Source organism: Bacillus sp. VT 712, assembly GCF_001614195.1.
In the GTDB taxonomy this organism is placed as follows: Bacteria; Bacillota; Bacilli; order Bacillales; family Bacillaceae_H; genus Priestia; species Priestia flexa.
On record NZ_LWBK01000010.1, the window covers coordinates 115,343 to 169,711 of the forward strand.

General features: G+C 38.3%; 49 protein-coding genes, 4 pseudogenes and 1 riboswitch. Of the genes and pseudogenes, 18 read left to right on the forward strand and 35 right to left on the reverse strand.

The features are described 5' to 3' along the window. Positions 1 to 176 precede the first annotated feature (176 nt). A complete protein-coding gene (locus A2U94_RS06700) occupies positions 177 to 581 on the forward strand; it encodes a GNAT family N-acetyltransferase (RefSeq protein WP_025908869.1) in 405 nt (134 codons plus the stop codon). Between the two features lie 26 nt (positions 582 to 607). On the opposite strand, the gene A2U94_RS06705 is transcribed toward A2U94_RS06700, so the two are convergent. From A2U94_RS06705 to A2U94_RS06740, 8 genes are all read right to left on the reverse strand, one after another. Continuing rightward, positions 608 to 1,972: a sensor histidine kinase gene (locus A2U94_RS06705; protein WP_025908870.1), complete on the reverse strand. Its 1,365-nt coding sequence runs from the start codon at positions 1,970 to 1,972 to the stop codon at positions 608 to 610. Between the two features lies 1 nt (position 1,973). Then, positions 1,974 to 2,651 (reverse strand): response regulator transcription factor, encoded by a 678-nt coding sequence (locus tag A2U94_RS06710; protein ID WP_025908871.1) that lies wholly within the window; start codon positions 2,649 to 2,651, stop codon positions 1,974 to 1,976. An 84-nt stretch (positions 2,652 to 2,735) separates the two neighbouring features. Further along, the gene (gene galU, locus A2U94_RS06715) at positions 2,736 to 3,620 is read right to left on the reverse strand and encodes a UTP--glucose-1-phosphate uridylyltransferase GalU (RefSeq protein WP_025908872.1); all 885 of its coding nucleotides are present in this window, start codon (positions 3,618 to 3,620) and stop codon (positions 2,736 to 2,738) included. Then, entirely contained in the window at positions 3,610 to 4,023 is a 414-nt protein-coding gene (locus A2U94_RS06720; RefSeq protein ID WP_025908873.1) for a GtrA family protein, read from the reverse strand. Before A2U94_RS06720 ends, galU begins: the two co-directional genes overlap by 11 nt. Then, entirely contained in the window at positions 4,016 to 4,978 is a 963-nt protein-coding gene (locus A2U94_RS06725) for a glycosyltransferase family 2 protein (protein ID WP_025908874.1), read from the reverse strand. Before A2U94_RS06725 ends, A2U94_RS06720 begins: the two co-directional genes overlap by 8 nt. Further along, on the reverse strand, positions 4,979 to 7,183 hold the full coding sequence (locus tag A2U94_RS06730) for an ArnT family glycosyltransferase (protein WP_025908875.1): 2,205 nt from the start codon (positions 7,181 to 7,183) through the stop codon (positions 4,979 to 4,981). 126 nt (positions 7,184 to 7,309) lie between these two features. Next, positions 7,310 to 8,206, reverse strand: a complete 897-nt coding sequence (locus A2U94_RS06735; protein WP_061786399.1) for a manganese catalase family protein — start codon at positions 8,204 to 8,206, stop codon at positions 7,310 to 7,312. 150 nt (positions 8,207 to 8,356) lie between these two features. Then, the gene (locus A2U94_RS06740) at positions 8,357 to 8,593 is read right to left on the reverse strand and encodes a YuzF family protein (RefSeq protein WP_025908877.1); all 237 of its coding nucleotides are present in this window, start codon (positions 8,591 to 8,593) and stop codon (positions 8,357 to 8,359) included. Positions 8,594 to 8,741: 148 nt separating this feature from the next. On the opposite strand from A2U94_RS06740, the gene A2U94_RS06745 reads away from it, so the two are divergent. Next, on the forward strand, positions 8,742 to 9,008 hold the full coding sequence (locus A2U94_RS06745; protein WP_062954487.1) for a hypothetical protein: 267 nt from the start codon (positions 8,742 to 8,744) through the stop codon (positions 9,006 to 9,008). Positions 9,009 to 9,010: 2 nt separating this feature from the next. Here the strand turns inward: A2U94_RS06745 and A2U94_RS06750 are convergent, their stop codons facing one another. From A2U94_RS06750 to A2U94_RS06770, 5 genes are all read right to left on the reverse strand, one after another. Next, on the reverse strand, positions 9,011 to 9,622 hold the full coding sequence (locus tag A2U94_RS06750; RefSeq protein WP_226373004.1) for a DUF3298 and DUF4163 domain-containing protein: 612 nt from the start codon (positions 9,620 to 9,622) through the stop codon (positions 9,011 to 9,013). 399 nt (positions 9,623 to 10,021) lie between these two features. Then, positions 10,022 to 10,876 (reverse strand): bifunctional methylenetetrahydrofolate dehydrogenase/methenyltetrahydrofolate cyclohydrolase FolD, encoded by an 855-nt coding sequence (gene folD, locus A2U94_RS06755; RefSeq protein ID WP_025908880.1) that lies wholly within the window; start codon positions 10,874 to 10,876, stop codon positions 10,022 to 10,024. Positions 10,877 to 11,053: 177 nt separating this feature from the next. Continuing rightward, positions 11,054 to 12,130 (reverse strand): AI-2E family transporter, encoded by a 1,077-nt coding sequence (locus A2U94_RS06760; RefSeq protein ID WP_025908881.1) that lies wholly within the window; start codon positions 12,128 to 12,130, stop codon positions 11,054 to 11,056. Positions 12,131 to 12,503: 373 nt separating this feature from the next. Then, positions 12,504 to 13,955, reverse strand: a complete 1,452-nt coding sequence (gene aldA, locus A2U94_RS06765; protein ID WP_025908882.1) for an aldehyde dehydrogenase — start codon at positions 13,953 to 13,955, stop codon at positions 12,504 to 12,506. 105 nt (positions 13,956 to 14,060) lie between these two features. Continuing rightward, positions 14,061 to 15,419, reverse strand: coding sequence for a hypothetical protein (locus tag A2U94_RS06770; protein ID WP_025908883.1), 1,359 nt, complete (start codon positions 15,417 to 15,419; stop codon positions 14,061 to 14,063). Positions 15,420 to 15,540: 121 nt separating this feature from the next. Here A2U94_RS06770 and A2U94_RS06775 point away from each other — a divergent pair, with 121 nt between their 5' ends. Beyond that, entirely contained in the window at positions 15,541 to 15,918 is a 378-nt protein-coding gene (locus A2U94_RS06775; protein ID WP_025908884.1) for a hypothetical protein, read from the forward strand. 48 nt (positions 15,919 to 15,966) lie between these two features. After that, complete coding sequence (locus A2U94_RS06780; RefSeq protein WP_224840366.1) at positions 15,967 to 16,473, forward strand: hypothetical protein; 507 nt, start codon at positions 15,967 to 15,969, stop codon at positions 16,471 to 16,473. A gap of 35 nt (positions 16,474 to 16,508) precedes the next feature. On the opposite strand, the gene gltD is transcribed toward A2U94_RS06780, so the two are convergent. After that, complete coding sequence (gene gltD, locus A2U94_RS06785; RefSeq protein WP_025908886.1) at positions 16,509 to 17,990, reverse strand: glutamate synthase small subunit; 1,482 nt, start codon at positions 17,988 to 17,990, stop codon at positions 16,509 to 16,511. 16 nt (positions 17,991 to 18,006) lie between these two features. Then, on the reverse strand, positions 18,007 to 22,560 hold the full coding sequence (gene gltB, locus A2U94_RS06790; protein WP_025908887.1) for a glutamate synthase large subunit: 4,554 nt from the start codon (positions 22,558 to 22,560) through the stop codon (positions 18,007 to 18,009). A 137-nt stretch (positions 22,561 to 22,697) separates the two neighbouring features. Between gltB and gltC the strand changes: the two genes are divergently transcribed. Beyond that, a complete protein-coding gene (gene gltC, locus A2U94_RS06795; RefSeq protein WP_025908888.1) occupies positions 22,698 to 23,600 on the forward strand; it encodes a glutamate biosynthesis transcriptional regulator GltC in 903 nt (300 codons plus the stop codon). 38 nt (positions 23,601 to 23,638) lie between these two features. On the opposite strand, the gene A2U94_RS06800 is transcribed toward gltC, so the two are convergent. Beyond that, positions 23,639 to 24,895 (reverse strand): Nramp family divalent metal transporter, encoded by a 1,257-nt coding sequence (locus tag A2U94_RS06800; protein ID WP_061786198.1) that lies wholly within the window; start codon positions 24,893 to 24,895, stop codon positions 23,639 to 23,641. Positions 24,896 to 25,065: 170 nt separating this feature from the next. Here A2U94_RS06800 and A2U94_RS06805 point away from each other — a divergent pair, with 170 nt between their 5' ends. The 5 genes and pseudogenes from A2U94_RS06805 to A2U94_RS06820 all read left to right on the forward strand — a co-directional run bounded on the left by A2U94_RS06805 (position 25,066) and on the right by A2U94_RS06820 (position 29,147). Beyond that, a complete protein-coding gene (locus A2U94_RS06805; protein ID WP_025908890.1) occupies positions 25,066 to 26,136 on the forward strand; it encodes a DUF3900 domain-containing protein in 1,071 nt (356 codons plus the stop codon). A gap of 181 nt (positions 26,137 to 26,317) precedes the next feature. Continuing rightward, entirely contained in the window at positions 26,318 to 26,518 is a 201-nt protein-coding gene (locus A2U94_RS06810; protein ID WP_025908891.1) for a cold-shock protein, read from the forward strand. Positions 26,519 to 26,876: 358 nt separating this feature from the next. Further along, positions 26,877 to 27,008 (forward strand): annotated as a pseudogene (locus A2U94_RS21780) (carboxypeptidase); the annotation flags it as partial. Between the two features lie 324 nt (positions 27,009 to 27,332). Continuing rightward, positions 27,333 to 27,408, forward strand: a riboswitch (glycine riboswitch). A 90-nt stretch (positions 27,409 to 27,498) separates the two neighbouring features. Further along, positions 27,499 to 27,771 (forward strand): ACT domain-containing protein, encoded by a 273-nt coding sequence (locus A2U94_RS06815; protein WP_025908892.1) that lies wholly within the window; start codon positions 27,499 to 27,501, stop codon positions 27,769 to 27,771. A 14-nt stretch (positions 27,772 to 27,785) separates the two neighbouring features. Further along, positions 27,786 to 29,147 carry a PFL family protein gene (locus tag A2U94_RS06820; RefSeq protein WP_025908893.1) on the forward strand — a complete coding sequence of 454 codons (1,362 nt, stop codon included), beginning with the start codon at positions 27,786 to 27,788 and terminating at the stop codon, positions 29,145 to 29,147. Positions 29,148 to 29,169: 22 nt separating this feature from the next. Here A2U94_RS06820 and A2U94_RS06825 read toward each other — a convergent pair whose 3' ends face one another. The 5 genes from A2U94_RS06825 to aspA form a co-directional block, all read right to left on the reverse strand. Continuing rightward, positions 29,170 to 29,355, reverse strand: a complete 186-nt coding sequence (locus tag A2U94_RS06825; RefSeq protein WP_025908894.1) for a cysteine-rich CWC family protein — start codon at positions 29,353 to 29,355, stop codon at positions 29,170 to 29,172. A gap of 3 nt (positions 29,356 to 29,358) precedes the next feature. Next, on the reverse strand, positions 29,359 to 30,759 hold the full coding sequence (locus tag A2U94_RS06830; protein WP_025908895.1) for a PH domain-containing protein: 1,401 nt from the start codon (positions 30,757 to 30,759) through the stop codon (positions 29,359 to 29,361). After that, positions 30,752 to 31,234: a PH domain-containing protein gene (locus A2U94_RS06835; protein WP_025908896.1), complete on the reverse strand. Its 483-nt coding sequence runs from the start codon at positions 31,232 to 31,234 to the stop codon at positions 30,752 to 30,754. The genes A2U94_RS06830 and A2U94_RS06835 overlap by 8 nt, the downstream gene beginning before the upstream one ends. Before the next feature lie 433 nt (positions 31,235 to 31,667). Then, positions 31,668 to 32,996 (reverse strand): NAD-dependent malic enzyme, encoded by a 1,329-nt coding sequence (locus A2U94_RS06840; RefSeq protein ID WP_062686890.1) that lies wholly within the window; start codon positions 32,994 to 32,996, stop codon positions 31,668 to 31,670. 61 nt (positions 32,997 to 33,057) lie between these two features. Beyond that, positions 33,058 to 34,488, reverse strand: coding sequence for an aspartate ammonia-lyase (aspA, locus tag A2U94_RS06845; protein ID WP_025908898.1), 1,431 nt, complete (start codon positions 34,486 to 34,488; stop codon positions 33,058 to 33,060). A 303-nt stretch (positions 34,489 to 34,791) separates the two neighbouring features. Here aspA and A2U94_RS06850 point away from each other — a divergent pair, with 303 nt between their 5' ends. The 5 genes from A2U94_RS06850 (at position 34,792) to A2U94_RS06870 (ending at position 37,984) form a co-directional block, all read left to right on the forward strand. Then, the gene (locus A2U94_RS06850) at positions 34,792 to 35,376 is read left to right on the forward strand and encodes an LOG family protein (RefSeq protein ID WP_025908899.1); all 585 of its coding nucleotides are present in this window, start codon (positions 34,792 to 34,794) and stop codon (positions 35,374 to 35,376) included. A gap of 106 nt (positions 35,377 to 35,482) precedes the next feature. Then, on the forward strand, positions 35,483 to 35,962 hold the full coding sequence (locus tag A2U94_RS06855; RefSeq protein WP_025908900.1) for a DUF421 domain-containing protein: 480 nt from the start codon (positions 35,483 to 35,485) through the stop codon (positions 35,960 to 35,962). Then, on the forward strand, positions 35,949 to 36,167 hold the full coding sequence (locus A2U94_RS22285) for a YetF domain-containing protein (RefSeq protein ID WP_160169872.1): 219 nt from the start codon (positions 35,949 to 35,951) through the stop codon (positions 36,165 to 36,167). Before A2U94_RS06855 ends, A2U94_RS22285 begins: the two co-directional genes overlap by 14 nt. Positions 36,168 to 36,437: 270 nt before the next feature. Beyond that, positions 36,438 to 36,998, forward strand: a complete 561-nt coding sequence (locus tag A2U94_RS06865; protein ID WP_025908902.1) for a DUF4825 domain-containing protein — start codon at positions 36,438 to 36,440, stop codon at positions 36,996 to 36,998. A gap of 164 nt (positions 36,999 to 37,162) precedes the next feature. Beyond that, entirely contained in the window at positions 37,163 to 37,984 is an 822-nt protein-coding gene (locus A2U94_RS06870) for a Cof-type HAD-IIB family hydrolase (protein ID WP_025908903.1), read from the forward strand. A 33-nt stretch (positions 37,985 to 38,017) separates the two neighbouring features. Here A2U94_RS06870 and ystJ read toward each other — a convergent pair whose 3' ends face one another. Then, positions 38,018 to 39,265, reverse strand: coding sequence for an NADP-dependent malic enzyme (gene ystJ, locus A2U94_RS06875; protein ID WP_035320327.1), 1,248 nt, complete (start codon positions 39,263 to 39,265; stop codon positions 38,018 to 38,020). A gap of 26 nt (positions 39,266 to 39,291) precedes the next feature. Beyond that, positions 39,292 to 40,635 carry a 2-hydroxycarboxylate transporter family protein gene (locus A2U94_RS06880; protein WP_062686889.1) on the reverse strand — a complete coding sequence of 448 codons (1,344 nt, stop codon included), beginning with the start codon at positions 40,633 to 40,635 and terminating at the stop codon, positions 39,292 to 39,294. 220 nt (positions 40,636 to 40,855) lie between these two features. Between A2U94_RS06880 and A2U94_RS06885 the strand changes: the two genes are divergently transcribed. Further along, positions 40,856 to 41,263, forward strand: a complete 408-nt coding sequence (locus tag A2U94_RS06885) for a hypothetical protein (protein ID WP_025908906.1) — start codon at positions 40,856 to 40,858, stop codon at positions 41,261 to 41,263. A 318-nt stretch (positions 41,264 to 41,581) separates the two neighbouring features. Here the strand turns inward: A2U94_RS06885 and A2U94_RS06890 are convergent, their stop codons facing one another. The 6 genes from A2U94_RS06890 to A2U94_RS06910 all read right to left on the reverse strand — a co-directional run bounded on the left by A2U94_RS06890 (position 41,582) and on the right by A2U94_RS06910 (position 48,456). Next, the gene (locus A2U94_RS06890) at positions 41,582 to 43,072 is read right to left on the reverse strand and encodes a peptide MFS transporter (RefSeq protein WP_062954489.1); all 1,491 of its coding nucleotides are present in this window, start codon (positions 43,070 to 43,072) and stop codon (positions 41,582 to 41,584) included. Positions 43,073 to 43,757: 685 nt separating this feature from the next. After that, entirely contained in the window at positions 43,758 to 45,137 is a 1,380-nt protein-coding gene (locus A2U94_RS06895) for an allantoinase (RefSeq protein WP_035320329.1), read from the reverse strand. Positions 45,138 to 45,284: 147 nt separating this feature from the next. Next, positions 45,285 to 46,664, reverse strand: coding sequence for a sensor histidine kinase (locus tag A2U94_RS06900; protein WP_090752807.1), 1,380 nt, complete (start codon positions 46,662 to 46,664; stop codon positions 45,285 to 45,287). Further along, positions 46,657 to 47,328: a response regulator transcription factor gene (locus A2U94_RS06905; RefSeq protein ID WP_025908909.1), complete on the reverse strand. Its 672-nt coding sequence runs from the start codon at positions 47,326 to 47,328 to the stop codon at positions 46,657 to 46,659. Before A2U94_RS06905 ends, A2U94_RS06900 begins: the two co-directional genes overlap by 8 nt. A gap of 62 nt (positions 47,329 to 47,390) precedes the next feature. Next, a complete protein-coding gene (locus tag A2U94_RS21090; RefSeq protein ID WP_153301180.1) occupies positions 47,391 to 47,546 on the reverse strand; it encodes a hypothetical protein in 156 nt (51 codons plus the stop codon). Between the two features lie 31 nt (positions 47,547 to 47,577). After that, positions 47,578 to 48,456, reverse strand: coding sequence for a peptidylprolyl isomerase (locus tag A2U94_RS06910; protein WP_062954491.1), 879 nt, complete (start codon positions 48,454 to 48,456; stop codon positions 47,578 to 47,580). 214 nt (positions 48,457 to 48,670) lie between these two features. On the opposite strand from A2U94_RS06910, the gene A2U94_RS06915 reads away from it, so the two are divergent. Continuing rightward, positions 48,671 to 48,973, forward strand: a complete 303-nt coding sequence (locus tag A2U94_RS06915; RefSeq protein WP_025908911.1) for an antibiotic biosynthesis monooxygenase family protein — start codon at positions 48,671 to 48,673, stop codon at positions 48,971 to 48,973. 567 nt (positions 48,974 to 49,540) lie between these two features. Here A2U94_RS06915 and A2U94_RS21465 read toward each other — a convergent pair. From A2U94_RS21465 to A2U94_RS22225, 3 genes and pseudogenes are all read right to left on the reverse strand, one after another. Beyond that, positions 49,541 to 49,645, reverse strand: a pseudogene (locus tag A2U94_RS21465) (amino acid ABC transporter permease); the annotation flags it as partial. A 186-nt stretch (positions 49,646 to 49,831) separates the two neighbouring features. Further along, positions 49,832 to 51,229: a Na+/H+ antiporter NhaC gene (gene nhaC / locus A2U94_RS06925; protein WP_025908913.1), complete on the reverse strand. Its 1,398-nt coding sequence runs from the start codon at positions 51,227 to 51,229 to the stop codon at positions 49,832 to 49,834. Positions 51,230 to 51,538: 309 nt separating this feature from the next. Continuing rightward, a pseudogene (locus A2U94_RS22225) lies at positions 51,539 to 51,829 on the reverse strand (DUF2071 domain-containing protein); the annotation flags it as partial. Positions 51,830 to 51,974: 145 nt separating this feature from the next. Here A2U94_RS22225 and A2U94_RS06935 point away from each other — a divergent pair. Then, positions 51,975 to 52,304 carry a hypothetical protein gene (locus tag A2U94_RS06935; RefSeq protein WP_025908915.1) on the forward strand — a complete coding sequence of 110 codons (330 nt, stop codon included), beginning with the start codon at positions 51,975 to 51,977 and terminating at the stop codon, positions 52,302 to 52,304. Positions 52,305 to 52,337: 33 nt separating this feature from the next. Here A2U94_RS06935 and motB read toward each other — a convergent pair whose 3' ends face one another. The 3 genes and pseudogenes from motB to A2U94_RS21470 all read right to left on the reverse strand — a co-directional run. Continuing rightward, positions 52,338 to 53,171, reverse strand: a complete 834-nt coding sequence (gene motB / locus A2U94_RS06940) for a flagellar motor protein MotB (protein WP_025909153.1) — start codon at positions 53,169 to 53,171, stop codon at positions 52,338 to 52,340. Further along, the gene (gene motA, locus A2U94_RS06945; RefSeq protein WP_025909154.1) at positions 53,164 to 53,958 is read right to left on the reverse strand and encodes a flagellar motor stator protein MotA; all 795 of its coding nucleotides are present in this window, start codon (positions 53,956 to 53,958) and stop codon (positions 53,164 to 53,166) included. Before motA ends, motB begins: the two co-directional genes overlap by 8 nt. 199 nt (positions 53,959 to 54,157) lie before the next feature. Beyond that, positions 54,158 to 54,369: pseudogene (locus tag A2U94_RS21470) on the reverse strand (IS701-like element ISPlan1 family transposase); the annotation flags it as partial.

Genomic DNA, 54,369 nt, shown 5'->3' on the forward strand with positions numbered 1-54,369 from the left:
GACAAAGTATAAGCCTTTGGTTGAGCGATCAGCAAATTAACTATCTCATTTTTCCAAATAATCTATAGTATTATATCATTTACACTTTACCTATATGTCAAGTAGGAATTAAAAATTTGAATATTCTTTTTAGTTAAAATATGGTATTGTTTTATGTAACAAAAGGAGGTTCTATTGTGACAACTACCATTACCTATAAACGAAATTGTCCTATTAATGCGCAACAACTAATCAGCGTCTTTGCATCTTCTGGTATCAAGCGTCCTATCCAAGACGTGGCTCGAATCCAGAAAATGATTGACCATGCGAATTTACTGATTACGGCTTGGGATGGTGAAAAGCTAATTGGCATCGCTCGCTGCGTAACTGATTTTAGCTATTGCTGCTACGTATCAGATCTTGCCGTGTGTAAAGAATACCAACAAAAAGGAATTGGAAAAACACTTCTCAATAAAATAAAAGAAGAAGCAACTGATCAATCAGCCATTATTTTATTATCTGCACCAAGCGCAGTTGAATACTATCCTCATATTGGTTTTGAACAAGTGGACGTCGCTTTTCGTATTCCTCGTTCCAATTAAAAAAGTCTCAAAGCACTTGTATAAACTCAGGTGCTTTGAGACTTTTTATCGGGAAGAAATACCGTGAACGTACTTCCTTTATTTATGCGACTTTCAACAGAAATCGAGCCTTCATGTAAGTTAACAATTTTTTTAGAAATCGCAAGCCCCAGCCCATTACTTTTTAGCGACCTTGATTTATCTACTGTGTAAAAGCTTTCGAAAATGTACTTTTGATCTTCTTCATCTATACCAATTCCCGTATCTTTCACTGAAACGGTTACACCTTCTTTCATAGAAGCCATTGAAACTTCAATCGTGCCGCTTTGATGCGTATATTTAATACTGTTTGAAAGCAAGTTAAGCCATACTTGCTCCAGTAGCTCTTCATCTCCTTCAATCCTAACTCTTTCTAAATCGAGCTCAATCTCAAGTTCCTTCTCTGTCCACTGTGGCTCTAACGCCAGAATGACATGACGAATTTGTTCATCCAAATCGTACGTTTTGTGATGAAACGGATGATGCTCAGCATCTAATGAAGCTAGCTTTAAAAGATTCGAGCTTAATTGTGAAAGCCTTGTACTTTCTTTTTCAATAATCGTTAAATATTGCTGCTTTTTATCTTCACTCACAATATTATCTTTTAAGGCTTTTGAAAAACCTTTAATAGAAGTTAACGGTGATTGAATTTCATGGGAGACGCTCGCAATAAACTCTTGTCTCATCGTTTCAATTTTGTTGAGTTCTTTTGCCATTTGGTTGAAATTTTTGGTTAATAAACCAATCTCATCGCTAGATGCATGCTCAACTTGAACCGAGTAATCCCCCTTACCTACTTTTTTCATCGCTCCACTTAATCGCTGAATTGGTTTGATAAGAATCGTAGAAACGTATGCAAATAAAATAATTCCAATAAACAACACGCTTATGAGCTGAATAAGCTGTACGTCTTGAATAACAGAAATTTGCCTTTGAGGATGCGACTGAACAAATAAAGCATATTTCTGATTATTTTCAATAAAGGGTATTCCCACAATGTTTGGTTTTGGCTTATTGGATGGTTCACTTTCAACCGTTGAAAACCGATCTCCCCGCAAAACATTATCTACAACGCTTTTGTCAATGGGCAAAGTCGGTCCTCGATCGCCTAATACTCTCCTATTATACTCGGAATCAACAATAATAAATGAAAAGTGAATAAATGATGTATTCGATAAAAAACGAGCGGCTTCATCGGAACCATTTGCACCGTATAATTGAATGAACTCCTCACCCATCCGAAACATATCCGGCTCTAGCTTATCACCTAGCCTGTCTTTACTTAAAAGTGTTGTAATAGTAATTGTAATAATAACGCTTAACACAATCGTTATTATAAACGAAAGCACCAGTTTCAAATAAATTGACTTCACATTAACACCCTTCTAGTTTATACCCTAGCCCTCGAACAGTTTTAATTTCAATATTTGCCTTAAGACCACTTTGATTTAAGCGCTCACGAATCCTTTTGATGTGGACATCAATAGTTCGTTCATCTCCTTCGTAATCGAAACCCCAAATACTTTGGATAAGCTGGTCTCTTGTGAAGATTTTCCCAGGTGAACTCGCCAATTTAAACAAAAGATCAAATTCTTTTAGAGGAAGGCTTTCAACATAGTCACCAACATGCACTTCAAGTTTCGTACGATCTAATCGTATATTTTCAATATGAACAATATTACTTGCTTCAATTCGATACCTTCTCAAAAGTGCCTTCACTCTAGCAACTAATTCTTCAGGGTTAAATGGCTTGACAACATAGTCATCCGTTCCAATATCAAAGCCTTTTAGCTTATCGTGAGCTTCACCTCTAGCCGTTACCATTAGTACGGGTATATCAAAATACTCTTTAATCTCTCTTGTTAATTCCCATCCATCTTTATAAGGCATCATAATATCTACCACGGCCAAGTCTACTCTAAATTCTTCTAACTTTTGCCACGCTTCTTCTCCATCTCCTGCTTCAATCACTTTAAATCCTTGTGTTTCTAGATAAACTGAAATCAGCTCTCGAATATGCTGATCATCGTCTGCTACTAAAATTTGAATCACGCTGTATTTCCCCCGTCCATTATCATCCTTTATCATGTGACTTTATTATATAAATTAAATATGAATTGAATATGAACAATGCTCTTACTTTGTTTTCAATCGCTCTTGTTGAACAATTTGCTGCAAGTAAGATAAAAATATATTCCGTAAATCTTCTCTTTTTAAAGCCATTTCAACCATTGCCTGTAAGTAACCAACCTTATCACCAATGTCGAAACGACTTCCTTTTAGCCGCACACTAAAAATCTGTTCATACTGAGATAAATCTTTTATCGCATCTGTTAATTGTAATTCATTTCCTACTCCTTTTTCAATTTTTTTTAGCGACTGAAAAATAGAAGGCGTTAAGATATATCTTCCCATAATGGCTACATTCGATGGCGCTTGCTCAGGTTTTGGCTTTTCCACCACGTCTTCAACTGAATATACATCCCCAACCACAGACCCAGCTTTAATAATTCCATACTTTGATACATCTTCTTTCTTTACTTCTTTAACACCAATAACCGATTGATTCAGTTCTTCATACACCTTTATAAGCTGCTTCAAAGCCGGCGTTTCACCTACCATTACATCGTCACCAAGCAAGACTGCAAAAGGTTCATCTCCAATAAACTTCTCTGCACACAAGATTGCATGCCCGAGCCCTTGAGGCTCCTGCTGCCTGATATAGTGTACGCTTGCCATCTTCGAAATACGCTGTACATTTTCTAATAGTTCATACTTTCCTTTTTCTACTAGCAGATGTTCTAATTCAACTGACTTATCAAAATGATCTTCGATTGCTTTTTTATGCTTACCTGTAATAAAAATAATGCTTTCAATGCCCGCTTCTACTGCTTCCTCCACAATATACTGCACGGCAGGCTTATCAACGATTGGGAGCATTTCTTTTGGAAGAGCTTTTGTGACTGGTAGAAACCTAGTACCTAACCCTCCAACCGGAATGACTGCTTTTCTAACGTTCATAGTGTTCCCTTCCTTCCATTGTTTTTGTAAACACATAGCGATTTGTTAGCACAAAATTAATTCCTAAACTACCTATACTTGCAGCCCCTTTACTTACAAAAAGGTTGAAAGAGGCATATTCATGACATAACAGCAAAATAAGCGAACTACAAATGAATGTAACCAAATTGACAACTAAAAATTTAGTAACTTCCTTAACCGTTGAGGGCTCTTTTCGTTGAAACGTCCATTTTCTGTTTAGCGTATAGCTATTTGCAACTCCAGCTCCATAAGATATCCACTGAGCAATTAAATAATACATGCCAAATGACACGAGCACCATGTAGACGCTTAAATCAATTACCGTGTTTAAGACACCAACTGATGAAAACTTTGAAAATGCAAGTAAGCCTTTTTTATTCACGATGAGCAAACTTTCTTATCGGCTGTTGCTTGTATGTTTTTCTCACAATATAAAGCGGACGATTTTTGGCTTCGTCATAAATCCGACCAATATATTCACCAATCATTCCTAAAATCACCAAAGTAAAGCCACTAAACAACAGTTGAATAACAATAAGAGATGACCACCCTGCAATTGTGTTATCCGTAAATAGCTTTAAATATAAAACGATAATAAGATAGACAAAGCCGATAAAAGATAATGCTACGCCAGTATAAGTTGCTAGTTTTAAAGGCTTATATGAAAAGGAAGTAAGGCCATCAAGCGATAATTTCAGCATCTTTTTCAGCGGATATTTTGATTCCCCAGCTGCTCGTTCATCTCGTTCATACTCCAAGGCAATTTGCTTAAACCCAACCCAACTGACAAGACCTCTGACAAATCGATTCTTTTCTTGTAATAGCTTCATTTGATCGCATACTTTACGATCTAGCAAGCGAAAATCTCCCGTGTCTAGAGGGATTTCAATATCAGTCATTGAGCGCAGTAATCGGTAAAACATGGCAGCGGTATGCTTTTTAAAATACGATTCTCCTTTTCTCTTTGTACGCTTCGCATAGACTACGTCGTAACCTTGCTTCCATTTATCAATCATTTGGAGAATCAATTCAGGTGGGTCTTGTAAATCTGCATCAATGACTACCACCGCATCTCCCTTGGCATAATCCATGCCAGCAGTAATTGCAATTTGATGACCAAAGTTACGTGCAAAATCTAACAGCATAACTGACGAGTCTTGTTGACTATATTGAATTAAAATATCTGCTGTTTTATCGCGGCTACCGTCGTTCACGAAGAGAAGCTCATACGCTTCTCCTGTGGACTTCATCACTTCTGTTAAACGATGGTAAGTTGTATGAATAACCTCTTCTTCGTTATAAACAGGAATGACAATGGAATATTTAATTGCACTCATTTATTCTTCTCCTTTCACATCAACATAATAGAGTTGTGAAGCCCCTCCACCAGGTCCATCTTGTTGGCTATTCTCATTTTCTTTCCATTCTTCGGAAGGAATCTCTGTGCCGTTCTCCTGAATCCAGCTAATAATGTCAGAGTTTCCACCCATTCCTCGATTTCCAATTAAGAAGTAGTGAACATCTCCACTTGCAACAAGCTTTTCAAGTTCTGTAACTGTTAAAATGGAATCAGCCCCTGAAAAACCTCCCATCGTCATTACGGCTTCGCCCGTTTCAATGATATACGGTGCTGCCGCTGTGGAATCGAGCGTAGCAAATAGGTACTTTGTTCCGTTGCGATTCTTTTCAAGGAACGTAAGAAGAGATTGGTTAATCTGTCCATTCATTCCACGACCGTCATTCCTCTTCTCTCTATTGGTAGAACTCTTTTCATCATTAGGTGCTTCATTCGTATCTACTTGATTGTTATTGTTTATTGAGACGTCTTGTTCATCACCTGGAAATGCCATATCATCCATTTGAGGTAGCTGTTCATCTTGCGAAGACGTTGGACCCGCTTCTGGAAGCATGCTGTTTCCACCATAAAGAATTGGTGTCATTGCCCAGTAAAGTGGACCAATCACAAGCACAATAAGTGCTGCTGTCATCATATACGTATTGATTGCTGATCGCTGTTTCATACTCCCAAGTGCTAAAGCCAATGTAATTCCGATAATCCCCACAGCCAAGATAGATGCAAGACCGATTGTTTCACGATCCGGTAGCATAATGCTAACCTGCAACCCAGCTGTTAATGCAATACCTACCGGCAACAGCCATGACTTCCACCCTTCGAGGCCACGATATGCCTTCCATAAAACTGGGAGTCCTGCTCCTATTACTGCTGCTAACGGCGGTGCTAGCATGATGAGGTAATACTGATGGAAAAATCCTGCAATGCTAAAGAACACAGCTACTGGTACTAACCACGCTAACCAAAATACAGTATGAAGAACTTTCGTGCTTAGGGTTTCTTTTACTCTTGCCCCTCCCAACAAACTGATAATGCTCACAATCGCTAATGGTAAAAACCAGCTAATCTGATCTGCAAGTCCATCTTGAATTAATCGAAACATGCCAGGCGTTCCTGTATTAAATCTTCCAGCGTTTCCTCCACCAGGGTCATTGTTATCTCCGTCCATCTGTGGAGGGGATTGTCCGCCTGGTGCATTTCTAAAATTTGAGTCTTGTCCACTATCTAAGTTTGAGTTTTGCTGATTTTCATTGTCACTTGAATCAGTTGTATTTCCTCCACCTTGCATCCCTTCATTTTCTAATGCTAATTCATCTTGCTTATCACCGCTTGGAGGTATCAGATGCTCACCTTGTTCTTCATTTTGTCCACGGCTTCCTTGGGGGCTACCCCCACCAGACATCTCTCCTGTCAAACGCGAAATACCGTTGTAACCGAGCGCTAGCTCTAATACTGAGTTTGTTTCACTACTTCCAATATAAGGCCTTTTATCTTCTGGAATTAAGTCAACAATTGTTGCCCATGAAAGCGATACAACAATTAGTAGTACTGTCGCTCCAGATAATAAGCTGATTTTTTTCTTCCAGTCAATCTTTGCTGATAGCCAGTAAAATAAATAAAATGCTGGTAAAACCATATAAGCTTGCATCATTTTCATATTAAATCCAACACCAATGAGCACAAACGCTAGAAACAGCCAGCGATGTTTTTTTATGGTTATCGCTTTAAACAGCATCCACGTTGCTAATAATAAGGTAAAAACAAGTAAACTATCGATGTTGTTGGTTCGACTAACGGCTGGAACAATTGGCGTTATAGCCATGGTTAGCGCAGCTATTCGCCCCGCAGCTACACCAAATACTTTTTTTATCATGACGTACAGCAGAATAACTGACCCTACTCCTGCTAACGCTTGAGGCAAAATCACACTCCAACCGTGAAATCCAAAAATCTTAGCACTAATCGTTTGAATCCAAAACGCAACGGGCGGCTTATCCACCGTTACGAACCCCGCTGGGTCAAACGATGCAAAAAAGAAGTTATGCAAATTTTGCATCATGCTTTTGACAGCTGAGGTGTAATACTGGTTGACATATTCATCTTCCCATATATTCGTAAAGTTTAAGGCTACAGCTAGTGTTAAAATCCACACTAACCATTTATCAATTTTTTTCTTTTTTCTATTCATTCTTTCACTCCCTTATTGATTGTAAGGCTAGTGTAATAAACGAATATGAACTGATTATGAACATTCTTCTTAGATTAACTATTTAGGTACAAAAAAAAAGCAGGTGTAATCTACACCTGCTTACCACTATAACCCTGCGTTACGCTGCAATCGTTTGGCAATCTCTGCGAACTCATCTGGACCGATTCCAGGAGCAAACTCTTCAGTTACCTCTTCTAAGTCTGGAATTTTCCCACCTTTAGGCGTTCCTTCAATGACTTCTAGCTTCCCACCATCTTCTGGGTGCGTACCTTTCCAAATCTTCGCAATTCCCATATAATCAGCATCACTAAATGTATAGAGACGGCGATGAACACCTTGGTCTTCATATTTTCTAGCAGCATCGAACGATTTGTTACTCAAATTTGGAATTGGCACTAGTTTTGTAACATCCACACCGGTTGCGATTTCTAACGCTTTAGCATATGCCACAACGTGAACCCCACCACGAACTAATAAATATCCAATCATTTCACGAGCAACTGGGTTATCTGTCATTTGGTATACCCTCATTTTATGGGTTCTTGCCCCACACTCCAAAAAGAAATTGTGCAATAAATCCAGAATTAAATTTCCACTATTAAAGACATTTTCTCCTGTCCAAGCTTTTCCCATAGAGTCGAATGGATAAGCTGTTTGCGCAGTGGCAATAAAATGCTGGGTATTGCGCACATCCTTTGCATCCTGCATTGGCGTAATGTCTGGATCACCTGGAAACGTAGATCCTTCTAACATAAGATTAATTGTATTGGATACGAGTTCTACATGCCCAAACTCTTCTGCTGTAATGCTCGCAACTAAATCATAAAATGGGCGCAGCTTTTTCTTTGTACGAAAATTAAATGACTGATACATATAGTTGTTTAGCGTGGACATCTCTCCAAACTTACCACCTAATAGCTCTTGTACAGCAGCAGCTGCGTTCGGATCTGGATTTTTCGACTCTGGTAAATCAATTAATAATTTATCAATCCGCTTAAACATAGCGCATTCCTCCACTCTCTCTAAAAAATTCCATTCATTAAGATGTATGAAGTGACAAGGTTGTCTCATTCGCCAAATGAACTTTTACACAAAAACTATGCACCTCAACCGTTAAACCATCTAACAATTGAGGCGCATTTTTTCTGCTTATTATTCAGGCATAATCCACACAATTTGTTGAATACGTACAAAGAAGCTAGAATCTTTTGATTGAATGACAACGTGATCAATTTTAACATCCTTAACTTTTCCACGTATGTTTCCACGTACGGTTTCAATAACTACTTCTTTCCCCTTGACTGATTCAAGAGTCGCAAATACATAAGGATCGACTTGAGTTACCATATAAGGCGCTTCATAATTACGCTCGTCTTGTTCATAAGTCATCCGTTTATCGTCTCCTTTTTTCTATTGTCGTTTTAATGTATGCATCATTCTTTCAAATATGAACATTTATTAACGTACACACTTATGCTTTACATGGCTTGGTTCTAGTGAATATAATAAAACAAAAATGAAAAAAGGCAGGCTATTTATGAGCGAAGATTATGCATTTCGATTTCATATTAAAGACTCTTATCCAATAGACAAACCTGAGACAAAAGAAGCTGTTGTTTTCACAAAGATTAAAACAAAAGCGGGGGACATACTTTTTGAAGGAGATGTACGCGTGCACGTTACTTCCATTGGGGTATTTCCTGTAGTAAAAGATATTGCAAGTGCCGTATCAAATAAATCGCTTCGTCAGCTGTTAACTGCAGAAGTAAAGCGCTATGTTCGTCCTCACCGAAATTTTTTATAACTTTATCCAAACATTTGACCAAGAGGCCCTTCGTCTGCGATTATATCTTGAATATCATAAATAGAAATAGGAAAGTAAGGAATCCCATATGCATACGGTGCTAAATCATAGAGCTGATAAAATAACATAAGCGACTTATCGGCAATATAAAAGTCTTGATTTGGGTTAATTCCCGTATATTCTCCGAGAACCATAATGTCTCGTTCTTTAATCTGATTCTCCACGAGCTCAGATAAGCGTTTAACATAATTGCTGTCAGGCTTAAATAAATCCTTTAGTTTATATACCTTTCCATTCTTTGTATTAAAGGTGATAGGTACGACAACGGTTAATCCATGTGCACCACCTGAAAAAGCATAGTTTATGAGCGTTAAGCTCAGCACATCACGCTGATTGTTTTTCAATTCATAGTATCCTGTTTCGGTCGTATCAGGGTTTTTTCCGTACCCTTGTTGAACAATTAATTCGTTTGTTCGCTTTAAGAGCTTAGCGTTCATTTTATACTGAACTGCTTGATTAGCCATTCCATGAATGACCGGGTAAACCACGTCTAATTTTGGTTTCACGATGCGCTGAGAATATACAAGAAGCGGCAGCGTAATCAATTTTCTCATCTCCCTTTACACTTGGTTACATCTTAATGTATTCTCCTCACCATCATTATACGACAACAAGAAAGAGTTTGGGACATAACAAAATGATTGCTTCTAAAAGACGAACACTAGCTGTTCCCATCTCTTTGATTTGTCTCAACACGTTCGTTCCATTGCGCTACGGCCACTCGCTTTCCGCGGGGAGGAACCTGAGCTTCCTCGCTGCGCTGCGGGATCTCCGTTTTCCCTCTCTTTCCCGCAGGAGTCGAGTGTCCTACGCTCCATTCCACCCTGTTTCCAACATTGTTTTCACAATCAACCAAAAAAACTTGAACGATTAAAAGTTATGAACTCTCAATCGTTCAGGTATAGTAGAGGCTGAACTACTTATGTCTCAGTCTCTTTCTTGTGTCTAGGGTTTCACTTTAAATTGTTAATTGTTTTCGCTGCATCAACTGTATTTTTCAATAGCATCGTAATCGTCATTGGACCAACACCGCCTGGTACTGGTGTAATATACCCTGCTACTTCTTTTGCTGGTTCATAATCAATATCACCAACAAGCTTTCCATTTTCCATCGTGTTCCCAACGTCAATAACGATAGCACCTGGCTTTAAGTCTTCTGCTTTCACTAAGCGTGGTCGACCAACAGCAGACACTAAAATATCAGCTTGCTTGATCATTGCTGATAGGTCTTTTGTGCGTGAATGAGCAATCGTTACCGTTGCATTTTCTTGAAGAAGAAGCATAGCAACCGGCTTTCCAACAATGTTGCTGCGACCAATTACAACTGCATGTTTACCTGAAATCTCTTCACCTGAACGCTTGATTAGCTCAATGATTCCGTGTGGTGTACATGGGAGATAGCACTCGTCTCCAATCACCATATTTCCAACACTTACAGGGTGAAAACCGTCTACATCTTTTTTAGGAGAAATCGCGTTTAACACAGCTTTTTCATCAATATGATTTGGTAATGGCAGCTGTACTAAAATTCCATGTACAGCTTCACTTTCATTCAGCTGTTGAATTTCTTGTAATAATTCTTCTTGTGTAATGTTAACATCACGCTTAATTACTTCTGATGCCACGCCAATTTCTTCACATGCTTTTGCCTTAGCTTTCACATAAGAGTGTGAAGCTGGATTATCACCTACTAAGATAACTGTAAGTCCTGGTACAACACCTTGCTCTTTTAATTGTGCGACTTCTTCTTTTAAATCGGCACGTAATTCTGCTGCTACTTCCTTACCTTTAATAATCGTTGCTGTCATGTAAAACGGCTCCTTCCAAATCTTTATCTACGAATTATATTAAATAATCTAACACAAAAGTTCGTATTTTTTCAACATTTTTATAAAAAACTATTATTTTTTTATATATAATTCAAAAATAAACGGATAATATCTACAAAAAAACGTGTATGATATAAATCACACACGTCGCTTGCTCTATTCGTCATCTTCCATTAATCTTCCATAGATATGACTAACAATTACTTTTAACACTGTATAAGTTGGCAGTGCTAATAACAATCCTAAAAATCCAGCTACGCTACCCGCTATTAATAAAAGCAAAATCACGGTTACAGGATGAACGTCAAGCTTTCTTCCCATTACTTGAGGAGAAATTAAGTTACTTTCAATTTGTTGAATAATTAGTACGCCTAAAATAACGTAAAGCGCCATATACGGATCTTGAATTAATCCCATAATGACACCAGGAAGAGTCCCAATAAACGGTCCAATAAACGGAATAAGATTCGTAAATAATGCAATTAACGCTAACACAAGTGCATTATCTAACCCAATTAATAAATACCAAATATAAACGCAAACCCCAACGAACATACTGACAATAATTTGCCCTTGGATAAATGCACTCAATCCTGTATTTATCTTACTTAAAATTCCGTCGATATCATGACGATAGCGCTTTGGTGTCAAACGAACGATGCGCTTAGGTAAGTTTTCTCCATCTTTTAACATATAGAATAGTACAAACGGAACGGTAATAATGACAATAATTGTGCTTGTCAAAACGTCAAAAATCTTTAACGTACTTGTACCAATCGTCGTTGCCATATCCCCCACGTTCCCAAGTATATCAGTCAAGCGCTGCTCTAAATCAAACTTTGTTGCTTCTTCCGCAAAGCGAGCGGTGAACGGTGAATGTTGGAGATCTTTAATTAAATTCATCACGTCTTTCGCGAGCGTTGGTAGATAATTTGCTAAGGACAACAGCTGTTCTTGAATAATAGGATATAAAAATACGATTCCACCGGTTAGAAAACCAATGAATGAAAGAAAAACAAATAGAATCGCTAATGTTTTGGGGACCTTTGCTCTCATAATCAGTCGAACAATAGGGCTAAGTAAGTAATACAAAACCCCTGCGATTAAAATCGGAGCTAATATAGTTGTAATCATAACGCCAATCGGCTGTAAGATATACTGCACTTTTGACAGCATAAATAGAATTAATAATAATAATAAAATTCCTAATCCACTTTTAAAGAAACGCGGCATTTTCACACAATCTACTCCCTAATTTTATCTTAATTTATTTGTTAACTTTACTAGCTTAAAGATTCACTCCTCCTTACACATGTATAAATATATGTATTTCGTATATACGTAAATACGAACTATATTTCATCTAGTTTCATATTTTTTTAAAATTTTCACATTGTACTTTATCATACCAAATTAACAGGAAAATTCAAGAAATCCGGTCTCATCATACACAAAAAAAGAGCTGGGACATAACCAAATGGTCCTTTTAACTTGTTTCCGGAATGAACAAAAAGATATCCGATCTATCAAAAGTCGTTAACTTCTAATAGTTCGGATATCTCGTTAGCTAAAATATTTATACCCCAGCATAAAATTTGTATAGAGGTTATGAAAAATCTTTATTATATTCCATATAAACTACTTGCGTAACCAGAAAATCTTCTACGCCGTGCTTACCATCCGCTCCTCCTAATCCAGATTGTCTCATACCAGCATGATAACCTTGCATGGCTTCAAAATTTTCTCTATTTACAAATGTCTCACCAAACTTTAATTCGTTTGCTGCTTTCATTGCCTCATGAATATTATCTGTATAGATTGATGAAGAAAGACCATATTTAGAGTCGTTCCCAAGCTCTATGGCTTTATCTAGGTCGTTATAAGTCATAATTGGCAGAACTGGCCCAAACACTTCTTCCTGCATGATTTCCATATCCTGCGTCACGTTCAATAAAACGGTAGGTTCGTAAAAATAACCTTTTTCTTTCTCTAAACGTTTGCCACCTGCTTGAATTTCCGCACCTTGCTTTACTGCATTTTCCACCATCTTTTCTACTGTTTCAAGGCGCTCTTTACTAACAAGCGGTCCCATTTCAACATTTTCATCTGTTAAAGGATTTCCAATTTTCACATTGGACATTTCCTGCGTCATCTTTTTAATAAATTCCTCCGCAACGTCTTCATGAACATAGACACGTTCAGCATTTGTACAAGCTTGACCTGCGTTTGTAAGACGAGATGTTTTAATGCTTTTAACCGCAACGTCTAGATTTGCATGCTTTGTTACGATGGCTGGCGCTTTCCCACCGAGCTCTAGGTTGACTTTGGTAATGTTTTTCGCTGCTGTTTCCATCACTTTTGTACCCGCCGGAACACTTCCAGTCATTGTGACAATGCCTACTTTCGGATTACTGGCCATCGCTGTACCAATTGTAGATCCTGTTCCTGTAATAAAATTATAAACTCCTGCGGGGAGCTCTTTCATGTGTGCAATAATTTTTGTAAATTCAGCAGCTGTGTTTGGTGTTTGTTGACTTGGTTTTAAAACGATGCTACAGCCGGTAATCAATGCTGTCGCTACTTTTCGCGCTAGAATAAACATCGGAAAATTCCACGGCACTATTCCTGCTACAACACCAATCGGACGTTTGTACAAAAAGATGTTTTCATTGCGTTGATCACTTGGAATAATTTCACCTTCAATGCGACGAGCCCATTCTGACATGTAGTAAAAGTACTCAATAGCAGTATCAATTTCTCCTTCAGCTTGATCTTTACTTTTCCCTTGTTCTTCCATAAGCAGCTCCACAAAACGTTCACGCTTTTCTTTTATTTGATTTCCAAGCTTTCGAACCACTTTCCCTCTCTCTGCAGAAGGAACCTTCTCCCACTTTTTTTGTGCTTCGTATGCCGCATCGATTGCTTTGTTTGCATCTTCTTCTGTACCCTTATAAATTTTCGAAATAACTTCTTCTGTAGAAGGGTTTACTACTTCAATCAATTCACTCGATGTTGAGTCTGTATACTGTCCGTTAATATACAATTTATGCGTCATCATTTCAGGCCCACTCCCCGTTATTCATTAAATAGTTAGTATGTTCTTATTGTGTATCTTCCACTCTTTCTGAATTTTAAACATAAAAAAGCAGGGAAGGTATTAAACCTATCCCTGCGTTGTTAATGGATTCATAAATTGCTTTGTTTTTAAATTCGTTATTTTATAAGGTTCAGTAGGTGCGTGAACAAAGTGACTTTCAGGCGGTTCGACCTTTTCCTCTACCCATTGAATAAGCAGCTCGAACGCCTGATATACGTATGGAAGCATGGGTTGAAGCTTACGATTGGGATCCACATGCTCATTCCAAACAAGCCCATCAATATGATTTCCATTTTCAATTACGTAATGACGGTGCCATTTAGCTTTACCTGTTTTTTTTACTAGCTGTTCATAAGGATAAGCATGTACGCGCGGGAAAATAAGGGTATCATATGCTGCCGTTACGCTAATTAAAGGCGCGGTAAGGTCTCCTGTGTTTTCAATTTCTTTCACTTTTTCTTTAACCTTCTTTGGGCGCTTTGCATAACTATACTGTTCAAAGATATCATCACGGGAACGGTCGCGGATACCTTGCTCATTCAAAGCTAAATATTCAGGCCACTGCAGTCTTTTAGGCGCATGAGAATCAAAATGATCTCGGTAAATATTAAGCGTTAAAAACCAATAATATTGATCGTGGTAAGGCCACAAAAATTCGGTTCCTTTAGGTAATCCAGCTTCATATAAAGAATTGACTGCTGCCAAGTTCCCACCATATAGAGCAGCCTTTGCTGACTGAACAACAGTTGTAAGAGATGTAATCAAGTTAGGCTCTTCTGCTCTCCAGAGTACACCTTCCCACTCTACAGCTCCGTTAAAAAGCTTAGGCTCACCGTTTTTCCCGTCGCTTTCTATCGCATACCGAATAACGTAGCCACCATTTGAAATGCCAAGACCATATGTCGGAATCTCAGATGCTACTTGATCCGTCTTACGGTGCGTAAATAAGTATTCTTGAGCATAGCGTACCGTCGCACGAAATTGCCTATTCCATTTAGCAATAGAGGCACATTCTACTGATAGGGCATTTTTTGCTTTTGCAAACGGATCACCTTCTTGCTCCTCTCCAGGTGTTCCTTTATCAGAAGCTACAAACGCATATCCTTTAGCTAGTACGTAGTCACTAAACAATAAATCGGTTGACGTTTCGCCTCGCGTAGCCGGAATACCAGCAGCCACTAGCTTTCCATTCCAATTATCAGGAATTCGCAGAACGATATTCCCATCTTCTACTCTATCTTTGACCTGAACTCCCGTAATCCCTTGAGGTTGATACATATGATACCATCCTGTTTTTTCTTGTTCGCTCCCCCAGGAAACAGGTGCTAAACCGCTATTTCCATCAACGGTTGCCGCTGCAAGCTGAGCGGGGTTTTTCGTTGTCAACCAGTTGTCATTTTTTCCATCAAATACTTGGACATTCACACTATCAATCTCCCGTCATATTTATATGTTATGGATGATTATCTAGGTGAAAACACTATAGTTAAATTTTACCTCTTCCATCATAAAAAGTATAGGTAAAGATTATAGAGGTGGGATAAAGATGATAAACGCTTGGGAACTAAGACTTACTTTTATAAACCCTGCTGCTCAGTCGTATGAAACATGGATAGTATCTGAGTTTGACCTTATTAAAGAACAAAACGTTATATCATACAAAAATCAATGTGCTTCTATACTCGGCTCGTTCACTGTTCCTTCCAATGAGATAACGCCGCTAAAAACTGCAATTGAAGTTGACTTACTAAAAATATTTGATTGCTATTATAGTAGCTTACCCGCTAAAGAAACCTTTCTTGATACACCTATTTATATTAACGTTTTAACAAAAAATTCAGCTTATAGTACATGGAAGTACTTTAAAACACCTCGATATTACTTAGAAAAACTTCACCAGTACACCAACCATCCCGTTTACTAATTGATAAACAATCATTTAATTTATACTAATTGAAAGCGAGTGAAATGGATGTATTATTACCATTGGAGCTACCCAGACTATACTCCAAACTATCATACAATGCCTCAATACACCTACGCTGTACCAACAATCAATACGTCTTACGAAGAACCATATCGATATGACGAGAGTCAGTATGCATACTTGCCTCATCAAGCTGAATTCATACGCGCTACTAAAGACGTAGACCGCGTGATGAAAATCTTAAAAAGGCAATACCGAAGTATCTATCGTGAAGCACAGCGTGGAGGCATGGACGATAAACTAACAGAATATTTGTTTCGTTCAATTGTAAGATTTGTAGATGATAACTATAGTAGCTTTACAGGAACGATTAATCAAAAAGTTGAAAAAGCGTACCGACAGCTTCAACGAAAAGAGCCGTGGATTTTTGAGCTTATGACGTTATACAGCGTGTCCCCTGCTTCACAAGCTCGCATCACCACAACTGTTTTAACCGTCGCTTTCGAGCATCTCCGCAAGAACCCTGGACCTGGGGCACCTAACCCACGCTAAAAAAGAGGACTACAGTGTAGTCCTCTTTTTAAACGTTATGGCAGTACAGTAGCTCCCATTAAGTAATGATCTACTTGTTTTGCTACTTCGCGCCCTTCATGAATAGCCCATACAATCAGGCTCTGACCACGACGTGCGTCTCCAGCAGCAAATACCCCTTCAACATTTGTTGTATATTTACCGTACGCTGCAGCCACTTTGTTATTTTTCGTTTCAACACCTAACTGCTCAAGCACAGGTTGCTCAGGCCCCTCAAAGCCAATTGCGATAAAGACAAGCTGAGCTGGCCAAACTTTTTCTGTTCCTGGAATTTCGTTAAATGTATAACGACCGCTTTCATCAACAAGCTTCTCCATTTGAATTGTATGAAGCTCCTTTAAGTTGCCATTTTCATCAGCCACGATTTTTTTTGTTTGAATTGAATACTCTCTCGGATCATCTCCGAACTTTGCTTGAGCTTCTTCATATGCATATTCAAGGTTAAATACTTGAGGGTACTCTGGCCACATGTTATCAGATGTACGTTCTGTTGGAAGCTGAGGATGCTTACCAAATTGAACGACGCTACGACACCCCTGACGTAGTGCTGTTGCTACACAGTCTGCTCCTGTGTCCCCTCCTCCAATAACAATTACATCTTTACCTTTAGCATCAATGTACTGACCGTCTTTGAAATTGGAATCTAACATACTTTTTGTTGTCGTTGTTAAATAGTTCATCGCAAAATGAATGCCTTTTGCTTCTCTACCCTCAATGACTAAATTACGCTGCTTTTGAGCACCTGTACAAAGGATAACCGCATCGTACTGCTCTTGAAGTTCCTCGCGCGTCACATCTTTACCAACTTCTGTATTTGTGACAAAATCAATACCTTCTTGCGTTAGTAAGCGAATTCTTCTTGCGACTACCTCTTTATCAAGCTTCATATTCGGAATACCATAAGTTAACAAACCGCCAGGACGATCTGCACGTTCATATACAGTGACTGAGTGTCCAGCTTGGTTTAACTGATCTGCACTCGCTAAACCTGCTGGCCCTGAACCGATAATTGCTATCTTTTTACCTGTGCGCTTCTCTGGGATACGTGGTGTAATCCAACCGTTTTCAAACCCTTTATCAATAATTGCTCGTTCAATATTTTTAATTGAAACCGCAGGATCTGAAATAGCTAATGTACAAGACCCCTCACAAGGCGCTGGACAAACGCGCCCTGTGAATTCAGGAAAGTTATTTGTTTTCATTAAACGATCAAGCGCTTCTTTCCACTGACCTCTATATACTAAATCGTTCCATTCTGGAATCAAATTATAAATTGGACAGCCCGATGTAAAAGCGTTAATATCCATCCCCATATGACAAAATGGAGTTGCACAATCCATACATCGTGCTCCTTGTCGACTCAGTGCTTCATCAGATAAAGGAGCAGCATATTCGTTCCAGTCACTTAAACGTTTTAAAGGATCTCTTTCTTTGCCTTTTTCACGTTTAATTTCCATAAATCCTGTTGGTTTTCCCATTTTACTCTCCCCTTTCTTACTGAGCTACCGCTTCTTGTTGTTTTGAAATTGACTTTTTTTCTTGCTGTGCATTTTCTTCAAACGCGCTCATGATTGCTTCCTCTTCAGAAAGCCCCGCTTCTTTTTGTTCTTCAATTCGAGTAATCATACGCTTATAGTCATTTGGAATAACTTTTACAAACTTACTGCTCATTTGTGACCAGTTTTCTAAAATAAACGCTGCTTTTTGGCTATCTGTATATTCAAGGTGACGCTCAATCATCGCTTTTACTTCGTCAGCTTCTTGAGCTTCTAAACCTTCAAAACCAATCATTTCTTGGTTACATAGTTTCTTAAATTCTGCTTTATCATCTGCTAGTACGTATGCAATACCACCTGACATACCTGCACCGAAGTTTTTACCAACAGTTCCCAGAACAACAACTCGACCGCCTGTCATATACTCACAGCCGTGATCACCGATACCTTCTACCACAACATGCGCACCGCTGTTACGAACTGCAAATCGCTCACCTGCTCTGCCACTTACATACGCTTCACCACTTGTCGCACCGATAAACGCAACATTTCCAACAATAACATTATCACCTGAAACGATAGTGGATTGCTTTGGCGCAGATACTGTAATCTTTCCACCTGACAAGCCTTTACCGATATAATCGTTGGCATCTCCTGTTAAATGAAGCGTCATACCAGTTGGAATAAATGCTCCAAAACTTTGACCAGCTGAACCTGAGAAGCGAAGCGTAATCGTATCCTCAGCCAATCCTTTCTCACCATAACGCTTGGTGATTTCACTACCAACAACGGTACCTACCACTCGGTTTGTATTGTGAATATCTAACGAAAGATCCACTTGATATTGCTCTTCAATCGCTTGCTGTACAGCAGGTAAGATTTTTTGCACATCTAGAGACTGGTCAATTTTATGATTTTGCGGCGTCTTAAACGTACGAATACCCTCTACCTGATGTAAAAGTGTTGTCAAATCTAAATGCTGCGCTTTCCAATGTGACTGTGCACGTTCACTAACATGCAGCACATCTGTACGTCCAACCATCTCTTCTACCGTTCTGAATCCTAACTCTGCCATAATTTCACGAACTTCTTGTGCAACAAAGCGCATATAGTTTACGATATGATCTGGCTCACCTAAGAACTTTTTACGAAGCTCTGGATTTTGTGTTGCTACGCCAACAGGACATGTATCTAAATGACAAGCACGCATCATGATGCAACCTAATACAATTAGCGGAGCCGTAGCAAATCCGTACTCTTCTGCACCTAAAAGTGCTGCCATAACAACATCTTTTCCTGTCATTAGCTTTCCGTCTGTTTCTAGCACTACTTTCTCGCGAAGACCGTTTAACATTAACGTTTGGTGAGCTTCTGCTAAACCTAGCTCCCAAGGTAGGCCCGTATGTTTAATACTCGTTTTTGGTGACGCACCTGTTCCACCGTCGTATCCACTAATAACAATTACATCTGCCACACCTTTTGCAACACCAGCTGCAATCGTCCCAACACCTGCTTTTGATACAAGCTTAACGCTAATACGAGCGTTACGGTTGGCATTTTTCAAGTCATGAATAAGCTGAGCTAAGTCTTCAATTGAATAAATATCATGATGTGGCGGAGGAGAGATTAAGCCTACTCCCGGAGTAGATCCACGTACATCTGCAACCCATGGGTATACTTTGTTCCCAGGCAGCTGTCCACCTTCTCCTGGCTTAGCACCTTGAGCCATTTTAATTTGCAACTCATCAGCATTCACTAAATAGTGACTTTTCACACCAAATCGCCCTGATGCAATTTGTTTAATGGCACTGCGACGGTTATCACCGTTTTCATCAAGCTCATAACGTCTTGGATTTTCTCCACCTTCACCACTATTGCTTCTAGCACCTAATTTATTCATCGCAATTGCTAATGCTTCGTGTGCTTCTTCACTCAAAGAACCAAACGACATAGCACCTGATTTAAATCGCTTGACAATAGAATCCACAGATTCTACTTCATCGATTGAAAGAGCTGGGCGTTCTTGTTTAAAGGCAAAAAGGTTACGTAAGAACCCGATACGCTCTTCGTTTGCAGCTTCTGAAAACTGCTTAAATAAATCATAGTCACCTTTTCGACAAGCCCATTGTAAGGTATGAATCGTTTTCGGGTTAAACGCATGATGCTCACCTGTTTTTCGCCATTGGAAGTCACTTCCTGACTCTAAAGTTTGTTCGTACGCTTCAGCATAAGCTGCTTCGTGTCGTGTGCGCGCTTCTTTTCCAATGACATCTAAGCCAATTCCTCCTAACTGAGATGCTGTACCTGTAAAGTAAGCTGCAATAACTTCTTCACCGATTCCAACTGCTTCAAAAATTTGAGCTCCTCGGTAACTTTGCACAGTAGAAATCCCCATTTTAGACATTACTTTTACAACGCCTTCGGTAACTGCTTTTACATATTTCGCTACCGCTACTTGATAAGAAGTTTTTAAATTGCCAGCTGCAATTTCATAATCATACGTTGCAAACGCTAAATAAGGATTAATTGCATCTGCTCCATAACCAATTAAAGCTGCAAAATGATGAACTTCACGAACTTCTCCAGATTCAATAACTAAGCTGACTTTTGTACGACTACCACGACAAATTAAATGCTGGTGAAGAGCACTTGCAACTAATAAAATTGGCATTGGTGCACGGTTTGCATTAATCTCTCGATCACTTAAGATTAAAATACTAGCACCCTCTACGATTGCTTTTTCTGCATCGTTAAATAAATCTTCTAAAGATGCTTTCAAATCATCCTTAAATACCGTTGAAAGAACAGCACTCTTGAAACCTTTAATGCTATCTTCTTTTAATGTTTGAAGCTGTCCATTCGTTAACACTGGTGTTTCTAGCTGGATGCGACGACTATTTTCTTTTGTTGGGTGTAGCAAATTGCCCTCTGCACCTAGCAGCGTCATTGTTGACGTCACCAGCTGCTCACGAATTGCATCAATCGGTGGGTTCGTTACTTGTGCAAACAACTGTTTAAAATAGTTGAATAAGGACTGAGGACGATCTGAAAGAACTGCAAGTGGCGTATCATTCCCCATTGAACCTAACGGATCTTTTCCTTCGTTCACAACCGGCAGTAAATATTTATGAATATCTTCATACGTATAGCCAAACGCTTTTTGACGAACAACTAAGTCATCAAAAGATTCTGGCTTTTCATCAGCTGAAGCAGCTAACTTTACCATCTGCTCATCTAACCACTGCTGATACGGTTCCGCTTGCGCCATTTCAGCTTTAATTTCTTCATCTGAAATGATGCGTCCTTCTTCTAAATCAATTAACAACATTTTCCCTGGGCTTAAACGCTCTTTATAAAGAACATTGTCCTCTTCTACTGGAATAACCCCTACTTCAGAAGAAAGGATAATATAGTCATCTTTTGTCACATAATAACGCGCTGGACGCAACCCATTTCTATCTAAAATTGCACCAATTTGTTTTCCATCAGTGAATGAAATAGCAGTCGGTCCATCCCACGGCTCCATAAGAGCACTATGGTATTCATAAAATGCGCGCTTCTCATCAGACATATGAGGATTTTCAGTCCAAGGTTCTGGAATCATCATCATTGCAGCATGCGCTGGCTTTCTACCTGCTAACACAAAGAATTCAAGCGCATTATCTAGAATGGACGAATCGCTACCTTCACTATCTAAAATTGGCAGTATTTTATGAAGATCTGAACCAAAAGCTTCTGATACGAACTGCTGCTCACGTGCTTTCATCCAATTTTGATTTCCACGAAGCGTATTAATTTCTCCATTGTGAATTAAATAACGGTTTGGATGCGCGCGCTCCCAGCTTGGAAACGTATTTGTACTAAAGCGTGAGTGTACTAAAGCAAAAGGAGATGTAAAGTTTTCATCTTGTAGGTCAAGATAAAATGCATCTACTTGCTCTGGTGTTAATAAACCTTTATAAACAATCGTTCTGCTAGATAAGCTTGAGAAGTAAACGCGATTTTTACGCTCTGCTGCCCAATATTCAGCTTGTTTACGAATAATATATAGTTTGCGTTCAAACGCTAAATCATCTGTAATACTTTCATCTGCACCAATAAATACTTGGCGCACGTGCGGACAGCTTTCCTTTGCTACTTTTCCGATTTTTCCGACATTTGTTGGTACAGTTCTCCAGCCTACAAGCGTTTGTCCTTCTTGTTCAATTAAAGCATTGATATACCCTTCAATTTCTTTTTGTTCTTGCTCATTATTTGAGAAAAAGATCATACCTACACCGTAGCGACCTTTTTGAGGTAATGAAAAATCAGTACATGCTTTTGTGAAAAAGTCATGTGGAATTTGAACCATTAGTCCCGCTCCATCACCCGTTAGCGGATCACTTCCTTGACCACCGCGATGATCGAGTTGACAAAGCATATTTAGTCCTTTTTTTACGATGTCGTGCGATGCCACTCCTTTTAAGTGTGCATATAATCCGATTCCGCATGCATCGTGCTCAAACTCAGGACGGTAGAGACCTTGAGCTTTCGGCATTTGATTGTATGTCATATTTTTCTCCCCCGTTCGTTTTCTTTATCTATTTATTAAGACCACTTGTTTATATTTTAAGTTTTCAAATTAATATAAACAATATATAATTTAGATGAAACCAATCTCATTTTGATATATAGAAAAGGAGTAAGCCGATGGAACTTAGACAATTACGCTATTTTATGGAAGTTGCCAGACGTGAGCACGTATCTGAAGCAGCTGAACATTTACATGTTGCGCAGTCTGCTATCAGTCGACAAATTGCCAACTTAGAAGATGAACTGGGCGTGGAGTTATTTCAAAGAGAAGGAAGAAATGTAAAGTTAACGTCGATTGGAAAGCTGTTTCTAGAACATACAGAAACGGCCATGAAAGCAATTGATTACGCAAAGGAACAAGTGGATGAATATTTAGATCCTGAGCGAGGAACGATTAAAATTGGATTTCCTACCAGTCTATCAAGTCATCTATTGCCTACGATTATATCTGCGTTTAAAGAGAATCACCCAAACGTCGCTTTTCATTTAAGACAAGGGTCTTATAAATTTCTAATTGAATCCGTTAAGAAGCGGGATATTAATATTGCGTTTTTAGGCCCTGTACCAGTAGACGATGAAGATATTGAAGGGCACATTTTATTTACAGAAAAGATACTGGCACTTGTTCCTTCAAGTCATCCTTTAGCAACACAGGAAAATTTACGCCTCCGCGATTTACGTAACGAAGATTTCGTTTTATTCCCAAATGGATTTGTGCTTCGTAAGATTGCCGTAGATGCTTGTAAGCAAGCTGGGTTTATGCCAAATATTTCATCTGAAGGTGAAGATTTAGACGCAATTAAAGGGCTAGTCTCTGCAGGTATGGGAATTACACTTTTACCTGAAAGCACCGTTTCTGAAACAACGCCCAGGTTTACAACAAAGATTCCTATTCACACACCTGAAGTAAAACGAACAGTCGGAATGATTATTCCAAGAAACCGAAATTTAGCACCTTCTGATCAAATTTTTTATGAGTTTGTTAAATCCTTTTTCGCTATGTTAGAACAGTATAAATGAAGAAACTCTTCATTTATACTGTTCTATTTTATATATGCTTAAAAAATATTAAGTAGTTCGTTTACCATTAAGACAATAAACAATAAAATACAGACAGCTAGCATGATGTTATTCCATAACGGATTACGATACTGTTTTTCTACTCGCTTTGAATTTAAAAGCCAAAGTAGCGACAGAGCTAAAAATGGCATAAATAACGCTCCTAGCGCCCCGTATGCCATAATAAGGCCAACAGGCTTTCCAATAAACAATAAAAGCATGGAAGGAAATGTTAACCAGATTAAATACGCACGGTATGGTTTGGTTTTCTCCACGACGACCCCTGGATTTTTCGCCTCTTTTTTCATAATGCGAACAAAATCAGCAAATAGATATGGTACACCGTTCCATACCCCTAACAATGACGTAAAGGAAGCTGCCCAAAAACCGATTAAAAACAGCCAGCGCATCGGTTCATTAAAGCGCTCGCCTAGCATACTCGATAACTGAATAAGACCTTGTTCACCACTCAACGTTATGCCTGTCCCAAATAAAAACTCCGCTCCTACTACGAGAAGAGACAGCGTAAAGATAGCGGTTACAATATAAGCAACAGCTGAATCAAGGCGCATAATTGAAATCCACGAACGATGGTTCCAGCCTTTTTCACGAATCCAATATCCGTAAGAAGCCATTGTAATAGAACCACCTACTCCTCCAATTAAAGCTAGAGCGTTCATCAGCGATCCTTCAGGTACTTTTGGTACCATGCCTCCAGCAAGTGCTGTTAAATTTGGAGATAGTAATATGGCAGTGCCTACAACCGTAACAAACATGATGCCAACAAAAACAGTCATTAGCTTTTCAACCAATGCATATCTCCCATTCCAAACTAATAAAAAACCAATAAGTGCATGAATAATAGCCCAAGCCCAAAGCGGGAGCTGAGGAAATAACGCATGCATGGCTAAGGCACATGATGATGAAACAGCAGCTCCAAATACAAACCCCCAAAGGACTGAATACACTCCAAAATAGCTGGTAGCCCATTTCCCCATTGAATTCCAGCCTTCTAAAATAGTTTGTCCAGTTGACAATTGCCATCTTCCTACGCCTTCATTTAAGTAGTACTTTAAAATGGCCCCTACTACAATAGCCCATGCGAACGTCATCCCAAGCGTCGCCCCCGCTACCAATGCGGCTACTAAATCCCCTGCTCCTACACCCGTTGCAGCCGTAATCAATCCCGGACCTACTTTTGAAAGTCGACTCCTCAGCCGAGTAGGTGCTTCATTCGTATGTAATTCTACAGTCATACAATTCCCTCCTTTGTTTTACTAGACTCTCGTTATCTATTATACTATTTTTTGTAAATTTTAGAAAGTTTAGATTTTTCAACCCTTTCGATATTTTATTTATCATTGACGCTTTTTTCTTTTTTCTACTATACTGAAATGATGAACTCTTAATGAAACAAGGTGAATCTATGGACTTTAAAATTAATTTCTTATCTTTTTACGTCATCCAAGTAGATGGTAAAGACGAGCAAGCAGACAAACGCTACAAGCATTTTCAAACGCTGAATACAGAAGAATACGAAGAAAGCTCAATTAAAGACTTCTTAGACGGTGAGTTTAAAAAAATTGTTAAACGTAAGGTTGAACGCCATCCAAAAGCTGAACAAGTTCCTACAAAGCTTGGTTACTTTGTCACGGAACCTGGGCACGCATTAGATTCTAATCCTAACTATAATTTATTTCATCGCACGCGCTTTGCAACGGCAAAGGAGGAATTTGAGGAAAATAGCGAACAGTTTATTCACGCATATTTAGATACCGCAGCTGTACGAGGCGGTGCTTTTTTAGTTATATCCGCTGTACCGCGCAAATATTTCGATCAGGCGTTTGTATTTATTTTAAAATGTGATTTTGAGCCCAAAGTTGCCTCAATCACCGATGAATCAACGCTCATTCGCCATGTCGAAATGGCCATTACAACCAAGAACATGAAGTCTATTCAATACCCATACATGCCTGAAGAAGGCATGGTCGAAGAAAGCGAACTTGTCATCCACCAAGCGTCTCACGCTCGTTACTTTGAAGACTTCTTGAAATTCATTGACTACAACGAGCCGATGCCCGAGATTATGAAAACACAAGTGATGGATATGGTGCGTGAACACGTCAGCGAAACGTTTGAAGCAGAAAGCGTAGAACTCGAACAGTTTGAATCAGACATGGAACTGTGGGCAACAAGTGAAAAGCGTGAGCTTCAAGAACGTTTGGATACCCATCAAGTTATGGAAGCTGCTGCTCATATCGTCGAGCATACGCCTGATGCCGAGCTTAAAATGAAGCTTGGCGAAACGGAGATTAAAGGACTGTTAGCGGATTTCGGGGAAAATATTCACTTAGCGAAAGTGAACGGACGCTATGTGGCGTTAATTGAAGCAGAATCGATTTTGTTTGAAAAAGGCGCGTCTCCAATTGAGTTTCATAAGCCTGGGGATTTGCACGGGATTATTGAGAAAATCAGCAGTAAGCGCTGGGAAGAATGAGCCAAAAATAATAAACGGACGCATCTATTTTTTACTTTACTTGCAATACTGAACTGTTTCTGTTATTCTTAAGAAGAATTATTTTTGTTCGGTAAGGATTGACAAGTTAACAACTTTCGTCTGAAGATTTGAGCAAGAATAGTAACACAATGTGTGCAAAGCACACGAGGAGGCAACAACAATGGAACAAGGTAAAGTAAAATGGTTTAACGCAGAAAAAGGTTTTGGATTCATCGAGCGCGAAAACGGAGACGATGTATTCGTACATTTCTCAGCAATCCAAAGCGAAGGTTTCAAATCTTTAGATGAAGGTCAAGCTGTAACTTTTGAAGTAGAGCAAGGTCAACGTGGACCTCAAGCTACTAACGTTCAAAAAGCGTAATTAATACGGACATCTATGTACAGACTCTACTTGTAGAGTCTGTTTTTAATTTACATTGAAATTTGGACATAATAAAAACCCTACTCACGAATGAATAGGGAACATCAAAACACAGATAGTAACTGGTAAAGAAAATGGTAAACTTAGTATAGCATAGTATTCTTATAATACCTAATTTTTTATTACACATCTCATGATAATCAGTAACTAACCATCCACTGCGATATCCGCCCTCTCCCTCTTTCTCCTCGTCTTAACTTTCACTTATTTGTACAGTTACAATAATTTGTTTACATTCTACTTTAAATATTCTCAAAATACAGTATTTTAAGCTCATGCCTTTTTTAACTAATGGCACATTAAACAAACAATCACTACTTTAGACTCAACTGTAAGAGCTATTTCAGATGGCTCAATAGAAAATGCAGATACAAGCTTTTGGGACACGCTTGCCTCCCAAACAACTCGCCCTTCTGGAGAAGACGAGTAATAAAAATTATCACAGGAAAGCGACTGATAGGCGCTTTCCTTTTTTTCTATTTATAACAATTGTACCCTTTTCCCTTTGCTGAACTATTGATGAAAAGCCTTAGCTCCTACCTCTCCTCTCACCTTTTGCTTCCATTGCTCTATTTTTAAGTGTGATATAGCACAAAACACTCTCCCATTCTAAGTAAACATGATGAAACAATAGAAATGTTCAAAAAACATTGACTATCTTTTCTTTTGTTGATATGATTTTTCTATTGGTTTTTGAGCCAATGTTAAATTGAATATTCCCCAAGCAATGATTGTTGTGGATAACACTACAACAGGAGCAGCTTCTGGAGAGACCGCTTAGGCGGCGCCGAAGGATTCACAATCTCAGGCAAAAGGACAGAAGAGTAACGATACATACGTATGTTATTCGATGACCTATTCGAGATTGGATTCTTCCAATCTCTTTTTTTATTTTCTATATTATTTTTGAGGTGATTATTATGCAACAAAAGCGCGCTGTGGTTAGCGTAATTGGACAAGATCAAGTAGGGATTATTTCAAGCGTCACAACTGTCTTATCAAATCAAGGTGTTAACATCCTCGATATTAGTCAGACAATATTACAAGATTTCTTTACGATGATGATGATTGTCGATGTATCAGCTATTGAACTAAACTCGCTACAACATTCTTTAAATAACGTTAGCGAAGAGCTTGGTTTAAAAATTCACGTGCAGCTTGAAGAAACGTTTCAAGCTATGCATCGCGTATAAAAGGAGGAATAAATATGAGTATTGCTTTAACAGAAATGATGGAAACCATCCGAATGGTTCAAATGGAGAACCTCGATATCCGTACAGTAACAATGGGTATCAGTTTAAGAGACTGTGCTGATTCTAACTTTGAAACAATGAATCAAAATGTCTACAACAAAATTGTTTCATATGCAGGTGAATTAAAAGAAACTGCTGAACAGGTTGAAAAAGAATATGGAATTCCAATTGTAAATAAACGTATTTCAATTACTCCTATCGCAGAGATTTTAGGTCATGCAACGGTTGAACAAACAATCACGCTCGCTAAAACATTAGACCGTGCTGCACAACAGGTTGGTGTCGATTTTATCGGAGGCTTCTCAGCTCTTATTCATAAAGGAATTTCAAAGAGTGATCAAACGTTGCTAGACGCGTTACCTGAAGCTCTTAGCGTAACAGAACGCGTTTGTTCTTCAATCTCAGTAGCCACCACTCGTACCGGTATTAATATGGATGCTGTAAAACAGCTCGGCGTTATTATTAAAGAAGCGGCTAACCGTACAAAAGATCGTGATGGCATTGCTTGCGCCAAGCTGGTTGTGTTCTGTAACCCTGTTGAAGATAATCCATTTATGGCCGGGGCTTTTCACGGCTCAGGTGAAGGTGAAGTGGTCTTAAACGTAGGTGTTAGTGGCCCTGGTGTTGTTTTAAATGCACTAAAACGTCATCCTAATGCTGATTTAGGTGAGGTATCTGAAGTAATTAAAAAGACGGTATTTAAAATTACGCGCGCTGGTGAGTTAATTGGACGCGTAGTGGCTGAACGACTAAACGTTCCCTTTGGCATCATGGATTTATCACTGGCTCCTACTAATGCTATTAACGACAGCGTTGCTGAAATTTTAGAAGAAATTGGGTTAGAACGTGTGGGTACTCATGGTACAATTGCTGCGTTAGCACTTATGAACGATGCTGTGAAAAAAGGAGGCGCAATGGCTAGCTCTTACGTTGGTGGTCTAAGTGGGGCTTTTATTCCGGTCAGTGAAGATAACGGGATGATTAAAGGTATTACCGACGGTTCTCTAAATCTATCAAAACTTGAAGCGATGACCTGCGTATGTTCTGTTGGTTTAGATATGATTGCTTTAACAGGAGATGTTAGTCCTGCTACGCTTTCAGGAATGATTGCTGATGAAGCGGCAATTGGAATGATTAACAAAAAAACAACCGCAGTACGCGTTATCCCTGTTCCCGGTAAAAGTGAAGGTGAAATGGTAGAATTCGGTGGTCTTCTAGGACGAGCTCCAGTCATGGGTGTTAACCCTTATAGCTCTGAGCGATTAGTAAATCGCGGTGGACGAATTCCTGCTCCCCTACAAGCATTGATTAATTAAGTAAAAAGAGTCAGCGTAATCATTACTCTTCACGCTGACTCTCTTTATACGCTTGCAGACAAGATTTGCAAATGCAAGAATGACTAGATTTTGCTTTTAACGCATCTGGAAACTCTTCTTCTGCGCACCAGCAAGTAAACTCTTCTTCTTTTAAAACATGCTGACATCCATTCTTTTTTCCACACAGTGGACAGGTTCTGTTAATCATAACTCACTCTTTCTTTACATCCCAATGTGTAGCTTTATCAAAGATCGGCTTCCATATGCGCTCCGGTAAATAGCCAACTCCGTAGGAAGAACCAAGACCCATTGTTGATACAATAAGATGACGACATCCTTTTTCCCAAAACCTGCTGCTTGCTTTCACCTTTACATCCTGAATCTTTCTGCGCTGCATAACCGTTGTTTTTCGAGTAATAAACTGCGATCGAATACTTAAAAATTCATGGGTCATCGCTACGCCTCCTTGGTGATATCCAAACCATGTTAACAACGAAGTAGCTAACAAAATGACAACCACTCCCCACACAAGCTGAACTTTCCAAAAGCTGATTGCTACTGCTGCAATGCAAGCTGTAATGAAGACATATGATAGCTTATACCATACATAATTGCGCACTACGTTTGGCTTAAACTCAAGATAACGATAAGTAGGAAGATACTCTGAAAAAACCTCCGTTATTTCCTTTTGTTTTAAAAATGGGTGTAAATACACTTTTTGCTCTAAATCAGAAGTTACGACTTTTAACGAAATGGCTCCCCAACCAAATAAACGCTGAAGCAAACCTTCTTCAACTGTAACCGCCTTAATTTTTTCAAAAGGAATCGTAAGCGAGCTTTTGTTTAATAGCCCGTATTGAACTTGAAGGTGCTTTTCATAGCGCTCCACCATAAAATTACCAAAGCGGATTACGTACAAGATAATAGAAAGTATATATGCTATGCATAAAATAAAAAATACTAATATGATAATAGCTAATATAGACTGCGTAACAATCTGTTCATAAGCATCTTGAATCCACGGGTTGATTAAGTCATCCACGTATTCGTATAGTACACCCAGTCCAGCAAAGATATAGCCAAAGTTCGCCGATAGCGCAGCAGCAATCACTAAGCGACTGGTGGGCACCTTTAATGTTTTAATGATTTGTTTTCTTTCAGGACTCTCTTCTACTGAAAAAGACTCCCCTGCTTGCAGCATTGTTTTTAACTCATGGGCGTCTTTCATTAAAACACCTGGTAAATCGACTTCTGCACCCATTCCTGTTCCACCTGCTGTTTCAATACGAAGCCGTGCCAGTTTAACTAGGCGAAACAGAAAAGGCTGATCAATTTGAATCGATTGAATACGCGTTCGTTGGATAAAACTATTTTCTTTTTTAAAGACTCCTTTTTTAATTCGAATTTCTTTTTCTGTAACTTCGTAGCGAAATGTTTGCCATTTAACAAATGCAAAAAACAAGCTGATACCTATAATAATTAAACCAACCCACCAGTATGTCAGTACTTTATCTCGCTGAAGAATGATTAAAAATGCAAATGGTAAAATATTGTCTTTTATGTACTTTGCAGCTTGAACAATAACGGCAAGTGGGTGCAGCTTTTTATTCATATTCGTCCTTCACCTCTGCCATCTTTGCGATTGTTTCGCGTAAATTATTTGCGTCTTCTGATTGTAGTGCCGGAAATTCAAGAAATCCTGCAGCTGTTACAACATTAATTGAAGCCAGACCGTATTTACGCAAAATTGGCCCCGTTGATGTTTCCACATGTTGAACCTTCACAATCGGCACTTTTGTATGATTCCAGATAAACAAACCTTTTTGTACTTCGATATGCGTCTCTGTTAGTTGATACGAATACACTTTCATGTAAATGCTCGGAGCGATGACAACATAAACAATAAAGCTAACGATTAGCAGAGCTCCAGAAACCCAAAAAATCCAGATCCACCAATTAAAAAAATAGACAAGAACATAATAACCAATCGTTCCTGCTAACCACAATATATGTGGCAATAGCGCTTGAATTCTCATTGCGCTTTTTGCTTCGGAAGGTAGCTTCCCCTGTAAATGTGTAATTTCCATATGTATTTCCTCTCAATTCATGTATTCTTTCTTCTTATACGCTTGAGCTGCCCAAAAAGTTTCAATAATATGTATTTTTTCATATTTTTTCTAATTTGTATACAAAAAGAGAGTAGGACATACCAAAACAAATTTTCAACAAGACGAACACTCCCTTTTCTCACCTCCTTACATTGTCACAACATGTTCGTTCCATTGCGCTACGGCCACTCGCTTTCCGCGGGGAGGAACCTGAGCTTCCTCGCTATGCTGCGGGATCTCCGTTTTCCCTCTCTTTCCCGCAGGAGTCGAGTGCCCTACGCTCCATTCCACCCTGTTTCCAAACTAGGTTTTCCCAATCAACAAAAAACCTGAACGATTAAAAGTGAGGAACTCTCAATCGTTCAGGTTTATCATTGACTGAATTACTTATGTCCCAGCCTCTTTTTATTCATTATTGATAAACGTTCTTTTTTACGTCACTTTGTACTGCTGCGCGCTCTACTGCTTCAGCAACAGCTTCATGTACATTAACATTTAGCGGATGAGGCACTAGATCCCCTGGCTTTGTTGAATTTGCAATCGCTTCTGCAGCTGCAACTAGCATTTTGTGAGTAATATCACGAACACCAGCGTTTAGTACGCCACGGAAAATACCTGGGAATCCTAATACATTGTTTACAGAGCGTCCATCTGTTGCATAAATTGCACCAGCTTCTAACGCATCTTCTTGTTCGATTTCAGGTTTTGGATTTGATAGAGCCAAAATAATTTGTCCCTTTTGTACCCATTCTTTTTTAATAAGTCCTGGTACACCAGTTGTTGCAATAACAATATCACTTTGCTCCATTAGCTCTTCTAAGCTATCAACTGTTTCGCCTCCATAAGAGCGAAGACGATCTTTTGCTTCTTCAGATTTATCAGCGCCAACTACGCTTTCGACACCATATGCCATTAGCATGCGGCATATGGCAATACCAGCTGCCCCAAGGCCAATTTGACCAACGCGAGCTTGTTTTAAGTTAACACCTGCACTGCGACAAGCTGAGATAGCTGCAGCTAACGTAACTACGGCCGTTCCATGCTGATCGTCATGCATAACAGGAATGTCTAGTTCTTTCTTTAAGCGCTCTTCCACTTCAAAACAGTGTGGAGAACCAATATCTTCAAGCAAGATACCACCAAATCCTGGTGAAATATTTTTAACTGTTTGAATAATTTCTTCGGGACTATTTACATCTAATAAGATAGGAATAGCATTAATATTAGTAAGCTGATCAAAAAGAGCTGCTTTACCTTCCATAACAGGCATACCAGCTACTGGTCCAATATTACCTAAACCCAAGATTGCTGTTCCATCTGTTACAACAGCTACAGTGTTGCTAATGCTTGTATAAATTTTTGCTTTTTCCGGCTGTTCTTTAATCGCCATACATACGTTAGCTACACCTGGTGTATACACGCGTCGTAAATCCGCTAACGTTTCAATTTTCATTTTACTTTTCATTTGAATTTTCCCGCCTTCGTGAGCGTGTAAAACTTCATCTGAAACTGTGTGTAGCGTAATTCCGTCCAAGCTACGAACTGCATCTAATAATTCTTCTAGCTGCTCTTCGCTCTCAACCTGTACAGTAATACTTCTTCGCGTATAGTTATGGCCTACCTTAACTGTTTCAACCTCGCCAATATCGCCACCTACGCGACCAATTGCCGTAGCTACTCGTCCTAGATTTCCTGGTACGCTTGGTGTTTGAATCATTAAAGTACGGATAATATTGCTCATGTTGACTCCTCCATTTTTATCATTTTAGTGTTAATTATCAGTCTGTCTACTTGTCTAACGATTATTGACGATCAAAAAGTGAGTTACCTGCAATACCTGGATTTGTCATTTCATAAGGATTTAAGATTAAATCTAGCTCTTCTTCTGTCAATACGTCATATTGTAAGCAAAGTTCCCGTACAGATTTCCCTGTCATAATGGCTTCTCTGGCAATACGAGAAACAACTTCATAACCTAAATGTGGGTTAACAGCAGTAATGACGCCTACGCTTTTCTCTACATATTCTTTCAACCGTTCTTCGTTTGCTTCAATACCTTCTAAGCAATATTTTGTAAACGCGTCAAAACCGTTGTTCATAATGCTAATAGACTGCAGTAGGTTAAAGACAAGCACAGGCTCCATTACGTTTAACTCAAGCTGTCCTGCTTCTGAAGCTAAGCAAATGGTAGTATCATTTCCAATAACTTGGAATGCTACTTGGTTAATCAGCTCTGGCATTACTGGATTTACTTTTCCAGGCATAATAGAAGATCCCGGCTGACGAGCAGGAAGGCTAATTTCTGCTAAGCCTGCCCGTGGACCTGAAGCCATTAAGCGTAAGTCGTTTGCAATTTTAGACATATTCATCATACACACTTTTAAAGCAGCAGATACTTCGGTATAAGCGTCTGTATTTTGCGTTGCATCCACAAGGTGCTCAGCGCCATATAATGGTAGTCCACTAATTTCTGCTAGATATTTCACAACGTTCTCGATATATTTCGGATCAGCATTTAAACCTGTTCCTACCGCTGTTGCTCCCATATTCACTTCATATAAGTGTTGGCGAGACTGGCTTATACGTTTAATATCTCGCTCTAAAACACGGCTATATGCAGCAAATTCTTGTCCTAAACGAATAGGTACTGCATCTTGAAGATGTGTTCTTCCCATTTTAATAATTGGATCAAACTGCTTCGCTTTCTTTTTAAATACTTCAACCATCTTGTCCATTGTTGCTAATAAATCATCTAATAGGCGCAATGTTGATAAATGAATAGCCGTCGGGAACACGTCATTCGTAGATTGTGACATGTTTACATGACTGTTCGGACTAAGCTTTACATAATCACCTTTTTCATACCCCATTAGTTCTAGCGCTCGGTTTGCGATAATTTCGTTCATATTCATATTCATTGACGTACCCGCTCCACCTTGAATCGGATCTACAATGAAATATTCATGCCATTGACCTGCAATCACTTCGTCAGCCGCCTGTACGATAGCGCTTCCAATACCATCGTATAATCGTTTTGTATCCATATTCGCCATAGCAGCTGCTTTTTTGATCATCGCAAGAGCACGAATCATCTCTTTGTTCACTTTGTATCCAGTGATTGGAAAGTTTTCAACTGCGCGCATTGTTTGGACACCGTAATATACGTCTTTTGGAAGTTCTTTTTCGCCAAGAAAATCTTTTTCAATACGACTTTGCTGTTCCTTTTTCGCCATACTGCGACCTACTTTCTATTAGTTAATCTTTATGTGAGCGTGCTTAATTCTCAGCTTTTTTGTTTTAACTAGCGTACTACGCTGTATGACACCTTCTATTAAACACTTAATATACGCTTTGATTATAAAGAAAATTATACTAATAATCAAGGTAACTCCAAAAGAGGTTTTACTTTTTTTAGTATCAAAACAAAAACACCTGTTCTCATTTCTATTAATCGATTATTTTTTATCATAAAAAAGGGTTTTATCATAAATAAACGAAATGTTATGACTATACGCTGTGAAAAGGAGGACCTGTATATGAAAGCCATTTGTGTATTTGCTGGATCTAATTCTGGTGTTCATCCTCACTATAGAAACGTTGCCGTAGAACTTGGAGCGTATATGGCTCAACACGATTATAAATTAATTTACGGGGGCTCAAAAATGGGCCTGATGGGTGAAGTAGCCAATGAAATGTTAAAGCATGGTGGTCACGTAGTTGGCATTATGCCAAAAGGACTATTTAGCGGTGAAATTGTTCATACCGCCCTCACGGAATTAATTGAAGTAAGCAGCATGCATGAGAGAAAAGCCACCATGCACGATTTATCTGACGGCTACATCGCTCTTCCAGGAGGGTTCGGTACGTTTGAAGAATTGTTTGAAGCACTTTGTTGGGCACAGATTGGAATTCATAAAAAACCAGTTGGATTACTCAATGTTAATGGATATTATAATGCGTTAATGAGTATGGTTGAACATGCTGTAACAGAGGGCTTTTCACAAGAATCAGCCATTCAGCTTATCAATATTTCAAGCAGCCCGCAATCGTTAATTTCATCAATGATGAACTTCACTTCTCCTTCCACTCGTTACACAAAATGGAACAACACTTCTTCTTAAATCAAAAAAAGAGTACGCTACTGTACTCTTTTTTTATTTGTCTTCTACATATTTTCTATCCACTTTGGACATTCTCTAAAAAAAGAGAGAATAGGGAGATGGTGTCATGGAGCACATTTTTGATTTGCTGTTACGAGGAATATTAGCTTATTTTTCTCTGCTTATCTTAACTAGAATTATGGGAAAAAGAGAGCTATCCAAGATGAACTTCAGTGACTTTGTTGTGGGAATCACCATTGGATCCATTGCTGCTACGGGCGCGGTTGACCATAACCAACCTTTTACTAACTATATACCAGCTTTGGTCATCATTCTCGTCCTTGAAATTTTATTTTCTTACCTTTCAATGAAATTTGATAAATTTCGGCTATTAAACAATGGTGAACCCATTATCTTAATGGAAAACGGGCGAATTCTTGAACAAAATTTAAGAAAGGCACGCTTAAATGTCGAAGAGCTTGCTAGTCAGCTTAGGCTTCAAAGTATCTTTTCTTTTCAAGATGTAGAAACGGTCCTTATTGAACAAAACGGTGGCTTTAGCGTGCAGTCACCAAGCTGTCACCATGGAAGCAATGAGCATTGTTAAAAGCCGCAGCGGACTACCTCGGCTTCTCATTAAAGATGGAAAGCTAGTTGAAAAAGAATTAACTGCGTCCTCTTTTACACTCGACTGGGTGCACCAACAGCTCTCTATTCGTAATATCGCCAGCATTTCTGATGTTATGCTTGGTCAAATTGACCGTAGTGGCTTTATCTATATTGATTTGTATGAAAAAGAACAAACGACGTAACAATTTCTGCTGCTTCCTGTGAATTTTTGCAAGAGTCTATCAATAAAAGCGGTATTTTCTCGACTGCTCTGGGATTTATTGTTGGAGCAGGAACTTTTACAGTATTCGATGTATTGTTAGCTAGAAAAGGTGGTCATAATCCCAAGCGCTCTACTTCCCAATGTAAACAAAGTTCTGGTTTAGATTATTTTTCTTATCAGCTATTGTAAAATTATCCTTATGATGTATATAATTACAATGTTATTTTCAAGCAAAGAATGGAGACTTATCATGCGCTACTCTGCTTTTTTATGTTGTTTTTTTGTTTTTATCACGCTATTAGTTGGATGCCAAGCTATAAATAATGCTTCTCAAAAGAATGATTCGATTGAAGCTGAAAAATTAAAGGCTAACCACTATTCATATAATGAAGATCAACGTGATGCTATTTCTGTTATTAATGAGCTTCCTGGACATGAAAATGTTCATAACGTAACGTTGCAAACCCAAAAATCTCCTTCCTATATTTCAGTTGATTATACACAAGCATCGACCGAAACGAGCAGGCAGTTTGAACACAATTGGTCGGCGGATTTTACTAAAAAACGCGTATTCAACAACGCTACCATACTGCTTGGGTTGATTGACCATGCTGATTCTGTCCACTTTAACGTTCATACCGTTGTTCCTCAAAGCATTACGATTACACGTGCAGAACTAGAAGCATTCTATCGACATCCGCTTACACCAAATGCTTCAAAGGGTATTCAAAACGTTAACGTTGAAAACAATAACAATGAGTATAAAATAAATGAGTTTTTTCGTCGTCACCCAATTACAGAACTAGACTAATCACTCTGTGCGAAGCATCTTTTAGCTGCTTCGCTTTTATATGCCTTTTTGCCCTTACGTGTGTGATCTAGGAAACTTCCTTTCACGTAACTTGAACAAAAATTGAACTACCTGTTCTTTTGTAGTACGATATGAACATATTGTCATAGAAAGGAATTATTAAAATGGCCTATAAAATGATTGTACTAGATTTAGATGATACTCTTTTACGAGATGACCATACAATCTCTCCCCGTACAAAGCAAGCTTTAATGGATGCGCAAGAAGCCGGAGTAAAAGTTGTGCTAGCTTCCGGTAGACCAACCTATGGCATGATTCATATTGCTGAAGAGCTTCGACTAGCTGATTACGGAAGCTTTATCCTCTCCTTTAACGGAGCAAAAATTATTGATTGGCGTACTAAGGAAGAATTGTTTAGTAGTACATTATCACCTGAAACCGTTCATCAATTAGATGCATTGAGTAAACAAGAAAACGTATTGATTCATACCTATGTAGGAGATGAAATTATTACGGAAGTAGAAAACGAATTTACGGATATCGAAAGCAATATTACTGGCTTACCTATTAAACTAGTACCTAGCTTCGTTGACGCTGTGAAAGATCCTGTTGTAAAAGTCTTGATGCTTGCACCAAGTGAAGAGCTGGTTCATGTTGAAGAAAAGCTACAAAAACAGCTTGATGGACAGCTAAGCGTTATGCGCTCAAAACCATATTTCTTAGAGTTCACAGAAGTTGGAGTAACAAAAGGTACAAGCCTTGATTTTCTTATTCAGAAGCTAGGGATTACGCGAGACGAAGTAATTGCCATGGGCGACAGCTATAATGATGTAGCCATGATTGAATTTGCGGGTTTAGGCGTTGCGATGGGAAATGCACCTGAAGATATTAGAAAGTTAGCAAATCACGTAACAGATACAAATATGAACGATGGTGTTGCGAAGGTAGTAGAAGAATTTGTTTTAAATCGTTTAGCCGTTAAATAAAGAAAAGCCAGCTGGCGCTGGCTTTTTTATGTGTCATTTTGTTGTAACAAGCTCTGGAACTTCATTTGTTTGAAGCATTTTATTGCGTAAACCTTCCACATCGATTGGTTTCCTTGCCACCCCTGAATCCATTGCCGCTTTCGCTACGGCAGCTGCAACATGAGCTGCGACTCTCTTATCGAATGGATCTGGAATTACATAGTCAGCATGGATATTTGTTTCATCAATTAATCCAGCAATTGCATACACTGCAGCTACTTTCATTTCTTCGTTAATTTCTTTTGCTTGTACATCTAGTGCACCGCGGAAAATGCCTGGAAAAGCTAATACGTTATTGACTTGGTTAGGGAAGTCTGAACGTCCTGTACCAATCACTAAAGCTCCTGCTTCTTTCGCTTCTTCTGGCATAATTTCCGGAACTGGATTTGCCATAGCAAAAATAATTGAATCATCATTCATTGAACGAATCATTTCTTGTGTAACGGCTCCTGCTGCTGAAACACCAACAAAAACATCTGCATCTACTAATGCATCCGCTAAGGTACCTTCTTGTTGATTTTTGTTCGTCATGCGTGCCATTTCTTCTTTAAATGGATTCATACCAACAGGACGTCCTTCATAAATAATTCCTTTTGTATCACATAATATAACGTCTTGCACACCCATGTTTAAAAGAAGTTTTACAATGGCAACACCTGCAGCACCAGCACCGTTTGCTACAACTTTAATATCTTCAAGCTTTTTATTTGCTAAGCGTAGCGCATTTAACAAACCTGCAGCCGTAACAATTGCCGTTCCGTGCTGATCATCATGAAAGATTGGGATATTACAAGCTTGTTTTAAGCGTTCTTCAATTTCAAAACAGTAAGGTGCTGCAATATCCTCTAAGTTAATACCGCCAAACGTAGGTTCAAGAAGTTTAACCGTTTCAACTACCTTGTCTGGGTCCTCAGTATTTAAACAAATAGGAAATGCATCGACGTTTGCAAATGACTTGAATAGCAATGCCTTCCCTTCCATAACTGGCATTGAAGCACCTGCACCAATATTACCTAATCCAAGAACGGCTGTCCCATTTGAAACAACGCCAACCAAATTCCCTTTCATCGTATAATCATAGATTTTCTCAGCATCTTCTGCAATTTCAAGACATGGCTCTGCTACTCCTGGTGAATAAGCAAGGCTTAAATCTTTTGCGCTTTGAACTTCTACTTTGGAATGTACTCCAAGCTTTCCTTGTTTTTCTTTATGCATTTTAAGTGCTTCTTCACGTAATGTCATTTTATTTGTCAACGTCCCTTCTTTTATTAGCTAAATGCTTTCATTAATAATGTTGCAATAATTACTGTCGATGCGCCTCCTAAACGAGTTGCTACCTGAGCAAACGGCATAAGTGACATTCGATTTGATGCTGATAAAATGGCAACATCTCCAGTTCCTCCAAGACCGCTATGGCAACCTGTAACAATGGCAGCGTCAACCGGATACATTTTTAATAGTTTACCAACAAAATAACCCGTTCCTACCATCGCAATTACAACAGATGCACAAATTACGATATAAGCAGGTGTGATAATTTTCACAACGTCATCTAATGGAATAAATAAAATCCCTAAACCAACCATTAGTGGCCATGTTAAGCTTGATGAAATAAATTTGTATAAATGATAAGATCCTTGTTCCATCTTTTTCGGCATAAGCTGTAAAGATTTGACTAGTGTTGCTGCTACAATCATTAACACCGGACCTGGGATTCCTAAAAATTTATGAGCTAAGCTACCGAAGATAAAGAACGAACAAGCAATTAATACGCCTGCACCCATTAAAGAGAAATCGACAGGTTTATCAATGTTTGTCTCCTCGTTCATTTTATCTCCGCCTGCTGTTTTAACTAATACACCGTTACCCGTAAGTTCCGGTTTGCTTTCTCCTAAGCGCTTCATCATACCCGCACAGATAACGGCTACAATGTTTCCAATTACAGCAGCTGGTATCATTTGTGATACAAACGATTCCGCTGAGTCACCTAGAATCTGAGAATACCCTAGAGAAAGCGGAAGAATACCTTCACCGATCCCTCCTCCAATAATTGGGACAATAATATAGAAGAAAGTATGCTTCATTTCATAACCGAATAGTAGTCCTACAAGTAGACCAACCCCAACTGATGCCAGTGTCCCAACAACTAGTGGAATAAACATTCTGGTAAAGCCTTGAATTAAAACTTTTCGATTCATTCCCAAGATACTTCCCGCTACTAAAACTGAAATATAAAAATAGAGAAAGTTTGATGTTTTCATTAATGTTGTTACCGCTTCCATAGAAGCAGGGTTTATCAAATTATAAAAAACTAGAATGGATGGAACAAGCAATGCTAATATTGCGGGTCCACCGATATCTTTTAAGATAGGAATTTTCATACCCAAGTCTCCAAGTAAAATCCCCATTACCATAATAACTGCAAATCCACCGATCATATCGGGTGGAAGCTGATTATAAACAGATGCTCCGTAAACAATTAGCGCTAACACAACGTAAAGTGGGAGCGGAAGTACACCTACTTTTACATCGTTAATTTTGGCCCATAGCCCTTTTGATTTCTTAGGTTGTTGATACTCAGAAAACGTTTCCAATTTACGAGCTGTACCCATTCCCTTAACCTCCTGTCTTTCTACAAAGTCTATGATACTTAATGTTCAGATAACTTGATACGTTTTGTAACTTTTAAAGCACTTTTGTAACTAAAAAAATTAAATGATTAAAATGTATAGAGCTAGCCATGTTCGGCTAGCCTTAAAAGTGTAGTGAATATTTTAACAATGTTTCCATACATATATAATAATGACGAATTGAGAGTAGGAGGAAATAGTTATGCTCAAACCTGATACAGCTATCATTTTAGGTCTAATGATTGAAGAGCCGTTTACACGATTAGAAGATGAAGCGATTAGGCATATTGCCGTAAATGAGCTTGAAAATGGATTGGCAGTATTTAATGAAGCATCCAATCTTTATTACGAAAAATTTCTTTATTTTGATGAGCACACGAAGGTACAGCTTCGTAAAGAAGTTTTCTCGCTTCATTTAACGCTGAACCAAATAAAAAATGCATATGCTAATGGTTATACATCCGAAGCCGTTCATATCTATCAAATTATTGCTGAAACTGAAAACTCAACGAATACGATGAACGCTCTCTTTCAATTTCCCACTTATAACGGTGAAGAAGATGATCAAAGCTACAGGTCATTTATGAATATCTTTGGATCAAAAAAATAAAGAGTTTGGGACATAACAAAATGATTGCTTCTAAAAGACGAACACTAGTTGTTCCCATCTCTTTGGTTTGTCTCAACTCGTTCGTTCCATTGCGCTACGGCCACTCGCTTTCCGCGGGGAGGAACCTGAGCTTCCTCGCTGCGCTGCGGGATCTCCGTTTTCCCTCTCTTTCCCGCAGGAGTCGAGTGTCCTACGCTCCATTCCACCCTGTTTCCAACATTGTTTTCATAACCAAAAAAACCTGAACGATTAAAAGTTATGAACTCTCAATCGTTCAGGTATAGTAGAAGCTGAACTACTTATGTCTCAGTCTCTTTATTAATTAATCCCCTTCATTAATTGCTTAATTTTTGAAGAAGAAAGGAAGATGATGATACCTAGAACAACAGAAATTCCACCTAATAATCCGAAATATGAGGATTGTGAAATCCCCTCATAGAATCGAACGATTTGTGCGTTGATTGCCTGTGCAGCTGCGCTTGCTAAGAACCATAAGCTCATCGTTTGTGCGGAGAATGCTTTTGGCGCTAGTTTTGTTGTTGTCGATAATCCACCTGGGGATAAGCAAAGCTCACCAATTACAACTAAGAAGAAGCTTAAAACAAGCCATAATGGACTTGTTAAATGATTCGCATCACCTGTTACTGACGGGATAACCATTACTAGGAATGAAAAACCGGCAAATAACAATCCTAAAGAAAATTTTTGCGGTGTAGACGGTTGGCGATCTCCAAGCGTTACCCACAGCCTAGCAAATACAGGTGCTAATAAAATAATAAATAACGGGTTAAGCGACTGGAACCACCCTACTGGAATTGTAAAACTTCCATAAGTTAACTGCGTTGATGTTTCAGCATAAATGGCTAAGATTGTTGAACCTTGCTCTTGAATTGCCCAGAACATGACAGCAGAAATAAATAATGGAATATAAGCAAGTAATCGAGAGCGTTCAACATCAGTTGTTTTGGAACTACGATACATAACGGTGAAATAAATAATTGGAATAATAACAGCTAAGAAACTAATGAATGCAATAACATTCGTTAGAGTTAAGAAGCCTGCTACTCCTGCTATAATTAAAAAGATTACGAGAACAGCAACGATTAAACCAATAATTCCAAACGTTTTTTTACGCTCACCAGGCTTTAACGGATTTGGAACTTCCGTACCTGCTAAACCTAGGTTTTTCTTTTTTGTCATAGAAAAAACAATTAATCCACCTAACATTCCAACTGCTGCGGCACCGAAACCTAAATGGAATCCGTAGTTTTCTCCAAGCGTAGATACGATTAATGGAGCGATAAAAGCACCTAAGTTAATTCCCATATAGAAAATACTAAATGCGGCATCGCGTCGGTTGTCGTTCTCTCTATATAAGTCTCCCACAACACTTGAAACGTTTGGCTTTAATAAGCCTGTCCCTAAAATAATAAACAGCATGGCTACTAAAACACCGTTAAATCCGGCTGGAAGAGCTAAAACGATATGACCAATCATGATCAACACGCCGCCCCAGAACACTGTTCTTGAGGTTCCTAATATCCTATCAGCAATCCATCCGCCAATAATTCCTGACATATAAACAAGCGCTCCATAAATGGACATAATGGATGCTGCTGTTCCATTATCAATACCTAGTCCACCTTTAGACACTTCCGTATATAAATACACGATTAGAAGTGCTTTCATTCCATAATAGGAAAAGCGCTCCCAGAACTCAGTGAAAAATAGCGTAAATAATCCTTTTGGATGGCCAAAAAATCCTTTTTGAGGAACACTTTGGACAATTTTCTCTTTATCAAGCGACATATTTTACATCCTTTCTCTCTATCTTTCTCCCTTTTTCCCCTGTTTACTAATTTTTAAAATATCAAAAAATTATGATGATATATAATTAGAAACAATAAAATTTTATTCTTATAAAATGATTCTGTCAATATAAAAAATATAAATAAACATATTTTTTATACATCTTTTTTCTTATCCGCGCTTTAAAAACAGCTATATAACCAGCTTATTCTAAATAAAAAATCCTTTATATTTTTTATTTTAATTATTCATCCCCCTGATTTTTTATAATATCAAGCTAATATTTTCTATTTCTTTTTACCCTACTATTCTTTTAAAACTGTGTCTTTTACCCTATATAGTTTTTCGATATAATAAAAGGTATAAAAAAAAGAGTTTGGGACATAACAAAATGATTGCTTCTAAAAGACGAACACTAGCTGTTCCCATCTCTTTGATTTGTCTCAACACGTTCGTTCCATTGCGCTACGGCCACTCGCTTTCCGCGGGGAGGAACGTGAGCTTCCTCGCTGCGCTGCGGGATCTCCGTTTTCCCTCTCTTTCCCGCAGGAGTCGAGTGTCCTACGCTCCATTCCACCCTGTTTCCAACATTGTTTTCACAATCAAAAAAACCTGAATGATTAAAAGTTATGAACTCTCAATCGTTCAGGTATAGTAGAGGCTGAACTACTTATATCTCAGTCTCTCAACGTACGTTTGTATTTTCGATTTGTTGTACAAACCTTGACTTATTAATAGGTTGCTGAAACGTGTTAGTGTCAAACTCGTATACTATTTCACCTTCACAAATCGTATAGCGAATTGTACAGCTGAATTCATAGCCTTCATAAATGCTGTGCTTGTGTTTAAAAAACATGCGGTTTTGCTTTACGATGTAGGAATTCTTTAAATCAACGATTGTTAGATCTGCATCTCCGCCCACTTGAATACTACCTTTTTGAGGATACAACCCAAAACGCTTGGCAGGAGCCGTTGAAGTTAACTGTGCAATTTTAGTAAGAGGGATGCTTCTTTTTTGATACCCTTCTGTGATCATTGCTTGAAGCGTATATTGCCCTCCCGATATTCCTCCCCACACCTCAAACATATTATTTGATTTCTTCAAGTCCATAGGACACGGCGAGTGGTCAGAAGATATCATATCAATTTCACCTTTTTCCATCGATAACCACAGTTTCTCTTGTTCTGCTTTTGACCTGAGCGGTGGTGCACATTTAGCCAGTGCTCCAATTTGTACAAAGTCTTTTTCTCCAAACAATAAGTAGTGTGGGCAAGTTTCTAAAGTAACATCTTCCCCTCTTTTTTTAGCATCTACGATTAAGTCAACAGCTTCTTTGCTACTGATATGTACAAAATGGAGTGAACATCCAGTTTGCTCAGCATACTCTAATGCTTCTTTAACTGCTTCTACTTCCACTTCAATTGGCCTTGTTTCTAAATAGCTTCTAATCGATGTAAGCCCCTGTTCCTCTTTTTGTTTTTGAAGCTCTTTAATCGTTTTGTCTTTCTCTGCATGCAAAGCGAGAACCTTACCCAACTTCGCGATTTCTTTCATCCCTTCATAGAGCGTAAGTCCATCTGAAAATTCGAACTCTGATCCTGCTTCTGACATAAATGCTTTAAAACCAATAGCCCCTTGCCTTGCCATCTTTTTAAGTTCATCTTTATTACCAGGTACTAATCCTCCCCATAAACCAAAGTTTACAAATGACTTCTCATTTCCAAGCTTCTTTTTATTTAAAAAAGCTTCTTTCGTTATGGTAGGCGGAACACCATTTAGAGGCATGTCAAAATAGGTTGTACACCCTCCTGCTGCCATCGCTTTTGAACCATTATCAAATCCCTCCCAATGCTCTCTTGCAGGCTCATCAAAATGAACATGTATATCAATAGCTCCAGGTAATACATGCATTCCTTCTGCTCTTAGTACCTCTTTCGCTAGGCTGGTATCAATAGTAGACTTTAAAGCAATAATCTTACCCTCATATATACCAATATCTATTACGCATACCTCGTTTTCTAACACAACCGTTCCACTTTTGATAAGTAAGTCATACTTTTTCATCCATAAACCCCTTCCACTTGCATTAGATTATTTTAAATATAACTGAATTTTCTAATTTTTTCATCGTGTATTTTGCCTTTTTTTAAAAGATGTTTTGTGCAAACTAGACAAAAAATGTACCTAGATACACGAGTATCCGGCACATTTTCATTGAGGTAAACTGATTCGAAAAGTGGTTCCTTTCTCAGGTTCACTTTCCACTTTAATTGTTCCTTTATGCATATCAACAATCCATTTCGCAATTGCTAAACCAAGACCATGTCCGCCCATTTGTCTAGACCTAGATTTGTCCGCTCTGTAAAAGCGATCAAAAATTCTTTTTTGTTCATCTTTATGGATACCAACACCCGTATCAGCCACTCGAATTTCAACTGCATTCGGTCTTTGCTTAATCAATACTTTTACGTGTCCTTGTGGAGTGGTGTATTTAATTCCGTTATCCAATAATATATACATGAGCTGCGTAAGCTTTTCTTCATCTCCCGAAAGCTCTATCTGGTCAGGTGCTTCTAGATGTAAGCTAATATTTTTAGAGTGAGCAAGTGGCTCAACGGACTGCATTACTTTTTCAACCATTTTTTTAATATCAAATTTATTAAAGGCTTGCTGGTTTTTGCTAGCATCAGACCGAGCCAGCGTAAGCAAATCACTTACAAGCTTAGTCATCCGCTTTACTTCTGCTTTCATATTACCGACAAGCTTTTTAGAAAAAGGATCTTCATTTACTTCATCCTGCATTTCGAGCGCATTAATAGATGATAGCATCACGCTTAATGGCGTTCTCAATTCATGAGAAGCATCGGCTACAAACTCTTTTTGCTTTAAAAATGCGTTTTCAATGGGAATCATTGCACGCTTTGACATTAAACGACTCATGTAAATGGCTACGCCTACAAATAAAACTGTTAACGATAACATGATGACCAAAAGCCACTTTAGCAACTGGTATAGAAACGAAACGTTTTTACCAATGTAAAGCATCCCTAAAAACTCACCTTTATAAAAAATTGGCTGTCCAGTCATAAGCAAATCAATACTTACCTTAAATTCATCTTCAGCATGACCATTCCGCTCAAACTTTTCCACATTTGGATGAATTGTTTCAATGCGTTCTTTACGCACTTCATTTTCAATCGGAATCCAGCCGTTAATTAAGTTTAGCAATTTCGGTCTTAGTCCTTCACTTGCTTCGCTGCCCATTAGTAACTGACCTTCTGGACTAACGACATAATAAAAGAACGCATCTTCCCTTGCCACAACAATATCTTGGTATTCATCTTCTACTTGGTCATTTTGCTCGACCAAAAGACTTTTCACAAATTTTGTTTCTTGCTTGAGCAACATGTTTAAGCTTTGCTGCTGGTTACTGCTAATCACAACGTAAACAAGTGAATAGACGATAAACACAAATAAAAGCAGAAATATCATTAACAGCGCACTGTAGCGAAAGGTAAGACGATTTTGCGTTTTGCTAAATAAATCTTGCTTCATCCGGTTACGAGCTCTTCTTATTAACTTTTTAGTCAATTTTATAACCTACTCCACGTATACTTTGGATGAGCTCTTGTTTCCCAAAATGATCTAGCTTTTTTCGCAGGAGTTTGACCGTTGCATCGATTGTTTTAATGGATACATCCGATTCATAGCCCCAAACGCGATCTAATATAATATCTCTTGATAAGACCTGTCCCTTATTTTTCAGTAAAAAGTCCAACAGCTGAAATTCTCTTGGGCTGAGCTGGATTGATTTGTCTCCACTATTCATCATTTGACTCGAACGGTTTAAGGTGATTTGATCGATTTTAACAGTTTCTTCAACAATTGGAGCATAGTTGCGGCGAGACAAAGCTCTCAGCCTGGCCAACAGTTCATCAATTTCAAACGGCTTCACCATATAATCGTCCGCACCAGCATCTAATCCATGCACGCGATCTTGAACAGCATCTTTTGCTGTTAACATTAAAATTGCGCCATTATAGCCTTCCTTTCGAAGCTGTTGGCAAATTTCTACTCCATCTCCGTTTGGCATCATCCAATCCAAAATGAGAATATCATAATGCGCATCAACAGCATAAAAGTAAGCATCACGCCCCTCCGTCACCCATTCGACGTTAAAGCCTGCTTTTTTCTTTAACATATAACTTACTAGCTCTCCTAGTTGCAAATCATCTTCTGCTAATAAAACATTCATATTTTCTCAGCTCCATTCATTTATAAATATACTACTTTATGTCCTTATTTATTTTATTTATGTCAACGGTTAAAAGCATGTTGAGAATGAGAATTTGATTGGTTGTTTACACTTTCTGTTACTTGTACCACGCGGCGACATATTTCAGCTCGTACTCCGCGCTCTTTTAATTTTTCTACGATTTGTTCTAACTTATTGTAAGGCTTTTGCGTTTTCATTTTCATTCCTCACTTTATTTAGAATAATGGATTACGAAAAATTCTCAATGTCATACTTTTTCTTTGTTTCTTCTAACCAAGTTGGATATTCAGACTGAAATTTATTCTCTAACAAGAGTTGTTTAATTTCCTCTTTGCTATTTTCATAGTTCGCATCTTGAGCTGCTTTTTTATCAATTACTTTAATAACGTGATAACCATACTCTGTTTTAACAGGCTCACTAATTTCATTAACATTTAAGTCGAATGCAGCATCACTAAACTCTTGAACCATATCTTCTTTACTAAAGTATCCCAAATCTCCTCCATCTTCCTTAGAGGCTGTATCCGTCGAATATTCTTTTGCTAACTCAGCAAATTTCTCACCATCGCTCAGATTTTTCTTAACTTCATTAGCCGTTTTTTCATCTTTTACAAGAATATGACTTGCTTTTACCTGCTCTGGCTGATCAAATGAGTCTTTGTTTTCATCAAAATATGATTTCATCTCGTCTTCAGAGATGTCAATTGTATCTTCTACCAGCTTTTTAGCTTTTAAGTTTGTTTCTAAATCCTTTTTTACTTCGCTTTCTTTAATACCATTTGCTTCTAAAGCTTGATTAAACGTATCTTCTCCACCATATGATGTAATTAACGCATCAAGCTCTTTGTCGAGTTCTTTTTCACTAATTGTTACACTTTTCTTTTCCGCTTCTTTATTAATGACTTTTTGTTCAATCATTGAATCTAAAACGTCAGTTCCACCTTGAGACATTAACACTTCATATAATTGGTCTTTTGTGATTTTGTCTCCATCAACACTTGCTACTGCATCAACGCGATTGACTTGGTACACGACACCCGCAATGATAGCACCAGCAGCAATGATACCAAGAAAAGAAAAAAGCTTTTTCTTTTTCTTCTTATCCATTTTCTTACCTCTCCTAACTTCCATCCATGACTTACGCTATGTATGTAAGCGCAAGAATTATGAGCTTTTTGAACAGTTTTCTTTCTACGCTTCTAACTATACAAAAACAAAATGAAAAGTTGGTGAAAGCGTAAAAAGAGTTTGCTCTGTTTACGAACCATGTGAGGTAATCTTTGAAGTTGTTTATCTTATATAGAGAAATTTGGAGGACATTATGATTAAAGAAGTTGCTTTTTTCCGTATTAAAAAAGAGCTACTAGCAGAGTTTGAAGAAGCATTTCATCAAGCCGCTCACGTTATCGCATCTGTACCAGGATATATTAATCATTCCATTCATCGATGCATTGAAACAGATACTAAATATATGATTATTGTTGAATGGGAAAATGTTGAAAGTCATATGGTGAATTTTGTCCAATCTTCATTATTCGAAGAATGGGACAAACAAATGGGACGTTTCTTCGAGCCAAACGTTACAATGGACCATTATGTCAATGTTCATCCCTCTAAACATTGACATTCGTATGAAAAAAGCTTATTCTTAGCTTAGCACCCTATCCATCACCATTTCGCTTGTTGCGGGACACTTAACCAGTTCGGAATGGATAGGGTGTTTTTGTCTGTTTCAAATATAAAAAATACATAGAATAATAAAGAGACTGAGACATAAGTAGTTCAGCCCTTACTATACCTGAACGATTGAGAGTTCATAACTTTTAATCATTCAGGTTTTTTGTTGATTGTGAAAACAATGTTGGAAACAGGGTGGAATGGAGCGTAGGACACTCGACTCCTGCGGGAAAAAGAGGGAAAACGGAGATCCCGCAGCGCAGCGAGGAAGCTCAGGTTCCTCCCCGCGGCAAGCGAGTGGCCGTAGCGCAATGGAACGAACGTGTTGAGACAAACTAAAGAGATGGGAACAGCTAGTGTTCGTCTTTTAGAAGCAATCATTTTGTTATGTCCCAAACTCTTTTCTTACTTTGCCTCACTTTGATCTGTATATACGTTTAATCCTTTACGTCGTCTCCAATAATAAACTGCATAACATAGCAGTGGTAATAACCCAAGTTAACCAATATAACCACCCTACAGCAAATCCTGTTCCAATTACACCTCCGAGTGAGACCATAAATAAGTGACGACTTTTCATCGTCCGCTTCAGATCATTTTGTCCTTCATGTTGTGCCATTAACTTCACTTCTTTCCTTCTATCTTTCCCAACATTCTTTTACTCGCTTTTCGTTCTAGTTGTTTGACTACAAGCAAGTATTACTATCAGAATCATTGTTTGATTATAAAATTTTTCTGGTTTTTTACAACATTTCATGAATACAAAATAGAAAGCTAACGTTTTCAAATAAAAAACGCTAGCTTTTCAGCTAACGTTCTTATTTTCATCTGTTGTATACCAAATAAATTTTCCAGTATAACCATAAATAATAGCAATAATAATAGAAACAAAGCTTAACCACATAAACGGTAGATAAGCAAACGTTGATACACCTAGGATCGTTGTTAAGAAAATACCATTATCGGTCCATGGAACCATACCTGAGGTTAACGTTCCACCTACTTCAGAGTTACGCGCTAATACAAGTCGATTGATTTTTAAACGATCATAGCTATCTTGCATAATCTTTGGCGTTAAGATAAGCGATACGTACATAGCGCAACCGAAGATATTTCCTAGTAGACCTGTAAAAATCGTAGCTGTCGTGACGTTCCCGGCATTTATTAAAAGTTGTTCAAATTTAGAGAGAAGTACTTTTAGTACACCTAACTCTTCCAGCAAGCCACCAAAGCCTAATCCAAAAATAATAACAATAATTGAACCAACCATACTCTCAATTCCACCGCGGTTTAGCAATTCTGTTATAAAGGTGATGTCTGACTCGATGGAAAACCCGCTGTAAGCTGTATGAAAAGCAGTTGATACGCTTAAATCTTGAAAAAGGACTCCCCATACTACACCAAGTAAAGAACCCACTGCAATTGATGGTAGTGACGGCTTTTTTAATGCTAATAAAACAATAACAACAACCATTGGAACAAGCATCCACACATTAATTTGGAACACATCGTGTAAAGATGATTTTAAAAACTCTACTCGCTCACTATCAAAGTTGTTACCACCGTACATAAATCCAGCAATGGTAAACAAAATAGATGTAACAATATAAGCTGGAATATCTAAGTAAAGCATTGCTCGCACATGAGCAATTACATCCACTTTTGCCATGGAAGCAGACAAGATTGTACTATCAGATAGTGGAGATAGCTTGTCTCCGAAATATGCTCCAGAAATAACTGCCCCAGCTACGAGCGGTAGAGGCATTCCCATTCCTTCCCCTATCGCCATCATTGCAATACCTGCTGTTCCTACTGTGCCCCATGATGTACCCGTTGCAACAGAAGTGATTGAACAAATAACTAAAGTAGCTAATAAAAAGAACGTAGGGTTAATAAACTCTAAGCCGTAGTAAATTAATGATGGAACAATCCCTCCAGAGATCCATGTTCCAATTAAAGCTCCTACTGCCAATAAAATCAGAATCGCTTCTAACCCGTTTCCAATCCCTTTTGTAATCGCTTTCTGTAAAAAATCATATTTATACCCTAAGCGAATACCTAACGCAATAACAATAAACCATGAAATAAAGAGCGCTAGCTGGATGGGAAGTTCGAAAATGAGTGCGAATGAAACAACAACCGCTAGAAATAAAAGTAACACGATCATAATTTCACCAATTGAAGGTAATCTTGGTGTTTTCAAAATCAAATCCCCCTAAACTTATGACTTGAATACTAGATGGCTGCAGGATGTAAAAGCGCACACATCTTTTGATAAAAATGTATAATTCGAACAAATTTATGTAAATATACTTTCAATTCATTTACCTTTTCACATCTAAAAAGGCCATTTTTATCCCATGTAATATTCACTATTTTCACAAGGCAAATAGTACCACAACCTCACAGGCTCGTTCAAGCCTTTATTTATATCGATTTCTTCACATTTTTTGAAAAGAATAAAAATACGTAACAAGATGTTGTGCATAATGCACAATTGTTTCATCTTTATTTATTGGTAGATAGGCTGTCGTAATCGTATTTTTTTCATAGAATAGTGTCCATCTTGTAAAATCCAGGGTTGATGAAAAAGCTTTCCTCGAAAAACTTTCTGTTTGTGCACCGTAAAGAGACGATCTCTATCCCTTAACCACTCATCAACGGTTCCTTCTTTTGTATAATAAGGAGGAGATATAGGCTTATACGTCAGCAAAATTTCTTTATGTTGAAATCCTTTATGCTTTCTTCTGCATTGAAATTCAGTCAACTCCCCACGTTTGTTAACCATTATGTCGGCATGTAGATAAGGTAAATGATTTCAAACAGTCTTTCTTTAGTATACACTCGCATTATTTTTAAAATTACGAAGGCTTGTCCATTTACTACTTCTAAATTCTATTCCCTTGCATACTACTAATTAATAACGAGTAAAAAGGAGTGACTTAGGTATGATGCTATATGACTTGCACAATAAGCTTTATTATCAAGTGTTCAATTCAGCTCAACCTAAAATGACCGATTCACACCAAGGAAGAAGCTGGGGGTACGTAAAGAAGCTTGTGAACGGCAAACCAATTAAGTTTTGGCTAGACTATACGTGGGGACGCTTTATGTATTTTAGCTATAATGAGAAATGGTATCGAGTTGAATACCTGCAAGCAAATGATAAAAAGCAGGTGTCTGATTTATTTAATGGTGCCTTAATTGACTTAATTTTAGAGGGAGAAGAGCTTAATTTAGTACGCGGAACTTATGAAAATCGACGTCTTTTATTATAACAAAAAAATAAAAACACGGATTAAACCGTGTTTTTACTCATTTTCTGCTGTTGTTGTCCGAGGTGTGATTAAAATTTCTACCCGGCGGTTTTTCTTTTTGCCTTCCTCAGTGTCATTGGAGGCTACCGGCTTAAATTCACCAAAGCCCTTTGCACTGAACATACTTGGGTTTAAGCGATTGTTTTCTAGAATAACCTTCATAAAGTTAATCGCTCTCATAACGCTAAGCTCCCAATTTGATTGAAAGCCGGCGTTGCGTATCGGTACATTATCAGTATGACCACTAATGATAATATTACGAGGAGGGTCCATTACAAGCAAATTTGAAATTTCTTTTGCTAGACGTATATCTTCCGGTCGAACATCAGCTCTTCCAGATGCAAAAAAGACGTTATCCCGAATCGAGATTAGTAACCCTTCATCTGTTAATGAGGTTTGCAACTTGTCTTTAATTCCATTATCTTCCATATATGCATTTACTTTTTGTTGAACAGTTAACAGCTCTTGCTGGTCGGCATCGTGAGCAATTTTCTGCTTTTGCTCTTCCGTTAACGGCTTTTCTCCTTCTTTTTCACTAGGATCCATTCCGCTATCTCTTGCTACATTTTTTTCCGTTGGGTCTTCAGCCGGGAGGTTTTCTTCTTTTGGAGTAGGTGGTGTTTGAAACTCTAACACACCTGTTCCCCCTTCAAACGTTGCATTAAACGCTTTTGATAAGGCTTGAAACTTTTGAGCATCAACAGAACTTATGGCAAACAAAACGATAAATAACGCAAGTAATAGCGTTAATAAATCCGCATACGGTAATAGCCAGCTCTCGTCAACATGAGCGTCCTCTTTTTGTTTCTTTGAACGCTTTTTACTCATTTTCAGCCACTTCGCTTTCCTGCAATAGCTTCTTACGCTCAGCTGTTGGTAAATAAGATGCCAGCTTTTGTTCAATCACTTTTGGTGTTTCACCTTCTAGTAAAGACAGAACGCCTTCGATCATCATATATTTAACCTTTGCTTCTTGCTTAGATTTACGTTTTAATTTGTTAGCAAATGGATGCCAAAAAACGTACCCCGTAAAAATACCTAGTAGTGTTGCAACGAAAGCAGCGCTGATAGCATGCCCTAAACTAGTTGTGTCAGCCATGTTTCCTAAAGCAGCAATTAACCCAATGACTGCTCCAAGTACCCCTAAACTCGGTGCATATGTACCTGCTTGTGAAAAAATAGCTGCGCCAGCCTGATGGCGGTCTTCCATTGCTTCAATCTCTTCAGATAACACGTCTCTAATGTAATCTGCGCTTTGCCCATCAATTGCTAAATTTAATCCATTTTGCAAGAAAGGGTCTTCCACATCAGCTGTTTTTGCTTCTAATGATAATAACCCTTCTTTTCGAACAACTTGTGCCCATTCAGAAAACATAAACACAAGATCTTTTGGTGTAGCCATCTTTGGCTCTTTAAAAAGAACGCCAAATAACTTAGGTACCCTTTTTATTTCACTTGTTGGAAACGCAATGACTACCGCTCCGATTGTTCCTAGAACAATGATTAAAATGGCCGCAGGGTTCATTAAAACAGCTGGGCTAACGCCTTTAAGAAACATTCCTATCATTAGTGCAACCAATGCTAAAATCAAACCAAAAAAAGATGTTTTATCCATTTCTATGTCTCCTATCTTTGTCCGCTCAGTGCATCGTGATTTTAGTGTATCTGCTTTTTATTTCGACATTTAAAACGAATTTTTGAATGTTTTTTTGTTTTTCTTAAAATAAATATCAATGTCAGGATGTTTTCATAAGGACTGATAATGAGCATTTTCCGATACAAATATTTCCATTCGATTAGAAATGATAGGTACCCTATGCCACTTGGAGCTCATTTTTAATTTGCTCAAGTGACGTTCCATTTGTGGTTTCACGATACACAAACTCAATGATACTGCCGATTTTTTGTTTTCTTATGCACTGAATGGCTAGGTTAAAGGCAGCCTTTCTAAGGTACATCGCAAAAACATAGGTGAACTGGACAATGGTCCAAAAACGCTTAATCGCTCGTTCACTCCGGACTTGAT

Coding starts and splice junctions, on each gene's coding strand:
- A2U94_RS06895 (WP_035320329.1), bottom strand. CDS start 45,137: ATGAAAAAGTATGACTTACTTATCAAAAGTGGAACGGTTGTGTTAGAA.
- ystJ (WP_035320327.1), bottom strand. CDS start 39,265: ATGACATTACGTGAAGAAGCACTTAAAATGCATAAAGAAAAACAAGGA.
- gltD (WP_025908886.1), bottom strand. CDS start 17,990: ATGGGAAAACCAACAGGATTTATGGAAATTAAACGTGAAAAAGGCAAA.
- A2U94_RS21090 (WP_153301180.1), bottom strand. CDS start 47,546: ATGAAAACGCAAAAGCCTTACAATAAGTTAGAACAAATCGTAGAAAAA.
- A2U94_RS06890 (WP_062954489.1), bottom strand. CDS start 43,072: ATGTCGCTTGATAAAGAGAAAATTGTCCAAAGTGTTCCTCAAAAAGGA.
- motA (WP_025909154.1), bottom strand. CDS start 53,958: ATGGATAAAACATCTTTTTTTGGTTTGATTTTAGCATTGGTTGCACTA.
- galU (WP_025908872.1), bottom strand. CDS start 3,620: ATGAACGTTAGAAAAGCAGTCATTCCGGTTGGAGGGTTAGGTACTAGG.
- A2U94_RS06835 (WP_025908896.1), bottom strand. CDS start 31,234: ATGGAAATTACACATTTACAGGGGAAGCTACCTTCCGAAGCAAAAAGC.
- folD (WP_025908880.1), bottom strand. CDS start 10,876: ATGACAGCAACGATTATTAAAGGTAAGGAAGTAGCAGCAGAATTACGT.
- A2U94_RS06935 (WP_025908915.1), top strand. CDS start 51,975: ATGATGCTATATGACTTGCACAATAAGCTTTATTATCAAGTGTTCAAT.
- A2U94_RS06750 (WP_226373004.1), bottom strand. CDS start 9,622: ATGAGAAAATTGATTACGCTGCCGCTTCTTGTATATTCTCAGCGCATC.
- A2U94_RS06870 (WP_025908903.1), top strand. CDS start 37,163: ATGGCCTATAAAATGATTGTACTAGATTTAGATGATACTCTTTTACGA.
- A2U94_RS06840 (WP_062686890.1), bottom strand. CDS start 32,996: ATGAGCAATATTATCCGTACTTTAATGATTCAAACACCAAGCGTACCA.
- A2U94_RS06910 (WP_062954491.1), bottom strand. CDS start 48,456: ATGGATAAGAAGAAAAAGAAAAAGCTTTTTTCTTTTCTTGGTATCATT.
- A2U94_RS06880 (WP_062686889.1), bottom strand. CDS start 40,635: ATGGGTACAGCTCGTAAATTGGAAACGTTTTCTGAGTATCAACAACCT.
- A2U94_RS06745 (WP_062954487.1), top strand. CDS start 8,742: ATGAGCGAAGATTATGCATTTCGATTTCATATTAAAGACTCTTATCCA.
- A2U94_RS06740 (WP_025908877.1), bottom strand. CDS start 8,593: ATGACTTATGAACAAGACGAGCGTAATTATGAAGCGCCTTATATGGTA.
- A2U94_RS06805 (WP_025908890.1), top strand. CDS start 25,066: ATGGACTTTAAAATTAATTTCTTATCTTTTTACGTCATCCAAGTAGAT.
- A2U94_RS06855 (WP_025908900.1), top strand. CDS start 35,483: ATGGAGCACATTTTTGATTTGCTGTTACGAGGAATATTAGCTTATTTT.
- aldA (WP_025908882.1), bottom strand. CDS start 13,955: ATGATGACGCATAAATTGTATATTAACGGACAGTATACAGACTCAACA.
- A2U94_RS06735 (WP_061786399.1), bottom strand. CDS start 8,206: ATGTTTAAGCGGATTGATAAATTATTAATTGATTTACCAGAGTCGAAA.
- gltC (WP_025908888.1), top strand. CDS start 22,698: ATGGAACTTAGACAATTACGCTATTTTATGGAAGTTGCCAGACGTGAG.
- A2U94_RS06885 (WP_025908906.1), top strand. CDS start 40,856: ATGCTCAAACCTGATACAGCTATCATTTTAGGTCTAATGATTGAAGAG.
- gltB (WP_025908887.1), bottom strand. CDS start 22,560: ATGACATACAATCAAATGCCGAAAGCTCAAGGTCTCTACCGTCCTGAG.
- A2U94_RS06830 (WP_025908895.1), bottom strand. CDS start 30,759: ATGAATAAAAAGCTGCACCCACTTGCCGTTATTGTTCAAGCTGCAAAG.
- A2U94_RS06915 (WP_025908911.1), top strand. CDS start 48,671: ATGATTAAAGAAGTTGCTTTTTTCCGTATTAAAAAAGAGCTACTAGCA.
- A2U94_RS06850 (WP_025908899.1), top strand. CDS start 34,792: ATGAAAGCCATTTGTGTATTTGCTGGATCTAATTCTGGTGTTCATCCT.
- A2U94_RS06780 (WP_224840366.1), top strand. CDS start 15,967: ATGTATTATTACCATTGGAGCTACCCAGACTATACTCCAAACTATCAT.
- A2U94_RS06815 (WP_025908892.1), top strand. CDS start 27,499: ATGCAACAAAAGCGCGCTGTGGTTAGCGTAATTGGACAAGATCAAGTA.
- A2U94_RS06725 (WP_025908874.1), bottom strand. CDS start 4,978: ATGAGTGCAATTAAATATTCCATTGTCATTCCTGTTTATAACGAAGAA.
- A2U94_RS06775 (WP_025908884.1), top strand. CDS start 15,541: ATGATAAACGCTTGGGAACTAAGACTTACTTTTATAAACCCTGCTGCT.
- A2U94_RS06730 (WP_025908875.1), bottom strand. CDS start 7,183: ATGAATAGAAAAAAGAAAAAAATTGATAAATGGTTAGTGTGGATTTTA.
- A2U94_RS06865 (WP_025908902.1), top strand. CDS start 36,438: ATGCGCTACTCTGCTTTTTTATGTTGTTTTTTTGTTTTTATCACGCTA.
- aspA (WP_025908898.1), bottom strand. CDS start 34,488: ATGGCGAAAAAGGAACAGCAAAGTCGTATTGAAAAAGATTTTCTTGGC.
- A2U94_RS06820 (WP_025908893.1), top strand. CDS start 27,786: ATGAGTATTGCTTTAACAGAAATGATGGAAACCATCCGAATGGTTCAA.
- A2U94_RS06810 (WP_025908891.1), top strand. CDS start 26,318: ATGGAACAAGGTAAAGTAAAATGGTTTAACGCAGAAAAAGGTTTTGGA.
- motB (WP_025909153.1), bottom strand. CDS start 53,171: ATGAGTAAAAAGCGTTCAAAGAAACAAAAAGAGGACGCTCATGTTGAC.
- A2U94_RS22285 (WP_160169872.1), top strand. CDS start 35,949: ATGAGCATTGTTAAAAGCCGCAGCGGACTACCTCGGCTTCTCATTAAA.
- A2U94_RS06825 (WP_025908894.1), bottom strand. CDS start 29,355: ATGATTAACAGAACCTGTCCACTGTGTGGAAAAAAGAATGGATGTCAG.
- A2U94_RS06905 (WP_025908909.1), bottom strand. CDS start 47,328: ATGAATGTTTTATTAGCAGAAGATGATTTGCAACTAGGAGAGCTAGTA.
- A2U94_RS06760 (WP_025908881.1), bottom strand. CDS start 12,130: ATGCCGCGTTTCTTTAAAAGTGGATTAGGAATTTTATTATTATTATTA.
- A2U94_RS06800 (WP_061786198.1), bottom strand. CDS start 24,895: ATGACTGTAGAATTACATACGAATGAAGCACCTACTCGGCTGAGGAGT.